The 56,701-nt window shown below is 38.8% G+C and carries 64 protein-coding genes (2 of these 64 only partly in view); 14 read left to right on the forward strand and 50 right to left on the reverse strand.

The window, feature by feature from the left end:
- Both SKC36_RS09025 and ribD read left to right on the forward strand, forming a co-directional pair.
- Nucleotides 1-2,261: the 3' portion of an efflux RND transporter permease subunit gene (locus SKC36_RS09025; protein WP_459465658.1), read on the forward strand. The gene continues 844 nt to the left of window position 1, outside the view; 2,261 of the gene's 3,105 nt are visible here — the last part of the coding sequence; its start codon lies beyond the left edge, outside the window; the stop codon is at nt 2,259-2,261.
- Nucleotides 2,254-3,282 (forward strand): bifunctional diaminohydroxyphosphoribosylaminopyrimidine deaminase/5-amino-6-(5-phosphoribosylamino)uracil reductase RibD, encoded by a 1,029-nt coding sequence (gene ribD, locus SKC36_RS09030; RefSeq protein WP_459465659.1) that lies wholly within the window; start codon nt 2,254-2,256, stop codon nt 3,280-3,282. The genes SKC36_RS09025 and ribD overlap by 8 nt, the downstream gene beginning before the upstream one ends.
- Here ribD and SKC36_RS09035 read toward each other — a convergent pair.
- On the reverse strand, nt 3,274-4,596 hold the full coding sequence (locus SKC36_RS09035; protein WP_459465660.1) for an Nramp family divalent metal transporter: 1,323 nt from the start codon (nt 4,594-4,596) through the stop codon (nt 3,274-3,276). The genes ribD and SKC36_RS09035 overlap by 9 nt on opposite strands.
- A 129-nt stretch (nt 4,597-4,725) precedes the next feature.
- On the opposite strand from SKC36_RS09035, the gene SKC36_RS09040 reads away from it, so the two are divergent.
- Nucleotides 4,726-5,388, forward strand: a complete 663-nt coding sequence (locus SKC36_RS09040) for a metal-dependent transcriptional regulator (protein WP_459453906.1) — start codon at nt 4,726-4,728, stop codon at nt 5,386-5,388.
- Nucleotides 5,389-5,408: 20 nt separating this feature from the next.
- On the opposite strand, the gene SKC36_RS09045 is transcribed toward SKC36_RS09040, so the two are convergent.
- From SKC36_RS09045 to SKC36_RS09060, 4 genes are all read right to left on the reverse strand, one after another.
- The gene (locus SKC36_RS09045; RefSeq protein ID WP_459453905.1) at nt 5,409-8,348 is read right to left on the reverse strand and encodes a DEAD/DEAH box helicase; all 2,940 of its coding nucleotides are present in this window, start codon (nt 8,346-8,348) and stop codon (nt 5,409-5,411) included.
- 109 nt (nt 8,349-8,457) lie between these two features.
- Nucleotides 8,458-9,285 carry a 50S ribosomal protein L11 methyltransferase gene (prmA, locus tag SKC36_RS09050; protein WP_459453904.1) on the reverse strand — a complete coding sequence of 276 codons (828 nt, stop codon included), beginning with the start codon at nt 9,283-9,285 and terminating at the stop codon, nt 8,458-8,460.
- Between the two features lie 4 nt (nt 9,286-9,289).
- Complete coding sequence (locus SKC36_RS09055; protein ID WP_459453903.1) at nt 9,290-10,237, reverse strand: MlaD family protein; 948 nt, start codon at nt 10,235-10,237, stop codon at nt 9,290-9,292.
- A gap of 8 nt (nt 10,238-10,245) precedes the next feature.
- Entirely contained in the window at nt 10,246-11,046 is an 801-nt protein-coding gene (locus SKC36_RS09060) for an N-acetylmuramoyl-L-alanine amidase family protein (RefSeq protein WP_459465661.1), read from the reverse strand.
- Between the two features lie 162 nt (nt 11,047-11,208).
- Here SKC36_RS09060 and SKC36_RS09065 point away from each other — a divergent pair, with 162 nt between their 5' ends.
- Entirely contained in the window at nt 11,209-13,926 is a 2,718-nt protein-coding gene (locus SKC36_RS09065; protein ID WP_459465662.1) for a putative LPS assembly protein LptD, read from the forward strand.
- Here SKC36_RS09065 and msrA read toward each other — a convergent pair.
- On the reverse strand, nt 13,923-14,480 hold the full coding sequence (gene msrA / locus SKC36_RS09070) for a peptide-methionine (S)-S-oxide reductase MsrA (RefSeq protein ID WP_459453900.1): 558 nt from the start codon (nt 14,478-14,480) through the stop codon (nt 13,923-13,925). The genes SKC36_RS09065 and msrA overlap by 4 nt on opposite strands.
- Nucleotides 14,481-14,641: 161 nt before the next feature.
- Here msrA and SKC36_RS09075 point away from each other — a divergent pair, with 161 nt between their 5' ends.
- Nucleotides 14,642-15,280 carry a phosphatase PAP2-related protein gene (locus SKC36_RS09075; protein WP_459465663.1) on the forward strand — a complete coding sequence of 213 codons (639 nt, stop codon included), beginning with the start codon at nt 14,642-14,644 and terminating at the stop codon, nt 15,278-15,280.
- On the opposite strand, the gene SKC36_RS09080 is transcribed toward SKC36_RS09075, so the two are convergent.
- The 4 genes from SKC36_RS09080 to SKC36_RS09095 form a co-directional block, all read right to left on the reverse strand.
- Entirely contained in the window at nt 15,277-17,205 is a 1,929-nt protein-coding gene (locus tag SKC36_RS09080) for a polysaccharide biosynthesis protein (protein WP_459453898.1), read from the reverse strand. The two genes, SKC36_RS09075 and SKC36_RS09080, sit on opposite strands and share 4 nt — an antisense overlap.
- A 103-nt stretch (nt 17,206-17,308) precedes the next feature.
- Complete coding sequence (locus SKC36_RS09085) at nt 17,309-18,010, reverse strand: WbqC family protein (protein ID WP_459453897.1); 702 nt, start codon at nt 18,008-18,010, stop codon at nt 17,309-17,311.
- A 1-nt stretch (nt 18,011) separates the two neighbouring features.
- Nucleotides 18,012-19,037: a thiamine-phosphate kinase gene (gene thiL, locus SKC36_RS09090; RefSeq protein ID WP_459453896.1), complete on the reverse strand. Its 1,026-nt coding sequence runs from the start codon at nt 19,035-19,037 to the stop codon at nt 18,012-18,014.
- A gap of 47 nt (nt 19,038-19,084) precedes the next feature.
- Nucleotides 19,085-19,573 (reverse strand): hypothetical protein, encoded by a 489-nt coding sequence (locus tag SKC36_RS09095; RefSeq protein WP_459453895.1) that lies wholly within the window; start codon nt 19,571-19,573, stop codon nt 19,085-19,087.
- A 98-nt stretch (nt 19,574-19,671) separates the two neighbouring features.
- On the opposite strand from SKC36_RS09095, the gene SKC36_RS09100 reads away from it, so the two are divergent.
- The 3 genes from SKC36_RS09100 to SKC36_RS09110 all read left to right on the forward strand — a co-directional run bounded on the left by SKC36_RS09100 (nt 19,672) and on the right by SKC36_RS09110 (nt 22,290).
- On the forward strand, nt 19,672-19,911 hold the full coding sequence (locus tag SKC36_RS09100) for a cytochrome b5 domain-containing protein (protein ID WP_459453894.1): 240 nt from the start codon (nt 19,672-19,674) through the stop codon (nt 19,909-19,911).
- Nucleotides 19,912-19,915: 4 nt separating this feature from the next.
- Nucleotides 19,916-20,776: an N-acetylglucosamine kinase gene (locus tag SKC36_RS09105; protein ID WP_459465664.1), complete on the forward strand. Its 861-nt coding sequence runs from the start codon at nt 19,916-19,918 to the stop codon at nt 20,774-20,776.
- Between the two features lie 92 nt (nt 20,777-20,868).
- A complete protein-coding gene (locus SKC36_RS09110) occupies nt 20,869-22,290 on the forward strand; it encodes a TonB-dependent receptor (protein ID WP_459465665.1) in 1,422 nt (473 codons plus the stop codon).
- A 56-nt stretch (nt 22,291-22,346) separates the two neighbouring features.
- Here SKC36_RS09110 and carA read toward each other — a convergent pair whose 3' ends face one another.
- The 30 genes from carA to rplC all read right to left on the reverse strand — a co-directional run bounded on the left by carA (nt 22,347) and on the right by rplC (nt 38,869).
- Complete coding sequence (gene carA / locus SKC36_RS09115; RefSeq protein WP_459453891.1) at nt 22,347-23,447, reverse strand: glutamine-hydrolyzing carbamoyl-phosphate synthase small subunit; 1,101 nt, start codon at nt 23,445-23,447, stop codon at nt 22,347-22,349.
- 89 nt (nt 23,448-23,536) lie between these two features.
- A complete protein-coding gene (gene rplQ / locus SKC36_RS09120; protein WP_459465666.1) occupies nt 23,537-24,154 on the reverse strand; it encodes a 50S ribosomal protein L17 in 618 nt (205 codons plus the stop codon).
- A gap of 90 nt (nt 24,155-24,244) precedes the next feature.
- Nucleotides 24,245-25,234 carry a DNA-directed RNA polymerase subunit alpha gene (locus tag SKC36_RS09125; protein WP_129027430.1) on the reverse strand — a complete coding sequence of 330 codons (990 nt, stop codon included), beginning with the start codon at nt 25,232-25,234 and terminating at the stop codon, nt 24,245-24,247.
- Between the two features lie 70 nt (nt 25,235-25,304).
- Nucleotides 25,305-25,910: a 30S ribosomal protein S4 gene (gene rpsD, locus SKC36_RS09130; RefSeq protein ID WP_109324396.1), complete on the reverse strand. Its 606-nt coding sequence runs from the start codon at nt 25,908-25,910 to the stop codon at nt 25,305-25,307.
- Between the two features lie 103 nt (nt 25,911-26,013).
- Nucleotides 26,014-26,409, reverse strand: coding sequence for a 30S ribosomal protein S11 (gene rpsK / locus SKC36_RS09135; protein WP_109324397.1), 396 nt, complete (start codon nt 26,407-26,409; stop codon nt 26,014-26,016).
- Between the two features lie 44 nt (nt 26,410-26,453).
- Nucleotides 26,454-26,831 carry a 30S ribosomal protein S13 gene (gene rpsM, locus SKC36_RS09140; protein ID WP_109324398.1) on the reverse strand — a complete coding sequence of 126 codons (378 nt, stop codon included), beginning with the start codon at nt 26,829-26,831 and terminating at the stop codon, nt 26,454-26,456.
- 43 nt (nt 26,832-26,874) lie between these two features.
- On the reverse strand, nt 26,875-26,991 hold the full coding sequence (gene rpmJ / locus SKC36_RS09145; RefSeq protein WP_109324399.1) for a 50S ribosomal protein L36: 117 nt from the start codon (nt 26,989-26,991) through the stop codon (nt 26,875-26,877).
- Between the two features lie 28 nt (nt 26,992-27,019).
- A complete protein-coding gene (gene infA / locus SKC36_RS09150) occupies nt 27,020-27,238 on the reverse strand; it encodes a translation initiation factor IF-1 (RefSeq protein WP_092013982.1) in 219 nt (72 codons plus the stop codon).
- Between the two features lie 9 nt (nt 27,239-27,247).
- Nucleotides 27,248-28,054 carry a type I methionyl aminopeptidase gene (gene map / locus SKC36_RS09155; RefSeq protein WP_459465667.1) on the reverse strand — a complete coding sequence of 269 codons (807 nt, stop codon included), beginning with the start codon at nt 28,052-28,054 and terminating at the stop codon, nt 27,248-27,250.
- Nucleotides 28,054-29,373 carry a preprotein translocase subunit SecY gene (gene secY / locus SKC36_RS09160; protein WP_459453888.1) on the reverse strand — a complete coding sequence of 440 codons (1,320 nt, stop codon included), beginning with the start codon at nt 29,371-29,373 and terminating at the stop codon, nt 28,054-28,056. The genes map and secY overlap by 1 nt, the downstream gene beginning before the upstream one ends.
- A 17-nt stretch (nt 29,374-29,390) precedes the next feature.
- A complete protein-coding gene (rplO, locus tag SKC36_RS09165) occupies nt 29,391-29,837 on the reverse strand; it encodes a 50S ribosomal protein L15 (protein ID WP_109324402.1) in 447 nt (148 codons plus the stop codon).
- Nucleotides 29,838-29,882: 45 nt separating this feature from the next.
- Nucleotides 29,883-30,062, reverse strand: a complete 180-nt coding sequence (rpmD, locus tag SKC36_RS09170; protein WP_205753085.1) for a 50S ribosomal protein L30 — start codon at nt 30,060-30,062, stop codon at nt 29,883-29,885.
- Between the two features lie 35 nt (nt 30,063-30,097).
- Nucleotides 30,098-30,616 (reverse strand): 30S ribosomal protein S5, encoded by a 519-nt coding sequence (gene rpsE, locus SKC36_RS09175; RefSeq protein WP_109324404.1) that lies wholly within the window; start codon nt 30,614-30,616, stop codon nt 30,098-30,100.
- An 8-nt stretch (nt 30,617-30,624) separates the two neighbouring features.
- Nucleotides 30,625-30,972: a 50S ribosomal protein L18 gene (gene rplR / locus SKC36_RS09180; RefSeq protein WP_109324405.1), complete on the reverse strand. Its 348-nt coding sequence runs from the start codon at nt 30,970-30,972 to the stop codon at nt 30,625-30,627.
- 45 nt (nt 30,973-31,017) lie between these two features.
- A complete protein-coding gene (rplF, locus tag SKC36_RS09185; protein ID WP_459453887.1) occupies nt 31,018-31,575 on the reverse strand; it encodes a 50S ribosomal protein L6 in 558 nt (185 codons plus the stop codon).
- Nucleotides 31,576-31,636: 61 nt separating this feature from the next.
- A complete protein-coding gene (rpsH, locus tag SKC36_RS09190) occupies nt 31,637-32,032 on the reverse strand; it encodes a 30S ribosomal protein S8 (RefSeq protein WP_109324407.1) in 396 nt (131 codons plus the stop codon).
- Nucleotides 32,033-32,108: 76 nt separating this feature from the next.
- Nucleotides 32,109-32,378 carry a 30S ribosomal protein S14 gene (rpsN, locus tag SKC36_RS09195; RefSeq protein WP_109324408.1) on the reverse strand — a complete coding sequence of 90 codons (270 nt, stop codon included), beginning with the start codon at nt 32,376-32,378 and terminating at the stop codon, nt 32,109-32,111.
- 39 nt (nt 32,379-32,417) lie between these two features.
- The gene (gene rplE, locus SKC36_RS09200; protein ID WP_166229555.1) at nt 32,418-32,972 is read right to left on the reverse strand and encodes a 50S ribosomal protein L5; all 555 of its coding nucleotides are present in this window, start codon (nt 32,970-32,972) and stop codon (nt 32,418-32,420) included.
- Nucleotides 32,973-33,016: 44 nt separating this feature from the next.
- A complete protein-coding gene (gene rplX, locus SKC36_RS09205) occupies nt 33,017-33,352 on the reverse strand; it encodes a 50S ribosomal protein L24 (protein WP_166229553.1) in 336 nt (111 codons plus the stop codon).
- Between the two features lie 41 nt (nt 33,353-33,393).
- Nucleotides 33,394-33,762, reverse strand: coding sequence for a 50S ribosomal protein L14 (gene rplN, locus SKC36_RS09210; protein ID WP_109324411.1), 369 nt, complete (start codon nt 33,760-33,762; stop codon nt 33,394-33,396).
- Between the two features lie 46 nt (nt 33,763-33,808).
- Complete coding sequence (gene rpsQ / locus SKC36_RS09215; protein ID WP_109325446.1) at nt 33,809-34,066, reverse strand: 30S ribosomal protein S17; 258 nt, start codon at nt 34,064-34,066, stop codon at nt 33,809-33,811.
- Nucleotides 34,067-34,135: 69 nt separating this feature from the next.
- Nucleotides 34,136-34,327, reverse strand: coding sequence for a 50S ribosomal protein L29 (gene rpmC / locus SKC36_RS09220; RefSeq protein ID WP_223143317.1), 192 nt, complete (start codon nt 34,325-34,327; stop codon nt 34,136-34,138).
- A gap of 39 nt (nt 34,328-34,366) precedes the next feature.
- Nucleotides 34,367-34,786 carry a 50S ribosomal protein L16 gene (gene rplP, locus SKC36_RS09225; protein WP_109324413.1) on the reverse strand — a complete coding sequence of 140 codons (420 nt, stop codon included), beginning with the start codon at nt 34,784-34,786 and terminating at the stop codon, nt 34,367-34,369.
- A gap of 43 nt (nt 34,787-34,829) precedes the next feature.
- On the reverse strand, nt 34,830-35,657 hold the full coding sequence (rpsC, locus tag SKC36_RS09230; protein WP_109324414.1) for a 30S ribosomal protein S3: 828 nt from the start codon (nt 35,655-35,657) through the stop codon (nt 34,830-34,832).
- A 23-nt stretch (nt 35,658-35,680) separates the two neighbouring features.
- The gene (gene rplV, locus SKC36_RS09235) at nt 35,681-36,058 is read right to left on the reverse strand and encodes a 50S ribosomal protein L22 (protein WP_109324427.1); all 378 of its coding nucleotides are present in this window, start codon (nt 36,056-36,058) and stop codon (nt 35,681-35,683) included.
- A gap of 39 nt (nt 36,059-36,097) precedes the next feature.
- Nucleotides 36,098-36,376, reverse strand: a complete 279-nt coding sequence (gene rpsS, locus SKC36_RS09240; RefSeq protein ID WP_109324428.1) for a 30S ribosomal protein S19 — start codon at nt 36,374-36,376, stop codon at nt 36,098-36,100.
- Nucleotides 36,377-36,379: 3 nt separating this feature from the next.
- A complete protein-coding gene (gene rplB, locus SKC36_RS09245) occupies nt 36,380-37,207 on the reverse strand; it encodes a 50S ribosomal protein L2 (protein ID WP_459453885.1) in 828 nt (275 codons plus the stop codon).
- A 47-nt stretch (nt 37,208-37,254) separates the two neighbouring features.
- Nucleotides 37,255-37,542, reverse strand: a complete 288-nt coding sequence (gene rplW, locus SKC36_RS09250) for a 50S ribosomal protein L23 (RefSeq protein ID WP_109324430.1) — start codon at nt 37,540-37,542, stop codon at nt 37,255-37,257.
- 37 nt (nt 37,543-37,579) lie between these two features.
- Complete coding sequence (gene rplD / locus SKC36_RS09255) at nt 37,580-38,209, reverse strand: 50S ribosomal protein L4 (protein WP_109324431.1); 630 nt, start codon at nt 38,207-38,209, stop codon at nt 37,580-37,582.
- 42 nt (nt 38,210-38,251) lie between these two features.
- A complete protein-coding gene (rplC, locus tag SKC36_RS09260; RefSeq protein WP_109324432.1) occupies nt 38,252-38,869 on the reverse strand; it encodes a 50S ribosomal protein L3 in 618 nt (205 codons plus the stop codon).
- Nucleotides 38,870-39,402: 533 nt separating this feature from the next.
- Between rplC and fbaA the strand changes: the two genes are divergently transcribed.
- A complete protein-coding gene (gene fbaA, locus SKC36_RS09265) occupies nt 39,403-40,485 on the forward strand; it encodes a class II fructose-bisphosphate aldolase (protein ID WP_459453884.1) in 1,083 nt (360 codons plus the stop codon).
- 364 nt (nt 40,486-40,849) lie between these two features.
- On the opposite strand, the gene SKC36_RS09270 is transcribed toward fbaA, so the two are convergent.
- The 7 genes from SKC36_RS09270 to SKC36_RS09300 all read right to left on the reverse strand — a co-directional run bounded on the left by SKC36_RS09270 (nt 40,850) and on the right by SKC36_RS09300 (nt 46,561).
- Nucleotides 40,850-41,452 carry a transposase gene (locus SKC36_RS09270; RefSeq protein WP_459453883.1) on the reverse strand — a complete coding sequence of 201 codons (603 nt, stop codon included), beginning with the start codon at nt 41,450-41,452 and terminating at the stop codon, nt 40,850-40,852.
- Nucleotides 41,453-41,677: 225 nt separating this feature from the next.
- Nucleotides 41,678-42,262, reverse strand: coding sequence for a precorrin-2 dehydrogenase/sirohydrochlorin ferrochelatase family protein (locus tag SKC36_RS09275; RefSeq protein WP_459465668.1), 585 nt, complete (start codon nt 42,260-42,262; stop codon nt 41,678-41,680).
- Nucleotides 42,263-42,271: 9 nt separating this feature from the next.
- Nucleotides 42,272-43,333, reverse strand: coding sequence for a dual-specificity RNA methyltransferase RlmN (gene rlmN / locus SKC36_RS09280; protein WP_459465669.1), 1,062 nt, complete (start codon nt 43,331-43,333; stop codon nt 42,272-42,274).
- A gap of 1 nt (nt 43,334) precedes the next feature.
- Nucleotides 43,335-43,787 carry a GatB/YqeY domain-containing protein gene (locus tag SKC36_RS09285; protein WP_459465670.1) on the reverse strand — a complete coding sequence of 151 codons (453 nt, stop codon included), beginning with the start codon at nt 43,785-43,787 and terminating at the stop codon, nt 43,335-43,337.
- A 4-nt stretch (nt 43,788-43,791) separates the two neighbouring features.
- The gene (locus tag SKC36_RS09290; RefSeq protein WP_459465770.1) at nt 43,792-45,312 is read right to left on the reverse strand and encodes a GH3 auxin-responsive promoter family protein; all 1,521 of its coding nucleotides are present in this window, start codon (nt 45,310-45,312) and stop codon (nt 43,792-43,794) included.
- Between the two features lie 11 nt (nt 45,313-45,323).
- A complete protein-coding gene (locus tag SKC36_RS09295) occupies nt 45,324-46,175 on the reverse strand; it encodes a glycerophosphodiester phosphodiesterase family protein (RefSeq protein WP_459465671.1) in 852 nt (283 codons plus the stop codon).
- Between the two features lie 44 nt (nt 46,176-46,219).
- On the reverse strand, nt 46,220-46,561 hold the full coding sequence (locus SKC36_RS09300) for a DUF4296 domain-containing protein (RefSeq protein WP_459453878.1): 342 nt from the start codon (nt 46,559-46,561) through the stop codon (nt 46,220-46,222).
- A gap of 100 nt (nt 46,562-46,661) precedes the next feature.
- On the opposite strand from SKC36_RS09300, the gene SKC36_RS09305 reads away from it, so the two are divergent.
- The 4 genes from SKC36_RS09305 to ispE are packed head-to-tail and all read left to right on the forward strand — an operon-like array spanning nt 46,662 to nt 50,191.
- Entirely contained in the window at nt 46,662-47,534 is an 873-nt protein-coding gene (locus tag SKC36_RS09305) for a DUF58 domain-containing protein (protein WP_459453877.1), read from the forward strand.
- Entirely contained in the window at nt 47,534-48,394 is an 861-nt protein-coding gene (locus tag SKC36_RS09310) for a hypothetical protein (RefSeq protein ID WP_459453876.1), read from the forward strand. Before SKC36_RS09305 ends, SKC36_RS09310 begins: the two co-directional genes overlap by 1 nt.
- On the forward strand, nt 48,391-49,383 hold the full coding sequence (locus tag SKC36_RS09315) for a VWA domain-containing protein (RefSeq protein ID WP_459465672.1): 993 nt from the start codon (nt 48,391-48,393) through the stop codon (nt 49,381-49,383). Before SKC36_RS09310 ends, SKC36_RS09315 begins: the two co-directional genes overlap by 4 nt.
- 1 nt (nt 49,384) lies before the next feature.
- Nucleotides 49,385-50,191 carry a 4-(cytidine 5'-diphospho)-2-C-methyl-D-erythritol kinase gene (ispE, locus tag SKC36_RS09320; protein ID WP_459465673.1) on the forward strand — a complete coding sequence of 269 codons (807 nt, stop codon included), beginning with the start codon at nt 49,385-49,387 and terminating at the stop codon, nt 50,189-50,191.
- Here the strand turns inward: ispE and SKC36_RS09325 are convergent.
- The 3 genes from SKC36_RS09325 to SKC36_RS09335 are packed head-to-tail and all read right to left on the reverse strand — an operon-like array spanning nt 50,188 to nt 56,067.
- On the reverse strand, nt 50,188-51,318 hold the full coding sequence (locus SKC36_RS09325; RefSeq protein ID WP_459465674.1) for an efflux RND transporter periplasmic adaptor subunit: 1,131 nt from the start codon (nt 51,316-51,318) through the stop codon (nt 50,188-50,190). The genes ispE and SKC36_RS09325 overlap by 4 nt on opposite strands.
- Entirely contained in the window at nt 51,311-55,639 is a 4,329-nt protein-coding gene (locus SKC36_RS09330; RefSeq protein ID WP_459465675.1) for a CusA/CzcA family heavy metal efflux RND transporter, read from the reverse strand. Before SKC36_RS09330 ends, SKC36_RS09325 begins: the two co-directional genes overlap by 8 nt.
- 44 nt (nt 55,640-55,683) lie before the next feature.
- On the reverse strand, nt 55,684-56,067 hold the full coding sequence (locus tag SKC36_RS09335) for a hypothetical protein (protein ID WP_459453871.1): 384 nt from the start codon (nt 56,065-56,067) through the stop codon (nt 55,684-55,686).
- A 114-nt stretch (nt 56,068-56,181) separates the two neighbouring features.
- Here SKC36_RS09335 and SKC36_RS09340 point away from each other — a divergent pair, with 114 nt between their 5' ends.
- Nucleotides 56,182-56,701 carry the 5' portion of a DedA family protein gene (locus SKC36_RS09340; RefSeq protein WP_459453870.1) on the forward strand. The gene runs 98 nt beyond the window's last position, so only the first 520 of its 618 coding nucleotides appear in the window; the start codon lies at nt 56,182-56,184; its stop codon lies beyond the right edge, outside the window.

Raw genomic sequence — 56,701 nt, forward strand, 5'->3', positions numbered from 1 at the left:
CAATTGCGGTAATTCCTCAACCTGGATCAAATCAAATTGAAATTGTGGATGCCATCAATAGAAAACTACCTCAAATTCGTCAAACATTACCACCAGACGTTGAATTAAAAGAAGGATTCGATAATACGAAATACGTACGTAAATCTTTGGTAGAGGTAGAGGAGACTATCTTAACAGCCATTTTATTGGTAACCATTATTATCTTCTTATTCCTACGCGATTGGCGATCAACCTTGATTCCACTTACGGCCATTCCCGTCAGCTTAATTGGTGTATTTTTCTTTATGTACCTGGTCGGTTTCTCGGTCAATGTATTAACCTTACTGGGAATTGTATTATCCATTGGACTAGTAGTAGATGATGCCATTGTTGTATTAGAAAATATTTATTCCAAGATAGAAGATGGCATGACGCCTTGGAAAGCAGCCCTAGAAGGCTCCAAAGAGATTTATTTCGCTGTTATTTCCACGACCATCACCTTAGCTGCTGTATTCCTACCCGTTATTTTCTTACAAGGTATTACTGGTCGTTTATTCCGTGAATTTGGTATTGTGGTAGCAGGATCTGTTATTATTTCAGCCTTTGTATCGCTGACACTAACCCCGATGTTAAGTTCCAAATTATTGAAAGGCGGACATCATAAACCTTGGTTTTACCGAGTTACAGAGCCATTTTTTGTTTGGTTAACAGCCGCTTACCAAGGATCCTTAGAATCATTCTTGAAAATCCGATGGATGGCATGGGTGATTATGTTCTCTTTGTTTGGTATCATTTATACCCTATTTAAATACGAAGCCATTCCTTCAGAATTAGCCCCATTGGAAGATCGCGGTGCTCTGAGAATTAGTTCTACCGCCCCAGAAGGAGCCACTTTTGACTATATGTTAAACTATACCGACAAAATGGCTAAGTTTTTAATGGAGACCATACCTGCTAAAGAACGCTATGCTATTTATGCCATTACCTCGCCACCTTTTGGAAATGGAGCAGCCAATACGGGTAGTTTCCGTATACTTTTAGGTGATCCAGAAAAGAGAAGAACGCAACAAGAAATTGCGGATGAATTATCACCTAAAATCAAGAAATTTACTGGTGCTAGGTCTAACCTGATTCAGGAGCCTACGCTTTCTACCGGACAGCGTGGTGGTGGAGGTTTACCCATTGCCTTCGTAGTTCAAGCACCAAATTTTGAGAGTTTGAAAAAAATCATGCCTCAATTCTTGGCGAAAGTACGTGATAATCCAAAATTCGAAACATCTGACGTCAATTTGAAATTCACGAAACCGGAGTTACGTATTGAAATAGATCGTGCTAAGGCTCAAAACCTAGGTATTGCCATTCAAGACATTGCTCAAACCTTACAGCTTGGACTTTCAGGTCGTAGATTTGGCTATTTCATCATGGATGGAAAGCAGTATCAGGTAATTGGTCAAATTGATAGACCTCAACGAAATGACGTAAGCGATCTAAAATCCCTGTATGTAAAAAATAACCGAGGAGATTTGATTCAATTAGATAACTTAGTCAAAATCACCGAACAAAGTACACCACCGCAGCTGTACCGTTACAACCGATATGTAGCAGCTACCGTACAGGCCCAAATGGCCAAAGGGGTAACTTTGGGAGAAGCCTTAAATGAAATGGATAAAATAGCAAAAGAGACCTTGGATGTATCTTTCTCAACAGCTTATGATGGACAAAGTAAAGAGTTTAAAGAGTCTAGTTCTTCTTTATTATTTGCTTTTGCCCTTGCGATTTTATTGATATATCTAATTCTTTCGGCGCAGTTTGAAAGCTTTGTAGATCCTCTTATTATCTTGTTTACCGTGCCATTGGCAGTAGCAGGAGCATTATTGACCTTATGGGATTTTAGCCAAACTCTGAATATTTTCTCTCAAATTGGTATCATTGTTCTCATCGGTTTAGTTACCAAAAATGGTATTTTGATTGTGGAGTTTGCCAACCAAAGAAAAGAAGCTGGCTCAAATAAAATGCTAGCCGTTCAAGAGGCTGCCATAGCACGTTTCAGACCTATTTTAATGACCTCACTTTGTACCATTTTAGGTATCTTACCTATTGCCCTTGCCCTAGGATCTGGTTCTCAAAGCCGTGTTTCTATGGGTATTGCCGTAGTAGGTGGTATGTTATTTTCTACTACCTTAACCTTGTACATTATCCCAGCTATTTATAGCTACATGTCTAGTAATCTAAAACACCAAGGAGAAAAAGAAGAAAGCCCTTCTTTGGTAGGCCATGAATAAACACGAGGTTTGGATGCAACGTGCCCTGGATTTATCCCTTTTGGGAGCAGGGCGTGTTGCTCCAAATCCTTTAGTGGGTTGTGTCATTATTAAAAATGACCAAATCATAGGAGAAGGGTGGCATCAGGCATACGGTCAAGCGCATGCAGAAGTTAATGCCATACAATCCTTGGCACATCAAGAAGATGCCCAAGGTGCTTCGGTGTACGTCAGCTTAGAGCCATGCTCTCATACAGGTAAAACTCCTCCTTGTGCCGATTTATTAATCAAGTCAAAAGTCAAGGAGGTTTTCATTTGTAATTTAGACCCCAACCCGCTAGTTGCAGGAAAAGGAATCGAAAAATTAAAAGCAGCCGGAATTCAAGTTGAACAAGGTATTTTAGAAGAAAAAGGTGGAATTATCAATCGTCACTTTTTTACTTTTCACCAAAAAAAACGGCCTTATATCACCTTAAAATGGGCGTCCTCTTTAGACGGGTTTATTGCCCAGGAAAATGGAAAACCTGTTACTTTTTCAAATAAGCCAAGCCAGACCTTAGTACATCAAATGCGTACTCAACACCAAGGTATATTGGTTGGAGTAAATACCATCATTCAAGATAATCCCCAATTAAATGTCCGCTTATGGACAGGCAATAATCCCATCCGTATCGTTTTAGATCCCCATAATCGTATTCCTAAAAATAGTCAAGTCTTACAAGATGGTCAGCCAACTTGGATTTTTACACAAGATGTTCAAGTAGATGATGGCCCTTATCAATGGTTTGCTCTAGGAGAAAACTATCAAATAAAGGATATATTAAACCTAGCTTATGCAAAAGGGTTAATTTCTATTTTAGTAGAAGGGGGCACAAAGACCTTAATGGCTTTTCTGCAAAGTGGCTTGGTAGATGAAGTTTGGAAGCAAGAGAAAAATATCTTACTTGGGAAAGGTATTCCAGCACCAAATTATAAGCTAACATGGGGGAATGGCAGAACAATAGGAGAAGATAATGTGTGGTATCAAGCTGATTTAAGCTAGACCAAATATTTGCAACAATAAATAGGCATTCAGGCCTAAAATCACTGCACTAATTAACCAAGAAAGTAACGTTAACCACTTAGGATTTACAAATTTCCCCATTTTTGCTTTATCACTGGTGAACCAAACCAGAGGTATTACCGCAAAACTTAGCTGCATCGAAAGGACTACTTGAGAAAAGACCAATAATTCACCAATCTTGCTATCTCCCCAAATCCACGTGATAAAAAAGGCAGGTAATATAGCCAACATGCGGGTGATTAATCGCCGCAGCCAAGGTGCTAACTTTAAATCAATAAAACCTTCCATGACAATTTGACCAGCTAATGTACCCGTCAAGGTTGCATTTTGACCTGATGCTAATAAAGCTATGGCAAATAAGGCAGATGCCCATTGACTTCCCAGTACCGGATCAAGTAATTGATAAGCATCCCGTATATCAGCGACATGCGGCATACCATTGATATGAAAAGCTGATGCCGCTAAAATTAAAATTCCTGCATTAATAAAAAAGGCCAAGCCCAATGAAAGGGTAGAATCAATCGTAGCGAATTTGATTGCCTTGGTCTTATCTGATACTGTATGTGCAAAGGCCCTTGTCTGTACAATACTGGAATGTAAATAAAGATTATGCGGCATTACGGTTGCCCCTAAAATACCAATGGCCACATATAGCTGACTAGAATCCTGAAATATAGAAGCTTGCGGAATAAGCCCTTTCATTACACTCGATATATCTGGTTGAGAAAGTAGCAATTCATATCCAAAACAAAGAGAAATCACGGCTAATAAAGACATGACAATAGATTCCAGCACCCTGAAGCCACGGTGCTGGAAGTATAGAATTAAGAACACATCTAATATGGTAATGAGTATACCATACAGAATTGGAATGTCAAAAAGCAAATTTAATGCAAGAGCTGACCCAATTACTTCAGCTAAATCGCAAGCTACAATTGCTAATTCGCAGAGTACCCATAGAAATATGGCTACTGGCTTTGAAAAAGCTTCTCCACAAGCCTGAGCTAAATCACGACCTGTAGACACTCCTAGTTTCAAAGCCAAATGCTGTAATACAATGGCGAATAGACTAGAAATAAAAATAACCGACAATAGTGTATAACCGAATTGAGAACCTCCCGCTAAATCAGTAGCCCAGTTCCCCGGATCCATATATCCTACTGCCACCATAAATCCAGGGCCAATAAATGCTCGCAAATTTTTCCAGAAGCCGGGGCCAGAGTGAATGGGAATACTTCCGTATACCTCACTTAATGACCGCGTCTTACCTTCTGACCGCCAAGCGTTTGACATAGATGAATAGTTTGATTACGAACAAATATAGATAAGAATTACGAGCAAACAAAAATATTTTTTAGTCAAGACTAAAAATTTATTTTATGTTTCATTTTGTGTACTTTTATATTGGCTTAAATCAAAAAAATGGCAACATCATTCGCGGAAGAAAATTACCTAAAGATTATTTATCGATTGTCAGAATCGACTTTAGAAGACATTTCGACCAATGCTGTGGCTGAATTAACCCAAACCAAGGCTGCCTCTGTGACCGATATGCTAAGAAAATTAGCTGAAAAAGGTTGGGTAAACTATCAAAAATACCAAGGTGTGAGACTCACGGAGGAAGGAGAAAAAATAGCCTTATCCATCGTTAGGAAACATCGTTTATGGGAGGTTTTTTTGGTAGAAAAAATGGGATTCAATTGGGATGAGGTACATGAAATCGCAGAGCAATTAGAGCATATTGAATCAGAGGCATTAATCAATAAATTAGACGAGTTTTTAGATTTTCCAAAGACTGACCCACATGGTGACCCGATACCTAATAAGGAAGGTATTCTTCCCGAATTAGGTTACATGCATCTTTCAGATTTAAAGGAAAACAAAGCTTGTGTTTTGATGGGTGTTGCCAAGGATTCCGCTGTTTTTCTTCAATTATTAACGCGCCTGCATTTAAGCCTGGGAGCCAAGCTCATCGTCAAAGAAATCAATCCATTTGATAGGTCAATATCCGTATCAATCAATGAATCGGGGCCCGTTTTCATTAGCCACGAAGTTGCCAAAAATATTTTGATTAAAATGGCTTAGCCAAAATTGAGCACGGATTTTTAACTCAATAAATCCAAAACCTCATCTTCGCTTAGATTGCGAAGTATACCTTCATCAGAAGTCACCAAATCATTGGCCAGGTCTAATTTTCGTTGTTGGAGCGCAAGAATCTTTTCCTCTACGGTTTGTTTTGAGATAAACTTATACGTAAATACCGTCTTAACCTGCCCAATTCGATGGGCACGGTCGATGGCTTGGGCCTCGGCTGCAGGATTCCACCAAGGATCAAGTAAGAAGACATAATCAGCTGCCGTTAAATTTAATCCTACTCCACCTGCTTTTAAAGAAATCAAGAATACGGATTGTCCGTCTACTTTTTGAAAGCTCTCTACTTGCCCCTTTCTATCCGAAGTACTTCCATCCAGGTAGGCATATTTAATATTTCTCTCATCCAAGGCTTTTTTGATCAATGCCAAATGCTGGACAAATTGACTGAAAATCAATACTTTATGATGCTGCTCTAATACAGTTTCCAATTTCTCCAAAACCGCTTCCATTTTTCCAGAATCACCTTGATAGCCTTCCTCGCATAGGGATGGGTGATTGGCCAATTGACGTAATTTTGTCAATCCTTGTAAAACAGAAAATCTTGATTTTTGTAAACCTTCATCTTTGATTTGTTTCAATAACACATCACGGTAAAAGGACTTAGTTTTATCATATAAGCGTTCCTGCTCTTCGGACATTACACAATAGGTAACCGATTCCATTTTAGCAGGTAAATCCGCCGCAACTTGTCGTTTTTCCCTTCGTAATAAATAAGGCTTAATTAAAAAATAAAGGCGTTTTTTCTTTTCAGCATCCGCTTTCTTTTCAATCGGCACTTGAAATAAGTCCTTAAAATATCGTTGCGTTCCCAAAAGACCAGGATTCACAAAATTCATTTGTGACCATAAGTCCATGGTTGAATTTTCCAAAGGAGTCCCCGTCATCACAAGACGGTATTTAGCTGAAAGTTTCTGAACCGCTTTGGTGATATTGGCTAATGGGTTTTTGATGGCCTGTGATTCATCCAAAATCACATAACTGAAGGATTGCTTCTCGAACCAATCAATATCAGAGCGAACCATACCAAAAGAACAAAGTATCAAATCCACCTTGCCTAATTGGGCTTGTAGCTTTTCTCTTTGAGGACCACTGTAAACCAACACCCTTAGTTGAGGCGTAAATTTCTTAGCCTCCATTTCCCAGTTGTATAGCAAGGAAGTAGGCATGACTAATAAACTAGGAAGCGTTTCTCCTTGCTCTTTTAAGCTCTGCAATAAACACAAGGTCTGCACGGTCTTACCTAGACCCATATCATCAGCTAGGCAGGCTCCAAGGCCCGCTGCTTGGCGGGTCCGCATCCAACGGTAACCGTCCATCTGGTAAGGCCGTAGGGTACCTTTAAATTGTTTGGGAACTGGAAATTCTTTGGTCTCTAATGCCAAATCCGTTATGGTCTTACTGCGCAAAGCCGTTTTGACCAAATCTTGATTTTCCCATTCTTGTACCAACTGAAAATGTTGCCTTTTCAAATAAACCCCATCTTCCCCAGGTCGAGTCTCCGAAAAGTAGAAAAGGTCTTGGTAGTCGTGGAACCAATTATCTGGTATAATGGCAATGGATCCATCCGGTAAATGAAATTCTTTCTTTTTCTGTAATATCAATTGACGAATCTTCAAAAAGGGTATTTGGAATTCCCCAAATGAAATTATCGCTTGAATATCAAACCAATCTAGTTTTTCTCCGATTCTAATCTTTATTTCTGGCTTGCCTAAGAAATAGCGAGGTGCTTGGCCATCGCCTTTAAACTGAACACTAAATCCTGCCTGATCCAGAGCGGCCTTATTTAAGGTCAACCATTGAACAGCCTCTCCCCTAGAAAGCATGGCTTTCCCATCTACTTCAATTTGCAAGCCCAAAGACTTCAATTGTTGATACGCTCTTTTTTCTTTCGTTAAAGAGCGCATGATTTTTTGAAATGCGTAACTATCTCCCTTTTTCTCAAACAGGACATTAGCTTCCGAACCTAATCCGTCCCATGGAAAACGATTATTTCCATATTGAAATGACAAAACAAAATTCCAGCGATCAGCAGCTTCCAAGGCAGCAGATTTTTTACTTGGGACCTTTTCCTCTTCTACTTTATTAACCACTGGCCCATAAGAGAGCAAATACTGACAATTTTTCTCGGTATTAAATATCTCAAACCCTTTAGCGTGTACGGGATACCTGGCTACCATCGCTTTTACAAACTTTCGGAAGTAATCTTCCTCCATGTTTTTAGGAATCACGACAAACTTCTTATTCAAGAATGGGCGTAGCTTTTTACCTTCTAATGCAGGTTTAAAATGGTATAACTTTTGATTCAATAGCATCCATGCTGGCTCATCACAAAGCACCATGGCGTCTTTATATTGAAATTCTAATTTATTGCCAGCATATTTTAAGGTTGGGAAATAGTGTGTGTTTTCCTCATTCCTCATAAAATGGAATAAAACTTCTACCGGCTCTGGCTGAATCTGAACATGCTGACGCATGGGATTACCATCATTGCCCATAATGAATAAGGTTTTATCTGGGCAAATCAGTTCGAAAACCTGACCTCGTTTTTTCTCAACCACACTCAATACCGCTTCCTGAATTTCCTTCTCCCCCTTTTCTGCATCAAACGTTTTTAAATAAAATTCTTCCATCGTTTTACGTTTGGAAGTATTAAATTTTTCAAAAATAGCAGCGGGCTTCATCCCCTCGATTAACTTCACAGCTTGCTCATCACGCTCATCTAAGCCATGAGCAAATTCATGAAAGTTACGGGTAGTTAAGGTTTGATATTCCCAGGTTAATTGAGATTTCTCATTTAACTGCACCACAAAGACCTCGAACAAATAGCCGAGGCATTCATGGGATAATAAGGAATACATTACCTGAAAAGGCTTACTGGGTGAAATCTTCATGTACTAGTAAAGCACTCGAATGCACGAGTTCTTAGAGTAAAACCTTCAAAAATAAGGTTTTTAAACGAAATACCGAAAAAATATAGGCTAATATTAGAAAACTACAAAATTAAAGCTTTCTCAAGTGCAAGCAGGTCCAGCGATTCTTCTCCCTTTCAGAGATAAAGGAAAGCCCTGCTTCAGAAGCCTCCTGTAATAATAAAAGAACATCCTCTTGGTAGAAACCGCTTAAAAGTAAATGACCTCCCGATTTAATTCTCAAGGCATATTCTGACATTTCATCCAGGAGAATATTACGATTAATATTTGCTAAAAGAACATCATAGGGCTCGGGAGATTGGTCACGAATTGTTCCCAAATCAAAGCGAATATCATTCAATCCGTTCAAGGAAGCATTTTCAATGGAATTTTCAACAGACCATTCATCCACATCAAATCCATTAACTGGCTCAGCTCCTAATTTCCTAGCCACAAAAGCCAATATCCCTGTTCCCGTTCCTGCATCTAAAACAGATTTACCCTCCAAATCCAGCGTAAATAAAGCCTCCACCATTAAACTCGTGGTTTCATGATGACCCGTTCCAAACGACATCTTGGGATTAATCACAAGTTCCATTTGATAGCCTGGCTCTGATTCATGGAAACTAGCCCGAATGAAAAGTAAATTAGAAATTCGAATGGGATCATAATTACTTTCCCATACATGATTCCAATTTTGCTTTTCAATGCGTCCCATTTCCACCTCTATGGGCCCGATGGCTTGATAGCGAGAAATTAATTCTTGAAATTCTTCTTCATGAAATAGTGCTTCAGGACAATAGGCAAAAAAACCTTCTTCTGTATCTTCAAATATATCAAATCCTATTTCACCTAATTCGGCCAATAAGATATCCCTCAATTCAGCAGATGCTGAAATTCGCGCTTGAATGGTTGCCATATTATTAATTACTTGGAGGGGTATCTTTCTTTCCAAAAACGGAAATATTGACATAACGCTTAGGTTTCAAGCGAAAGTCAATCAATAATTTATCTAAATCCAATAAAGTCTTGTTTAGACCTACATACAGACTATCATTCTTTAAAAACTTCCCAGCAGTACCTTGGCCCTTTTCCAAGCCAGAAACGATACGCTGTATAGATGCTACAGCCAAATTAGCCTCATGTAGTGTTCTTCCCACTTGTAAGGCTTGAAGTGAATCTGCCACGGTATTGAATTTGACTAAAATAGGTTTTAGTTGTTTTTCCGTTTCGATGAGACTTTGAGATAAAATCTTCATGTTCGCAGAAATCTGTGCAACATTATTCCGATTTTCCTCTACCATCCCATTGACAGAACCATTGATTCCCTTAACGGTGCTATTGGAGCTTTTAATTAATTCATTTAAATAAGAGCCCGTATGTTCAAATTTCTTACTGATTTGTCGGAAAGAAATCAACAAGGAGTCGGCATTTTCAATTACAGGAATAGCCCTTTCCTTCAAAAGTGAGGTAACTCCTTTCTCCAAAGATCCCGGAATGAATGATTCCTCGGCTAGGGCCCCTTTACCTGCAAATTCCAAACGAATGATTTTACCCCCCAAGAGGGCTCCATCCATTAAAATAGCTTCTGTTTTATCGGGAATGACTAAATCTTTGGCTAAACGAAGCGTTACTAAAATTTTATTCCCTTTTTCGGGCTGCAAAGTGACGGATTTGACCTTTCCAACTTCAATACCGTTCACCATTACTTGATTGGAAACCATTAATCCATCTACATTGTCATATTCTATATAATAGATCCTAGACGAAGAAAAAACATCATTTCCCTTCAGAAAATTAAAGCCAAAATACAGGATTAAAAAGGCTATTAAGGCCAAAAACCCAACTTTTAATTCATTACTTTGAAACATGTCAGAATCTATTTTTCGATTTCTTCCTTATACTTTTTAAATGCGCCTACTATGGCATCTGCTACTTCTGATTGTCCCTTTTCCGAATTCAAATAACCTTCTTCTTCCGGGTTAGTTAAAAATCCTGTTTCAATCAAAACACTGGGCATGGCTGTTCTCCAAATAACTAAAAAGCCAGCTTGCTTCACACCAAAGCTCTTTCTATTGTAAACTTTGGCAAATTGCTCTTCTACTTTGGAGGCAAATTTAACGGAAGATGCCATAAAGGCACTTTGGTAATTGGCCATCATAATATGAGCAAGTGGAGAATTAGGATCAAAGCCATTATAGGTTGTTTGATAATCTTTCTCTTGCAAAATAACGGAGTTTTCTCGCTTGGCTACGTTCAAGTTACCATCCGTTTTATGTAATCCCATGGTATAGGTTTCGGTTCCATAAGCAGCTTTATTGGGTGCCGCATTACAATGAACAGAAATAAATAAATCAGAGCGATTTCGATTGGCAATGTTTGCCCGTTCATTCAATTCAACAAAATCATCAGTGTCGCGGGTATAAACCACTTTCAGATCGGGAAATTCAGTCTTTAATTTTTTCCCCACTTCTAAAATAATTTTCAAGGTCACTTTACCCTCTTGTGCTCCTTTCGGGCCTAAACAACCTGGGTCTTTTCCCCCATGACCAGCATCAAGACAAATCGTTTTAACCAAGTTACGCTTAGCAGAACGAGTAGGCTCAGGTAATCTTGGTATGGCAGCAATTAACAAGCATGTTAAGGCAAAACCAACAAAAGCTCTAAGAACTGTAAACATTATTTTAATGAATTAGACGTAGGTAAGTCGCAAAGATGTAATTTTGTATGCTTATACAAAGACAAATATAATTTTTAAATTCCATCCTTCGTTCATTAACATGCGAATTTATCAGCAATCCCATGATGATAACCGTATTTTGAACGATGAACCAGCGCAGATTTGATAAAGAATTGCATCTATTTTCTTTTCGTTTTTTCGATTTTATCCGGCATAGGTCTTCCCAAGGTTTATGCACAACGAATCGTTCGCGCTGATACTATTCAAAAAAGTATCCCAAAAGATACCGCCAGCAAGAGTCAAGATTTACAAACAACGGTATTTTATTCTGCTGTGGATTCAACGGTATTAGATGCTGACCAACAAATTGTGAATTTGTATGGAGGTGCTAAAGTCAAATACGGCAATATCAGTTTAGAGGCCGAGTATATTCGATTGGATTGGGCTAAAAATGAGGTGTATGCCAAGGGTAGCTATGACTCCACAGCTAAAAAAATGATGGGCCTTCCTGTCTTTACTCAAGGCAGCGATAAATATGACTCCGATGAAATTCGCTATAATTTCAAATCCAAAAGAGCCGTTATCAAAGGAATCGTTACCCAACAAGGAGAAGGCTTTGTTCAAGGAAAAAATGTCAAAAAAGACGAGGAGGAAAATCTTTATATCCGAAATGCCATTTATACTACCTGCAACTTAAGTCATCCCCATTTCAACATTAGGGCGAGTAAAATTAAGGTTGTAGGCAAAAAAGAAATCATCTCAGGGCCCTTTCACTTCGAACTTAACGATATTCCTTTACCCATTGGTTTACCCTTTGGATTTTTTCCCTATTCTCAGCCAAAAGAAGCAGGTAAATCAGGCATTCTGATTCCGACTTATGGTGAAGAGCCTTCTGGAAGAGGTTTTTACCTGCGTGACGGGGGCTATTACTGGGCGGCAAGTGAGAATATTGGAGTCCGTTTCACAGGGCAAATTTATTCCAAAGGAGGATGGGGTTTAGGAGCAAACTCCCAATACAATAAACGCTATCGATATACTGGTTCATTTAATTTAGCCTTAAATCGAAATAATTCTGGCTCAGAGTTTAACCCTAGCACACGGACGGACTTTGCCTTACAGTGGTCTCATAGTCCAAGAAGTTTAGGTAATTCTAGCTTCTCTGCCTCTGTGAACATAGCATCCAATTCATACAATCAATTCAACACCTTTAATACCCAGCAATACCTTTCTAATACCATCGGCTCATCTGTGCAATACACCAAATCCATTGGTCAAAATTTTAGAAGTGGTATTAGTTTACGTATCAACCAAAACACGACTACCCGCGTATTTGATGCAGGGACAGATTTCAATTTAGGTCTTAACCAATTTCAACCTTTTAAGAAAAAGAATGCCATAGCCGATCGCTTCATCGATCAGTTTAGAATTGGTATGGACTTTTCTGGAACAGTAAGTTTAACGAACCAAGTTTCTGATTTATATACTCGATACGAATTTGATGTATATCCCCGTGAGTCCAATAGCCAACGTGGTATAATTCAAAAGCCATTTATACCCAAAAATGCAGACGACTTGCCTCCTGGGGTGATTCCTTTGAATGGAAGCACTTTACCATTGTTGTTGGAAAAAGCACAAACTAAATTCAATTATAGCATTCCTTTGTCTTTACCCAACATTAAAATCAATCCTTACATTAACCTAACACCAGGTATTTCTTGGTCTGGGAACATGTACACGCGTTCGTATAAATACACGTATATGCCAACAGATTCTACCGTAAGAATCGATACGGTGGGTGGTTTGCCGAAATTTAGCTCACAAATATCCTTTTCAGCTAGCATGAATACCCGTGTTTACGGAACCATGCGCTTTTCCAAAGGTCGACTGCAAGCTATTCGCCACACCATGGCACCTAGTGTAAGTTTGAGTTATACGCCAGATTATTCCGATCCTACCTATGGATATTTTCAAGATGTTCGAATCAACAATAGAAAGTTTATTAATACGAATGGTGAAGAACAGGTTGGAGATATTAGAAGAATTAGCACCTTTGACCCAAGGCAACTTAGTTATGGAGGAGCCTCAGGTAGTATCAGTTTTGGTATACAAAACACCTTGGAAGCTAAACTAAAAACGAAATCTGACACAGCTACAAAAGAGTCCGAGAAAATCAATATACTGGACAATTTTGGCATTAATGGAAGCTATAATCTACTAGCCAAAGAATTTAATTTATCTAATTTGACCTTTAATGCTAACTCGAGAATCAAGCAATTTGACATCAATATTGCTGGAAATTTAGACCCCTATTTATACGTTCCAGATCAGTCTTTTGCCGTGGTAGGTAGAAGAACTCCGGATTTAATGGTGGCCAAAGGAGAGGGCTTTGCCCGTTTACAATCCTTTAATCTTTCGATTGGAAAGAGGTTTGCACCTGCCAAAGGCCAAGGAGAAAAAGTAAGTAAAAATGCCACGGAGGCACAGCTAAAACAAATCAATCGAAACCGAGATGATTATGTGGATTGGAATATTCCTTGGTCCTTTTCATTTAGTTATCAGTTTAGCATGAACCGAGCAGGATTGGCACCATCACAAAATATCAGTGGTCTAACTTTCCAAGGAGATTTAAGCTTGAGTGAAAAATGGAAGTTCTCCTTTAGCTCTGGTTATGACTTTAAATACAATGGTCTAACTTATACCAACGTATCCGTACACCGTGATTTACACTGCTGGGAACTCAATTTCAACTGGACGCCCATTGCTAGCCCCTTCTACGGAAGAGCAAGTAACTATTCATTTGATTTGCGCGTAAAATCAAGTTTACTTCAAGAATTAAAAATCTCTAGAAGAAGAAGTTTTTACGATAAAGGAGGATTTTAATTTAATTTATCTTTAAAAGCCTTAAGGAATTTATCCATTTTAGGCTTTATGACAATTTTACAATAAGGCTCCTCGCCATTCTGATTAAAATAATCTTGGTGGTAATCCTCAGCAGGATAAAAAGTACTTTCTGCTACAATCTCTGTTACAATTGGATTGGGAAATACCTTTTTGGCATTCAAATTTTGCTTCCATTGTTCAGCTGCCGCTTTTTGTTCAGGAGTATGGTAAAAAATCGCAGAACGATACTGAGTCCCGACATCCGCTCCTTGTCTATTTAAGGTCGTAGGATCATGGGTTTGCCAAAATATTTCAAGTAAAGTTTCAAAAGAAACAATCTTTGGATCATAGCTTAGCTGGCAAACTTCAGCATGGCCAGTTAACCCTGTACAAACATCACGGTAGCTTGGGTTTTTCATTTTACCTCCCATGTATCCAGAAACAACCTTCTGTACACCTTTAACCCGTTGATACACCGCTTCTACACACCAAAAACAACCGGCCCCAAAGGTAATCGTTTCTAATTGCGCATTACTTGTTTCTACTTTTGTCATTTTTGTATTTAATTTATCTTTTGTAGCGTTTCCACATGAAAAATGAGAAAAGCTTATTACTATTCCGAGAATCACCCAGGCATTTTTCATCAATTTCTCCATTATTTTAATTTTTAACGTAGTTTTGCGGACTTAAATTATAGATAGAACCAAAGATAAGCATGAAAAGTTATATTCAATCTGTTCGAGTAAACTGGTCTAAGGCTTGGGAAGAAAGTGCTTTTCGTTGGAAATTCATTGGGGCACTGCTTGTTTTCCTAATTTTTCCTTGGAAGGCAGATGATTATTTTCAATGGATTCAGCTCCGAGAAGGCATGTTAATACAAGACGTTATCTTAGCTAATATTCCGCCTATTAATGTTTCCTACCCTATTTTTGGCATTATTTATTGCAGTGTCGTCTATCTTTTATTTCAGCTTTTCCCTAGTCCTAAAACCTTTTTATGGTTTGCTTGGGGCTTCAATCTTGAAACAGTAATACGGCTCACTTGCATCTACCTGATTCCACTTAATCCACCGATAAATTTAGTGGATTTACATGACCCCTTAGCTGAAATTTTTATCTATGGGGAGAATTTAGCCATTACCAAAGATTTATTCTTTTCTGGCCATACAGCTACCATGGTTTTCGTTTGTTTTTTTTTACCGAAAGAGCGAGATAAAAAGTGGGCCTATGGCTTAACCTTGGTATTAATGGGGCTTTTGCTAATACAGCATGTGCATTATACCATGGATGTAGTAGCGGCACCGATAGTGACGATTGGAGCAATATACCTGGTGAAAAGGTGGTTGAAGTATTAACCTTTAGAGCGAATCGAGACTTTGTCTAATTGCTCAAAAACAGAGTTATTTGATTTGTACTCTGGTATAATATCCTTGATTTTAGCTACCAATTGATTACTTGTGCCATGGTCCAATATATGTTCCAATTCATTGCATTGGATTTCCATGTAAGAGTAACTAGGTGTATTTACTTTGGCAATTAAAATCTTAGGGTGATGTGTGGGTAATGTATTTTCATTGTTATTCAACAATTCTTCGAAAAGCTTCTCTCCTGGACGCAAACCCGTATATTTTATCTCAATATCTCGGTCAATGCGTAATCCACTTAAAGTAATCATCTTTTTGGCTAGGTCGATGATTTTCACCGAATCTCCCATGTCAAAAACGAATACCTCCCCTCCATTTCCCATGGTAGCCGCCTCCAGTACCAATTCACAGGCCTCCGGGATGGTCATAAAATAGCGGGTAATATCGGGATGAGTGACGGTTACTGGACCTCCCCTTTCGATTTGCTTTTTGAATAAAGGAATCACAGATCCACTGGAACCTAAAACATTACCAAATCGAGTAGCAATGAACTTGGTAGATACGCCTTCCAAATGATTCATGGACTGGGTATACATTTCAGCTAAACGTTTTGTCGCTCCCATCACATTGGTAGGATTCACTGCTTTGTCGGTAGATACCATCACAAAGCGCTCCACATGATACTCCGCTGCTAGCTCTGATAAAATTTTTGTACCCAAAACATTTATTCTAACGGCCTCATAGGGATTACTTTCCATAAGCGGAACATGCTTGTAAGCAGCTGCATGGAAAATAAAATTTGGTTTATGGGCAGAAATAATGCGAGACATTCGTTTTTGATCCGTCACATCTGCTACATAAACAGACATTTTGGTATTGGTAGGAATACTCGTCGATAATTCAAATTCTAAATCAAACAAGCCAGATTCTGCTTGATCAACCAATACAATGGAAGCGGGTAAATAGGCTACTAATTGCCTTACGATTTCACTTCCAATAGATCCTGCGGCACCTGTAACCAGAATAGTTTTACTAAATAATTGTTCTCCGACCTGTTTGTTATTCATTTGGATAACATCTCGGCCCAATAAATCTTCAATTTTAACATTATGAATTTGATTTACGGCAAACTCTCCTCCTACCCACTTCTCCATTGGAGGAAGTATTTTAACCACCACCCCACGATCCAAAAATACATCCGTAATCCTCTTTTTAACCTTTAGCGATATTTTATTAATCGCCATAATAACTTCTAGCCCATCGGTTTTATCCACAAACTTGTCCATGGCCTCCGACAAACTATAGACACGAATACCCTCAATGGTCTTCCCTATTTTTGAATCATTATCATCAATAAAACCTAAAATAGAATAATTGATACTTCGGTCATTCTGAATGACATTTTTAGTCAGCATTCCTGTATATCCAGCTCCGTAAATCAAGATTCCAACAGATGGCCTAAATTCGCGAATAAACGATTCATAGAAGGATTTTACCCAAAATCTCAATGAAACCATTAAGAATAAACAGATAAAGAAATCGATCAATAATATCGACAATGGCACATAATACTGCGTGTCTAAATTGAAGTAATACCTCACCACCAAAGAAAGCATGGTAGCCAAGAAAGTACCCGTAAAGACCGCTTTCAAAATAATAACGGCATCCTCTATACTAGTATGCCGGATAATACCCGTGTAAGATTGGAAATACAAAAAGGACAGTGCTCTAAAGGCAAAAAGGAAAAGAAAATGGTATTTGAAAGCATTGAAATCGATATCCGTTAAACGGAAATTCATGCGAAGTAAGGTTGCTACTGAAAAGGAGAAAATGACAATCCCCAAATCAAAAGCAAATACTAACCATCTGGATAGAAAGGTGTTGGAATATTTACTAAGGAGTAAAGATTGTGTCATAGAACCCTGTTACTTTCACCTTGCACTTTTAAAGAGCTTGGTAACAAAGTTACAAATTCTTGAAACAAAATATAAGTAAATTTATCTAACGGAAATTCATTTTTTAAATCAATGAATAGGCAGAGAGCATCTCTTTAATCTCACTTGGTGTATTCCACATGAGAACATCTAGCATGGATAATCCGGGGATAAACTCACTTGAATTTCCTTGGGAATAAGACGGTAATGCTTGTTTTAGGAAATTTAATTGAAATCCTAATGCCGCAAAATGCTCTTTTTGATATAATTCCTGACCATTTTGAGCATTGATATATTGTTTACTTCCCAAACAATCTGTAATGGCCATAAGCCTTTCTGCTCGTTCTAAATCTTTAGAAACAGCCATTTGAGAACTAAAATGAAATCTTTTTTCTAAACCTAAATACTCCCAAGTTTTAATTACACTTGAAGCCGCTAAATCAGCAATACTTTGGGGCTTTTCGTGTAGTACGGATTCTACCAAATCCATTACAGGCACAAATTGAGGTGCTTTTTTATAGGCTGATTGCAACTGTTGAATCCATTTGTTGGGGAATTCGGCCCCCCAAGCAATACTAGATTCTCTTATACTCTTATTTTGACTTTGTTTTTCTAAAGGAATGGTAAATAAGAAAGCATGTTGCTGCATTAAAATTTGATTCCGATTTATCCAACCTTTTTTGATGAACATCACGTCATCATAAAAGACGAAGTCATCTACCGCTTGGACTAATTGGAAATAGCCCAAATACGGAAAAAAATATGGCTGCATGATGGCTACTGACATATTATTGAGGGCCAAATCCAGGAGCTGTCAGCGCTACTACTTGTTCCGATTTCATGACTAAAACTCGCTCACCAGGAATATCAGTCATATACCCTATGGCCGTTACGTCTGTAATTTTACTTACTTTATCAAAATCTGATTGGGAGATTGTAAACACTAATTCATAGTCTTCCCCACCATTTAATGCGGCGGTTAAAGGACTTAAACTAAATTCGGTTGCCACTAAATAAGTCTCATCATCAATTGGTATATTTTTCTCAAATATCCTTGCTCCAGTTCCTGAAGCATTACATAGGTGAATGATTTCTGAAGCCAAACCATCCGAACAATCAATCATGGAAGTGGGTACAACCCCCAATTCTTTCAAATCATGGATTATATCAAAACGTGCCATGGGCTTAAGTTGGCGCATAACCACATAATTCTTTTCATTCAGCTCAGGTTGCATATCAGGATTGGCCAAATATACTTGCTTCTCTCTCTCTAATGATTGTAAGCCCATCAAGGCTCCTCCTAAATCACCTGTCACACAAATAACATCGTTGGGTTTAGCCCCACTTCGCTTTACGATTTGATCTTCTGCTACTAAGCCTAAGGCACTTACTGAAATGATTAAGCCTTGTGGTGAGGATGTGGTATCACCTCCTACCAAATCAATTTTATATTCTTCGCATGCTAGCTTTAAGCCTTCGTACAGTTCTTCTACCGCCTCCACGGAAAAGCGATTGCTGAGACCAATTCCAACAGAAAGCTGGGCAGGAATCCCGTTCATAGCTGCTATATCAGAAAGGGCAATGCTGGCTACTTTAAAACCTAAATGTTTAAGTGGAGTGTAAGATAAATCAAAATGGACTCCTTCAATTAATAGTTCAGTCGTAGAAACGACCTTAAAGCCATTGGCATCTAAGCTCGCTGCATCATCCCCGATCCCTATGCTTGTCCATGGTTGAAGCGATTTAAACCCTGAGGCTAATCGTTGAATGAGACCAAATTCTCCTAAAGTTCCTATTTCTGTTCTTTTCTCCATAAACTAGAAAAGCCGCCCAATGAGGCGGCCTCATGATTAATTTGCGATTAGGGATTAACTAAACTTAACCTAATCTTTTTATTACTTGCTTTGACATAAGCCGTGGTAGACTCCATCACTAAGGTACTAGCTGTTGGCACGCCTGAAATAGTAAATGTCAAGGTTCCACCCGTGCCGGTAGGCTCTGTTCCATCACTCGTTTTAAGGCTTGATAAGGTCAGCGTCTTGTTATCAGATGACAAGCTGTAGGTACCTGAGAATTTATTTCCATCATATTCTGTAAGAGAAACAGCAGGTGCACTAGATAAGTCCAATTTAAATTGAGCATATCCTGCTACTAAATTGGATGTGGCGGTTTTATCGTATTGTACATTCCCATCCCATTGAATATTGGAAGCCGACCAAACTTTTTTGATTAGGTCAGAAACGGAAGGGGCGGGAGGGGTTGGTGTGGGTGCAGGATCACTACTTTTACTACAAGCTGCTAAAAATGCCAAGCATAAGACGGAAATGAATACCCGAAATGTATTTTTCATAAATCCTGTAACATTAAATATCAAGTAAAATTAAAAATCTTTGCTGATAAAACGGCTTTTCATGCTTTTTATTTAGTTTCGTGCTAATTATTAACACTTTGGACTCCATACTTCCACACTACACCAAGGCACAATTGGCTTTAAGGAACGGTCAAGATCGTCCTGAAGTCTGGGTGGCATATTTAGGTAAAATATACGACATGAGCCATTCCCGTCTTTGGAAAAATGGTAAACATTACGAACATTGGGCAGGACAAGACTTAAGTGATGAATTAAAAGATGCCCCTCATACCGCCCAAGTATTTGAAAAATATCAAGCGATTGGCCTATTAATCTAATACCATGATTCTACTTATTGAAAGCGGCTCAAGCAAAACAGAATGGAGGTATATTTCTTCCCCTAACGAGGCTTATCAACGTTTTTATTCCTTAGGAATTAATCCCTATTATCAATCCCCCGAGAATATTGAAGCATCTCAAAAAGACGTTCTAGCTCAAATCAGTCAACTTAGCATAGAGGAGGTTTATTATTATGGAACTGGAATAACAGATGAAACCAAAAAAGAAATCATTCGAAATTTGCTGAGCTCTTACCTTCCTAGTGCGAAAGTAATTCAAGTGGAAAACGATTTAATCGCTGCAGCTAGATCTCTATGTGGAGATGATTCGGGAATTGCTTGTATTTTAGGAACTGGTTCAAATTCTGGTTTTTTCAATGGTGAAATGATTACAGAGCAAGTCCCTCCATTAGGTTTTTGGTTGGGAGATGAAGGCAGTGGGGGTTATTTAGGCAAAACACTTCTTTTGGCCTATTTACACCATGAAATGCCCCTAGACCTTCGTGAACTTTTTATAAAGCGCTATGGTGAATTGAATCGTTTAGAAATATTATCCAAAGCTTATCAAGGGGAATATCCTAATAGATGGTTTGCAGGCTTTTCTAAATTCTTATTTGATCACAGAAAGCATCCTTTTTGTTATCAATTGATTGAACATGCCTTTCAAGAATTTATTCGCTTATATGTTAGCAAATATGCTGAAGTGGCCACACAAAAAATCCATTTCACGGGGTCTGTAGCCTTTTATTATTCCGACATTTTGAAACAAGTCATAAGAAAAAATCGTTATCACCTTGGAAACATCAGTGAGGCTCCTATGGCGGGTTTAACACTATATCATAAATCTAAAAGATGGCCAGCATAAGTTAGGATGTTTTCAAGAAAATCATGCAAATAGCCTGATAATTATATAACTTTGCTAAGTAGAAGCCTTTGTAATCAATAAACTATTCGTATATGACTGCCAAATTAAAATCCATAGGGACCAAACAAAAGGCCCTTCAGATCAACCTAGATCGCAGTATATATGGTTCATTTGCAGAAATTGGAGCAGGACAGGATGTTGCTGCCAACTTTTTCAAAGCAGGTGGAGCCTCAGGTACCATAGCCAAAACCATTTCAGCCTACGATATGGCTTTTTCGGATGCCATCTATGGGGAAGAAGAATCAGGCAAATATGTTTGTGAGCCGCGTTTAATGAAAATGCTGAATCGTGAGTTCAAGTTATTGAAAGTACGATTAACCGAATCCGCTGACGAGAAACGATTTTTCTCTTTTGCCGATACGGTTTCAGCTTTAAATTATCAAAAAGATAATGATGCTCACGGTTGGGTGGGATTACGTTTTCAATTAAGTCCAAACGGCCCAGTGAATGATGTGGTCATTCACATCAACATGTTAGATAATGACAATATCCTGCAGCAGCAAGCTTTGGGGATTATTGGAGTGAATTTAATTTATGGTTGTTATCACTATCATGCAGACCCAGAAAAAATACTTGTTTCCTTATTGGACGACTTGTCTCCTGACCGCATAGAAATTGATATGATTCGTTTTGAAGGCCCTGATTTTAAGGACGTAGATAACCGATTGATGTCTTTATACTTGGTTAAGCATGGTTTTACCCAAGCAGCTTTATTTGGTCCAGATGGAAAGGTAATGCAACCTTATGATGCTCTTTCCAAGAAGCATATTGTTGCCATCCGTGGACGTTTTAGACCCGTAACAAATATCTTTTCAGATATGGTCAAAAAGGGAATTAAACAGTTTGAGAATGAGGCTGACATCGATGATGATAAAATTTGTGTAGTATCTGAATTGACCCTTCGTAACCTAGAAAATGAAGGAAACCATATTAATGAAAAAGACTTTTTAGATCGTGTTGATATTTTATGTTCTTTGGGACAAACCGTATTGATCTCGAACTTCCATGAATACTTCAAGTTAGTGGCCTATCTAAGTAAATTTAGTCGACTAAAAATGGCCTTGATCATGGGTATGCCAAATTTGGAATACATCTTCGAAGAAAAGCATTATACGCAATATCCGGGTGGTATTTTAACTGCTTTCGCTAGTCTATTTGGTTTAAAAATAAAGCTTTATTTATACCCAACTTTGGATGAAAACGGGCAATTGATCAATTTGAAATCTTTTCAACCGGAAGCTCATTTGACAGGTTTATTCCAATATTTATTGGAAAATGAAAAATTAGCGGATATACATTCCTATGATGAAAACTTGATGAAAATCCGTACCGATCGCGTATTAGATTTAATTCAACAAGGTTCAGGAGAATGGGAGAATTTGGTACCTAGTTCCGTGGTTAAGCTGATTAAAGAAAAAGCATTGTTTGGCTTTCCTGAGAAGACCTTGGTATAAATGATGTTAAATAAGTTCAATAAAAAAGGCAACATCACTGTTGCCTTTTTTTATTATTATTTCATCAAACCAATAAACTGGTCAAACAAATAGCGAGAGTCGTGTGGGCCAGGACTAGCTTCTGGGTGATGTTGCACAGAGAAGGCTTTTTTACCATTTACACGTAAACCCTCAACGGTTTGATCATTTAGATTGATATGAGTTAAAGTTGCTTGAGAACTTGTACTCAATTCCTCCATACGAACGGCAAAACCATGGTTTTGCGAGGTGATTTCAGATAGACCCGTCTCCAAGTTTTTCACGGGATGGTTTAAACCACGATGACCATTATGCATTTTATAGGTCGACAAACCGCAAACTTGAGCTAAAATTTGATGGCCTAAACAAATTCCAAATACTGGCTTGTCACTAGCTAAAAATTGGCTTACGGTTTCTACGGCATAAGGCATTACCGCTGGATCACCTGGGCCATTAGATACAAAATAGCCATCAGGTTGCCAAGCTGCAATCTCCTCGAAGGATGTTTTGGCAGGAAATACTTTTAAATAACAGCCACGGTCGCTTAGGTTAGTAAGAATACTTTTCTTCACTCCTAAATCAAGTACTGCCACTTTAAATTCCGCATTTTCCTCCCCTAGAAAGTAGGTCTCTTGGGTACAAACTTGGGAGGATAGTTCAAGTCCTTCCATATCAGGAACTTTAGCTAATTCTTTTTGCAATGAATCGATATCAAAAATTTCAGAGGAAATTAAGCAATTCATTACGCCTTTAGTACGAATATGACGAACCAAAGCACGGGTATCTATTCCTGATATTCCTACGATACCTGCATTTTCTAAATAATCTTGAAGAGAACCTGTGGCCGTAAAACGAGAGTTGACACTTGAAAACTCATTGCATACCATTCCAGCAATTTGTACTCGATTGGATTCCGCCTCTTGAGCATCCATGACACCATAATTACCGATATGGGCAGTGGTATTAATAATTACTTGTCCAGCATAGGAAGGGTCAGTATAAATCTCCTGATAACCCGTCATTCCTGTATTAAAACAAATCTCCCCTCCATGCGTACCTATCTTGCCTAATGCCTTCCCATGAAAGAGTGTACCATCTTGCAACAATAAAACCGCCGGAGTCGATTCTGTAATTTTCATAATGTATCTATGTTTGAATAATATTTTATCTAAAAAAAGGGCTTCAACTAATTAAAGTTAAAGCCCTTCAAAATTAAAAGAGAAAAAAATTATGCATCTTCTCCTTTTTCTTCTTTAGGCTCATCTGTTGATTCTTCTGCAGCAGGCTCTTCAGCGGCAGCTCCTTCTTCAACAACCTCAGCTGCTGGAGCTTCTGCTACTTCTTCAGCGGCAGCTACTTCCTCAACAACTTCAGCCGATGGTGCTTCTGCTACAGGAGCAGCAGCCTCAACGCCTTCTTTCTTTGCACCAGAACGACGACTTCTACGAGTTTTACCAGCTTTTTCAGCAGAAGCAGCTAACATAGTTTCGTTGAAATCAACCAATTCGATGAAACAAACCTCAGCGTTGTCACCAAGACGATTTCCTAATTTGATAATACGTGTATAACCACCTGGACGGTTAGCTACTTTTTCAGAAACGATTCCAAATAATTCTTTAACAGAATCTTTATTTTGAAGGTAAGAGAAAACAACACGACGATTGTTCGTGCTATCTGTCTTAGACTTAGTAATTAAAGGCTCTACATATTTACGCAATTCTTTTGCTTTCGCAACTGTTGTTTCGATACGCTTGTGTAGAATTAAAGAGGATGCCATATTGGATAATAAGGCCGCTCTGTGGGAAGCTGTTCTTCCTAAGTGATTGAATTTTTTTCCGTGTCTCATTGTGTTAATTCGTAAGTTAAAAGCCCTTTCGGACTGCGGTTAGTGAGTTTTTCATTACCACCACCTATTACTTATTTAAAAATTGAATAATTAATCTTCGTCTAAACGATATTTCGCAACATCCATTCCGAAGGTTAAGCCTTTTTCTTCAACTAGTTGCTCTAGCTCAGTTAATGACTTCTTACCAAAGTTACGGAACTTCATCATATCAGAAATCTCTAATTTCACTAATTCACCTAAAGTACGAACGTCAGCTGATTTAAGGCAGTTGTAGGCACGTACCGATAAATCTAGATCGGCTAAGGAAGTCTTCAATAGTTTGCGCATGTGTAACATCTCCTCATCTACTACATTGTCTTCTTCAGCTTTTGGCGTTTCGAAGGTCATAGTTTGGTCAGAGAATAACATGAAGTGTTGAATCAAAATGTAAGCCGCACCTTTCAATGCATCTTCTGGGTGGATAGAACCATCCGTTTCGATATCTAACACTAATTTTTCGTAGTCAGTTTTTTGCTCTACACGGGTATTCTCAATGCTAAATTTAACATTTTTGATAGGTGTGTAGATGGCATCAATGGCAATGTGACCAAAAGCTAATTCATTAGCACGAGGCTCATCAGCTGGTACATAACCACGACCTTTTTCGATGATTAACTCAACTTCTAATTCTTTAGAAGAATCTAAGTTGCAAATCACTAAATCAGGATTTAAAACGGTAAAGTAAGGCGTGAATTTAGCAATATCACCAGCAGTAAAGGCTGTTTGGCCTTTAACTTTGATACTAACTTTATTCTCCAAAATCTCTTGCGCCTTTTTAAGACGGATCTTCTTCAAGTTAAGGATGATTTCAGAAACATCTTCATGAACTCCTTCAATTGCTGAAAACTCGTGTAAAACACCAGAAATCTTAACGCTTGTAATCGCATAACCTTCCAAAGAGGAAAGTAAAATTCTACGAAGTGCGTTACCAATGGTAACACCGTAGCCTTTTTCGAGTGGCTTGAACTCAAATGTCCCGTGGAAGTCATCGGCTTTCTCCATCACAACTTTCTCGGGCATTTGGAATGCTAATATTGACATATTTCGTAGCTTAAAATGATCTTGAAAAAACGTTATTGATACTCTATTAAATTGTATTATTAAGCAGCTATTACTTCGAATACAATTCGACGATAGCTTGCTCGTTAAAGTTTTCAGGGATCTGATCTCTTTCAGGATAAGCGGTAAATTTACCTACTAATTCCACTCCATCCCACTCTAACCAGTTGAAACGCTTTGGTGAACGGCTCGCAAGCGAATCAGAAACAACCTCAAGAGATTTAGATTTTTCACGTACACCTACCAATTGGCCTGGGCGTAATGAGTAAGAGGGCACATTTACTACATCACCATCCACAATGATATGTTTGTGGATAACCAATTGACGAGCAGCACGACGCGTAGGAGCAATTCCTAAACGATATACTGTGTTGTCCAATCTTGCTTCACACATCTTTAACAAGTTCTCACCTGTAATACCTTCTTTAACAGCGGCTTTGTGAAACAAATTCTCGAACTGACGTTCTAAAATACCATAGGTATATTTTACCTTTTGTTTTTCCTTTAATTGGATGGCATATTCAGAAACTTTTGAACGTTTCCCTTTACCATGCATACCAGGAGCATAATTTTTACGAGCTAATGCTTTACTCGGACCTAAGATTGCCTCGCCGAAACGACGTGCAATTTTGGATTTTGGACCAGTGTATCTTGCCATTTTTTTTAAAAGTCAATGCCCCTCTTATGGGCAATGAAGTAATTAATTAAGTGAATAAATGATGTTGGAGAAAATAATTACTAATTACCCAACACGAATAATATTAAACGCGACGACGTTTTGGAGGACGACATCCATTGTGAGGCATAGGAGTAATATCCTTAATTAAGGAAACTTCGATACCTGAGTTTTGGATAGTACGGATAGCTGACTCACGTCCTGCTCCCGGTCCTTTTACAAAAACCTCTGCTTTTTTCATTCCCGCCTCAACAGCTACTGCTGCACAGTTAGACGCTGCCATCTGCGCTGCATAAGGAGTGTTTTTCTTAGATCCACGGAAACCCATCTTTCCTGCAGATGCCCAAGAAATTACCTGTCCTGCTGAATTGGTAATTGAAATAATGATGTTGTTAAAGGAAGCTTTGATGTGTACCTGGCCTACCGACTCAACTACCACCACTCTTTTCTTCGCTTTATCTTTTCTTTTTGCTTGTGCCATTGGATAAAATCAATAAAAATTGTGTAGGGGATTAGCCCCTGTTATTATTTAGTTACTTTTTTCTTGTTAGCAACTGTCTTTCTACGACCTTTTCTCGTACGAGAATTGTTCTTAGTTCTTTGGCCACGTACAGGAAGTCCTTTACGGTGACGCAAACCACGGTAGCATCCAATGTCCATCAAACGCTTGATGTTCAATTGAACCTCAGACTTAAGCTGTCCCTCCGTTTTGAATTCGGCAGCAATAATAGCACGGATGGCGCTAGCCTCCGTATCATTCCACTCACCAGCTTTCTTATCAAACGAAATTTCTGCTTTCGTCAAAATCTTTTGAGCAGTGCTACGACCAATACCGAAGATATAAGTCAACGCAATTTCTCCTCTTTTTTTGTCGGGAATATCAACCCCTGCAATACGAGCCATATAGGTAATTAATTGTTGTTATTAATCATTTAATACTTTCGAATTATCCTTGACGTTGCTTGAACTTAGGATTCTTCTTGTTGATGACATAAAGCTTTCCGTGACGACGAATGACTTTGCATTCTGCACTACGCTTTTTGATCGATGCTTTAACTTTCATATTTGTTTAATTTATGGGTCAAACCTTATTATTTATAACGATAAACTATTCTTGCCTTACTCAAATCATAAGGAGACATTTCTAACTTCACTTTATCTCCAGGTAGAATCTTGATGTAATTCATTCGCATTTTACCTGAGATATGCGCAATCACTTGATGCGTATTCTCTAATTCCACCCGAAACATCGCGTTCGAAAGGGCTTCCAAAATGATGCCGTCTACTTCGATCGAGGATTGTTTGGCCATAATTTTATGTTAAATATTCAACAAAACTGTTGATGTTTTTAATACTTCTTCAATGTAGCTAAAGGTAGTCAAGGCTACAGCCTCGTTTTTCCCTACCGCTACGGTATGCTCAAAATGGGCAGATGCTTTACGATCAACCGTGCGAATGGTCCAACCATCTTTATCTACGGTAATCTGTCGCTTTCCTAAATTAACCATCGGCTCAATGGCTATCACCATTCCCTCTTTCAATTTAGGTCCATCACCACGACGGCCATAATTGGGAACTTCAGGACTTTCATGTAGGTTTTTTCCTACACCATGCCCTACAAGTTCTCTAACCACGCCATACCCAAAACCCTCCGAATAAGTCTGAACAGCGGAACCAATATCACCGATACGTTTTCCGGCTACTGCCTGATTCATTCCTTGGTACAAAGACGCTTTTGTCCTTGTTAATAAATTTGCCACGTCCTCCCCAACTTCACCTATCGCATAGGTATAAGCACTATCAGCGTGGAAACCATGCTTGTAAACTCCTGCATCAATGGAGATAATATCTCCCTCTTTCAGTGCTAAACTTCCGGGTAATCCATGAACTACCACGTCATTTACTGAGATACAAAGTGAATAAGCATACTTTTTATCTCCTACTTGATAATTTAAAAAGGAAGGATGAGCCTCATTATCCTTGATAAATTCATAGGCGATTTTATCTAAAGCTAAAGTTGTTACACCCGGTTTAATGGCTTTGGCAACTTCCGCATGACACTTTCCTAAAATTTCACCATTCGCTTGAATGATGGCTAACTCTTGGGGTGTCTTTAAATAAATCATTATCTGCTAATCATTTCGGAACGCCCTTTTACACGTCCTGATTGCATCAAACCTTCATATTTACGCATCAACAAATAACTTTCAATTTGTTGCAATGTATCTAAAACTACACCCACCAAAATCAATAAGGATGTTCCTCCAAAGAAAGAAGCAAAACCTCTAGTGACCCCAAATAAATTAGCAATGGCTGGCAAAATAGCAATGATAGACAACATCAATGCTCCTGGCAAAGTAATGCGATCTAAAATACTAGCAATAAAATTAGAAGTTTCCTCTCCTGGCTTAACACCTGGAACAAAACCTCCTCCACGTTTCATATCATCCGAGATTTGTGTCGGGTTGATGGAAATCGCGGTGTAGAAAAAAGTAAATATCACGATTAAAAAAGCAAACAAAGCATTGTACTGCCAAGTGGTGAAATCACCAAATGCTTGAGCAACCGACTGAGCAAATTCACTTTTCTCTGCAAAAGATTGAGCAACTAAGCCTGGAATAAACATCAAAGCCTGAGCAAAAATGATGGGCATAACTCCTGAAGCATTTAGCTTTAAAGGAATATATTGACGCTCACCTCCTACTGACATCTTGCTTCCAACCACTTGCTTAGCGTATTGAACAGGAATACGACGAACCGCTTGGGTTACCATCACAGCTCCCATCACAACAAAGAATAAAGCAATGACTTCCAATATAAACAATAAGGCACCCGCCATACCACGTGAACCAGCTTCTTGTAATAAAGAGGCAGGAAAACGGGAAACGATACCAATCATGATCAACATGGAAATTCCATTACCAATACCTTTATCCGTAATTTTCTCCCCTAACCACATACACAACATCGTTCCACCAATCAAGATAGCTACACCATAAAGACGGAAAAACCAAGGATCAACCAAGATGGCTTCCGCAGGAATAGTGACTTGTAAATAGGTGAAACCTTGCGCTGCTGTAACAAAAATGGTTAAGATACGCGTGATTTGATTTAGTTTTTTACGACCAGATTCTCCATCCTTTTGCATCTTTTGGAAGTAAGGAAGAGCAATGGTCAACAACTGAATGGCGATAGATGCTGAAATGTAAGGCATGATACCTAAAGCGAATACCGAGGCATTACTTAGGGCACCACCAGAAAACATATTCAACAAACCAAAGAGACCACCATCACCGGCTTGTGTTAATTTAGTCGCATCTACACCTGGTAGAACGATATAAGAACCCAGACGGAAAAAGGCGATAAAAAGTAACGTATTAAAAATACGACCTCTTAATTCCTCAATCGCGAAGATATGCTTAAACGTTGTTATTAGCTTGTTCATTCGTTTAGAATAGAGGATTAACCAACAATAGCTTGACCACCTGCTGCTTCGATAGCAGCTTTAGCAGCACCAGAGAAACCTTTAACTGTAACTTCTAAAGCAGAAGTAACACTTCCACGACTTAAGATTTTCACTAAGTCAGACTTAGATACTAATCCGTGGCTGTAAAGTGTCTCAAAATTGATTTGCTTCAAACCAGTCGCATCAGCTAAAGCTTGTAAGGTATCCAAATTGATTGCTTTGTATTCTACACGATTGATATTTTTGAAACCAAACTTAGGTACACGACGTTGGATAGGCATCTGACCTCCTTCAAATCCACGCTTACGTGAATAACCTGAACGAGACTGAGCTCCTTTGTGACCACGAGCGGAAGTTCCACCAAGACCTGAACCTTGACCACGACCTACTCTTTTTCTTGTTTTTACCGAGCCTTCTGCTGGCTTTAATGAAGATAATTTCATGTGTATTGGGCTTAACGCTACCCTTAAGGGCAACTCGCAATTAAATTATATATTCTCTACTACAATTAAGTGATTGACTGCACGAATCATTCCTGCGATAGCTGGATTTAATTCTACTTCAACACTTTTACGGATCTTACCTAATCCTAGCGCTTGAATCGTACGTTTCTGAACTTCAGGACGCTTGATAGCACTTTTTACTTGGGTAATTTTAACTTTAGACATCGTATGTTCTATTTTAGAGGCACTAAGGCACTCGATTATCCATTAAATACTTTAGCTACAGAAATTCCTCTTTGGAAAGCCACGGTATGCGGAGCTCTCATTTTCACTAAAGCATCAATAGTTGCTTTAACTACGTTGTGAGGATTTGAAGAACCTTTAGACTTCGCTAATACGTCGTGAACACCTGCTGATTCTAACACAGCACGCATCGCACCACCGGCGATCAATCCTGTACCTGGAGCAGCTGGCTTCACTAATACGAAACCACCAGAGAATTTACCTAATTGCTCATGAGGAACGGTGTTCTTCAATAAAGGAATTTGGAATAAATTTTTCTTAGCGTCTTCGATACCTTTTGTGATAGCATCTGTTACTTCATTAGCTTTTCCTAAACCGAATCCTACGATTCCGTGACCATCACCTACTACAACGATAGCAGAAAAACTGAAACGACGACCTCCTTTTACCACTTTGGCAACACGGTTGATGGCTACTACTTTCTCCTTCAACTCACCCTCATTAACCTTAATTGGTTTTGCTTGTAAATGCGACATATCTTTTATTAAAATTGTAAGCCACCCTCGCGAGCGCCTTCAGCTAATGATTTAATTCTTCCGTGATACAAATAACCGTTACGATCAAAAACCACTTTCGTGATTCCAGCAGCCTTAGCTTTATCGGCGATAGCTGTTCCAACTAATTTGGCAGCTTCTACATTGTTATTCACTTTTCCTTTTTTGTAAGAGGTAGCAGACATAATCGTCTTACCACTCAAATCATCCACCAACTGCGCGTACATCGCTGTGTTGGAACGGAAAACAGTTAAACGAGGACGTTCTGCTGTTCCCTTTATTTTCGCACGTATCGCACGTTTAATGCGAAGTCTACGTAAATCTTTTGTTGTTGCCATATTGCTTTAACTTGTTTGTGTGGATTTCCGGCCCACGCTTTCTATTTATTTCTTACCACCTGCTTTACCTGCCTTGCGACGAACCTGCTCACCCACAAAACGTACACCTTTACCTTTGTAAGGCTCCACTGGACGAAGTGATTTGATTTTAGCTGCCACTTGACCGATCAATTGCTTGTCGATACCTTCTAAATTAACCATTGGGTTCTTTCCTTTTTCCATCGCAGTCGTAACTTTGATTTCCGCTGGAATCGCCATGAAAATAGCGTGAGAGTAACCAAGGCTTAATTCCAAGATATTACCTTGGTTTGCTGCTTTGTAACCCACACCAATGATTTCTAAATTTTTAACGAAACCTTCACTTACACCAACAACCATATTGTTGATCAATGAACGGTATAAACCGTGCATAGCTTTGTGACGCTTCTGCTCTGTTGGACGCTTCACGGTCAACACGTTTCCTTCGATTTCAATAATGATATCTTGGTCTACTTGTTGAGATAAAGTTCCTTTAGGGCCTTTAACTGTTACCAAATTACCAGCGTTAACATCTACTGTTACACCTGCAGGTAGGTTGATAATTTTATTTCCTATTCTTGACATGAAAATGTAGTTTTTGCTTAGATTTCGAGCTTAGCTCCTTTCAGCGTTAAACAATTAATTATTAATATACGTAGCAAAGTACCTCACCACCTACGTGTAGCGTACGCGCTTCTTTATCTGTAATTACTCCTTTCGAAGTAGACAAGATAGCGATACCCAATCCGTTTAATACGCGTGGTAACTCTTCAGCTCCGTTGTACTTACGTAAACCTGGCTTAGAAATACGAGTCAAATTAATGATCGCAGGTTGCTTAGTAACTGCATTGTATTTCAAAGCAATCTTGATGGTTCCTTGAACTGTAGTATCATCAAATTTATAATTTGAAATATACCCCTTGTCAAAAAGCACCTTCGTGATTTCCTTTTTAATGTTGGAAGCAGGAATTTCAACTACCCTATGGCGTGCCTTCAAGGCATTTCTCAATCGGGTTAAATAGTCTGCTATAGGATCTGTCATTGTTTTTAAATTTGCCGCAAGCCATTAAAAAGGCCTGCAAAATTACAAAAATGAATTTAATTAATCAAATTTTATATTACCAGCTTGATTTGGTCACTCCTGGAATCAATCCATTGGATGCCATTTCACGGAAAGTAACACGGCTAATGCCGAATTTACGCATATAACCACGAGGACGACCAGTCAACTTACAACGGTTATGAAGACGTACTGGAGAAGCATTTTTAGGTAACTTATCCAATCCTAGGTAATCACCAGCTGCTTTCAATGCCGCTCTTTTCACTGCATATTTAGCAACTGCTGCTTCGCGTTTTCTTTCTCTAGCTTTTACTGACTCTTTAGCCATGATGTAAAAATTTTAAATGTGTTAGTAGCCGGTGGCTAATTATTTTTTAATATTGGAAAAAGGCATTCCTACCGCAGCCAATAAAGCGTATGCTTCTTCATCTGTATTAGCAGTAGTCACAAATGTGATGTCCATACCAGATATTTTAGCTACTTTATCTATGGAAATTTCAGGGAAAATGATTTGCTCTTTAACACCTAAAGTATAGTTTCCACGACCGTCAAATCCCTTTTCTGAGATTCCTTTAAAGTCACGCACACGAGCTAAAGAAACCGTAGTTAAACGATCTAAAAACTCATACATACGATCTCCACGCAACGTTACTTTCACACCGATAGGCATATTTTCACGTAATTTAAAGTTAGAGATCGCCTTTTTAGAAATCGTTGCTACTGCCTTTTGACCAGCAATTTGCGTAATTTCTTCTACAGCTACATCTACTAGCTTTTTGTCCGCTACAGCGGCTCCTACACCTTTGTTGATTACGATTTTAGTAATCTTAGGCACTTGCATCACAGACTTGTACTGAAACTTTTCTTTCAAGCTAGGTACAACCTCTTCTACAAAACGTTTTTTTAATCTAGGTACTGCCATTTTTGTATATGTTGTGGATTTCCGACCCACGCGTTAAATTCTATTTATGCAATAAATTTTCCTGTTACTTTAGAGTAGCGCTGTAACTTACCCTGCTCGTTAACTTTACGACCAGTACGTACAGGCTTTCCGTTTTCAACCACCATCAAATTTGAGATGTGGATTGAACCCTCACGCTTTTCAATACCTCCTTGAGGATTGCTTGCTGAAGGCTTAACGTGCTTCGTTTGCAAATTAGCTCCTTCTACAATTGCACGAGATTTCTCAACGATCACTTGCTTGATAACACCCGTTTTACCTTTGGCATTACCTGCAATCACCATCACAGTATCTCCTTTTTTTACGTGCAATTTTGTTTGCTTGCTTGTATTATTTTCCATGGTATGATTTTTTCTATTGGATACCCAATATATCTATCTATTTATAAAACTTCTGGGGCTAAAGAAACGATCTTCATAAAACCAGCCTCACGTAATTCACGTGCCACAGGTCCAAAAATACGTGTTCCTCTTGGCTCATCGTTCGCATTTAATAAAACGGCTGCATTATCTTCAAAACGAATATAAGTACCATCTTTACGACGAATTTCTTTTTTCGTACGAACAACTACTGCTCTTGAAACTGTTCCTTTCTTCATGCTTGAAGAGGAAAGAGCCGACTTAACTGAAACTACAATTTTATCGCCTACAGAAGCATATCTTTTTCCAGTACCTCCCAAAACGCGAATCACTAAAACTTCTTTCGCTCCAGAATTATCCGCTACACCCAATCTTGATTCTTGCTGTAACATTATCTTTGATCTTTAAATTTTAAATTTTGAATAACAAGAGTGTGAATTATTTCGCTTTTGCGATTACTTCTACTAATCTCCAACGCTTATTTTTAGAAAGAGGACGGGTTTCCATCACTTTCACTGTATCACCAATTCCGCACTCATTATTCTCATCATGAGCCATCAATTTAGTGGTCTTCTGTACGAATTTTCCGTACAAGGGGTGCTTAACCTTACGGTCTACTGTAATAGTGATTGATTTATCCATCTTATCACTAACCACTTTCCCAATCCTTACTTTTCTTAGGTTTCTTTCTTCCATGGTTGTTGGACTTGTTAAACAATTGACCATTAGCAATTCCGAAATGGTCTATTAAAAATTAATAATTAATTAAGCTTTTGCTTGCGCCGATAAAGCTGTCTCTAAGCGGGCAATCAATTTACGAGTTTCACGAATGCGCATTGGATTCTCAATCGGAGAAATGGCATGTGCCAATTTCAAACGAGATAAGTTCTCCTGCTCTACAGCGATTTGCTGTGTCAATTCCGCTACTCCTAATTTGTTTATTTCTGCGTTTTTCATAACGATGCTATTTAAATTTTAAACCTGGGGCTTAAAACTCTATTCTGAATAATCTCTACGTACTACGAATTTTGTACGCATCGGTAATTTCTGAGCTGCTAAACGCAAAGCTTCTTGCGCTAAAGCTAAAGGAACACCCGCTGATTCGAACAAAATAGTACCTGGACGAACGTTGGCTACCCAATACTCAGGAGCTCCCTTTCCCTTACCCATACGAACCTCTGCAGGTTTCTTAGTGATAGGTTTGTCAGGGAAAATACGAATCCAAACTTGACCTTCACGTTTCATGGCACGAGTAACCGAAATACGAGCTGCTTCAATTTGGCGAGCTGTAATACGACCTGGCTCCAAAGATTTAATAGCGAATGATCCAAAATCAATTTCGTGGCCACGGGTAGCAACCCCTCTTACGCGACCTTTTTGCTGCTTACGAAATTTCGTTCTTTTTGGTTGTAACATCTTCTTATAAGTCTAATATCTAATACAAAATAATTATGGATGCTTAGCGCTTTCCTCCACGGCCACGGTTTGCACCGCCAGCACCTGGTTTGTTGCGATCACCACCTTGATCTGCTCCTTCTGGACGACGAGAACGTCCTCCACCGCGACGGTCATCATCACGACCACGTGGGCCACGATCACCAGGACGAGAATCTGCCGAAGTAGATTGCAAGCCCATGTTCGCATTTGGAGATAAATCACGCTTTCCAAAAACCTCTCCACGGAATACCCATACTTTGATACCGATTTTACCGTAAACAGTTAATGCTTCAGAGATAGCATAGTCCACATCAGCACGCAATGTGTGCAATGGGATACGTCCCTCCTTATATCCTTCAGAACGTGCCATTTCAGCACCACCTAAACGACCTGATAATTTCAATTTAATACCCTGAGCACCTACACGCATCGCTGAAGCAATAGCTTGTTTCATCGCACGACGGAAAGAGATACGAGCTTGTAATTGTTGAGCAATCGCTTCTCCAATTAATTTAGCATCGATTTCAGGACGTTTAATTTCAAAAATATTGATTTGAACGTCTTTTCCAGTGATCTTTTTCAACTCCTCTTTTACCTTATCGACTTCGGCACCTTGCTTACCAATTACGACACCAGCACGCGCTGTGTTGATCGTTAATGTGATACGCTTTAAAGTACGTTCAATAATAACTTTAGAGATAGATCCCTTTGGAATACGAGCAGCTACATACTTTCTGATCTTCTCGTCCTCAACCAATTTATCCGCGAAAGTCTTACCACCGTACCAGTTAGAATCCCAACCTCTTACGATACCTAATCTTAATCCAACGGGGTTAATTTTTTGTCCCATTTCTTGTTATATCTAATAGTTAATTATTCAGCTGAATTTGTTTCCTCTAAAGCAGGTGCTGCCGAAGAAGCCACTACTAAAGTGATGTGATTGGATCTTTTCAAAATCCGGTGACCTCTTCCCTGAGGAGCAGGACGTAAACGCTTGATAGATGAACCTCCATCTACGAAGATAGTCTTGATGTATAAATCAGCTTCTTCGATTTTAGCGTCCTCATGTTTGTTCTGCCAGTTAGAGACTGCTGATAATAACAATTTTTCAATTGCTTTAGCACCCACTTTAGGCTCAAACTTTAAAATACCTAAAGCCTTAGATACTTTTTGTCCGCGTACCATATCCGCTACCAAACGCATCTTTTGAGGCGAAGTAGGAACATTTCTTAATTTAGCAATAGCTTCCATTTTTCAATTTCTGATTATAAGACCCGTAGGTCAATATCTTTACTTTTTACCCTTGTCTTTTTTCGCTATGTGACCACGGAAGTTACGGGTCGGCGAGAACTCACCTAATTTGTGACCTACCATGTTTTCAGTTACATAAACTGGAATAAATTTATTTCCGTTGTGAACCGCAAACGTGTGGCCTACGAAATCTGGAGAAATCATTGAACGTCTTGACCATGTTTTGATCACCGACTTTTTGCCGGATTCGTTCATCACCTGTACCTTGTTGTCAAGGCGGTAATCAATGTAAGGACCTTTTTTTAGTGAACGTGCCATCTACTATTTTTTTCTTCTACTGATGATAAGACGATTAGTGTGTTTCTTTGGATTACGAGTTTTCTTACCCTTAGCCAATAAACCGGTACGAGAACGTGGGTGACCTCCTGAAGCGCGGCCCTCACCACCACCCATCGGGTGATCTACTGGGTTCATCACCACACCACGAACACGTGGACGGCGACCTAACCAACGATGACGACCTGCTTTACCCAAGTTCACGTTCATGTGATCTGCATTGGATACAGTACCGACAGTTGCTAAACAACGAGCCAATACCATACGCATCTCACCTGAAGGCAACTTAAGCGTGGCGTATTTACCATCACGTGCTAATAATTGAGCATAAGTTCCTGCCGAACGAGCCATTTCAGCTCCACGACCTGGTTGCAACTCAATTGCGTGTACCAAAGTACCCAATGGGATGTTTGCCAAAGGCAATGTATTTCCAATCTCGGGAGCCACTGACTCACCAGAGATAACTGTTTGACCTACTTGAATTCCTTGTGGAGCCAAGATATAAGCCTTCTCTCCATCTGTATACTCAACAAGAGCAATACGTGAAGTACGGTTTGGATCGTATTCTACTGTTAACACAGTAGCCGAAACATCAAATTTAGAGCGAGTAAAATCAATTACACGGTAACGACGCTTGTGACCCCCTCCGATGTAACGCATCGAACGACGACCATCTGCATTTCTACCACCTGTGCGCTTGATAGGCTCCAAAAGGGGCTTATACGGCTTGTCCGTAGTAATCTCCTCAAACGTTGGCGCGATGCGCTGACGTTGGCCTGGAGTTGTTGGTTTTAATTTTTTAATAGCTGCCATTTATTTTAGTTCAAATTATCGGGATGAACCCCCTTAATACATTCTAATTAAATTCCTTGGTAGAAGTCAATAACTTCTCCAGTTCCTACTGTAACGATTGCCTTCTTAATCGTAGAAGTACGTCCAGAAGTAATCTTAGTACGAGTGCTCTTGGATTTTTTCTTTCCAATTTGACGCATGGTTTTTACATCCAATACCTCTACTCCGTACATTTTCTTAACCTCCTTGGCAATCTCAATCTTGTTTGCAGTTAATTCAACCACAAATACATACTTGCCTTTTTCTTGCATGGCTTGCGACTTTTCAGTCAAGGCCGGACGTTTAATAATGCCCATGGTATATTTCGTTTATAACAGAACTAGGTTCTGAAAATTATTTACTAAAAGATGATTCAATTTTTTGGATCGCTGCTTCTGTGATCAACAATTTAGTTGCGTTAACTAAATCATATGTATTCACATCTGATGCTGTCGAAACCTTAGCTTTTGGAACATTACGTCCAGACAATACAACATTCTTATCTACTTCTGGAGTGATTAATAATGTTTTGGTATTATCTAAAGAGAAAGCTTTCAACATAGTCAAATACGCTTTAGTTTTTGGAGTGTCAAATGCCACTGAATCCAAAATCGCGATATCTCCACTCTGTGCTTTAGCAGCTAGAGCTGACTGGCGCGCCAAAGACTTCACCTTTTTGTTCAATTTGAAATGGTAATCACGCGGACGTGGACCGAAGATACGACCACCACCTTTCATCAAAGGAGATTTCATCGAACCGGCACGTGCACCACCTGTACCTTTTTGTTTTTTAATCTTACGAGTAGAACGTGATACTTCTGCACGCTCTTTCGCCTTGTGTGTTCCTTGACGTTGATTCGCCAAATATTGCTTCACATCCAAGTAAACCACATGCTCGTTTGGAACAATGCCAAAGATCTCGTCAGAAAGGGTTACTTTCTTTCCGGTATCTTTACCTGCTATGTTATATACTGCTAATTCCATAATCAGAATGTCTATTGTTAAAGGCTTGCACCTTTATGGGTTTTAATTTTCAATAATTACGTATGAGTTCTTCGCTCCAGGAATTGATCCTGATACCACCAAAAGGTTTTTGTCTGGATAGATTCTCAAAACCTCTAAGTTTTGAACCTTAACACGATTTCCTCCTGTGCGTCCAGCCATACGTAAGCCTTTGAATACACGTGATGGGAATGAACAAGCTCCAATAGAACCTGGGTGACGACCACGATTGTGCTGACCGTGAGTTTGACCACCCACACCACCAAATCCGTGACGCTTTACAACACCTTGAAAACCTTTACCCTTAGAAGTTCCTACCGCATCAATGAAGGTTCCAACTTCTAACATTTCTACTGTTAATACATCTCCTAAGTTCAATGGTTGTTCGAACGTGCGAAACTCTACCAATTTTTTCTTTGGAGTTGTGTTAGCTTTCTTAAAGTGACCCAACAAAGATTTTGTTGTGTGCTTCTCTTTCTTTTCACCGAAACCGATCTGAACAGCGTTGTAGCCTTCGTTCTCAACAGTTTTCACTTGCGTTACTACACAAGGGCCGGCCTCAATCAGCGTACATGCAACGGATCTACCGTCTTCCATGTATAGGCTGGTCATTCCGATTTTTTTACCAATAATTCCAGACATATAATATTTTGTTTAAAAAAATTATGCTCACAAGGCTAACTATGGCTTGTTGTGAGACTTTTATTCATAAATCATTGTTACCAATGACGAAGAATCAATAAAAATTGCAGATTGGCGTAAAGCGACAAGATGGAGGCGCTGTGGATAACAGCGAGAAACACCTTGTGTAGCTTAATATTCAATCAATGGGTTGGGCATTCAACATTCATTAATCAATACCAGTTCTAACACAAAAATCGAGCTTACCTCAATTTAAAACCATTTCGACTCGCATTTTTGATGTTTTAAATAAATTCGAGAAGTTCTGCCAACCTCTTTCTGAATAAAAAACTGCGTTTGTCGAACGGGAGTGCAAAGGTAGGAAAAATATTAATACATCCAATAGCTCAAATAAAAATATTTTTTAGCTAATCCCCTGAGTCTGTGTATTAATCGGAATTTAGCCTTAGAATTTGTGCATTTTTACTAAATTTGTGGCCTACTCACCTGTTAATCAGGTAGTTTTTATTTATTTCCCAAGAAAAAAAATCATTATGTCAAGTTTAACCAACCAAAAAGGTGTTTTGCACGGAGATGCCGTACAGGAATTATTTGAAATTGCTAAAAAGCATCAATTTGCATTACCTGCGGTAAACGTTACAGGAACTGACACTGTTAACGGAGTATTAGAAGCTGCAAAGGCAGTTAATTCTCCTGTCATTATTCAATTCTCTAATGGCGGTGCTCAATTTTATGCTGGAAAATCTCTTCCTAATGGAAACCAAGAAGCATCCATCGCTGGAGCTATCTCAGGTGCTTACCACGTCCACCAATTAGCTAAAGTTTATGGTGTTCAAGTAATTCTTCATACTGATCACTGTGCTAAAAAATTACTTCCTTGGTTGGATGGACTTTTGGATGCAGGTGAAAAATTTTATGCTGAAACAGGACAACCTTTGTTCTCTTCTCATATGATCGACTTATCTGAAGAGCCTTTAGAAGAAAATTTAGAAATCTGTGCCAAGTACCTAACTCGCATGGCCAAGATTGGCATGACGCTTGAAATTGAATTAGGTGTAACGGGTGGTGAAGAAGATGGAGTTGATAATTCAGATGTTGATTCTTCCAAATTATATACGCAGCCAGAAGAGGTAGCTTATGCCTATGAAGTATTAAATGCCATCTCGCATCGCTTCACTATTGCTGCAGCTTTTGGAAACGTTCATGGAGTTTATAAGCCAGGAAATGTGAAGTTGCAACCTGTTATTTTGAAAAACTCTCAAGATTTCATTCGTAATAAATATGCTTTAGCAGCTGAAAAACCGATCAACTTCGTATTCCATGGTGGTTCTGGTTCTTCTCGTGAAGAAATTCGTGAGGCTATTTCTTATGGAGCTATCAAAATGAATATCGATACCGATTTGCAATGGGCATTCTGGGAAGGTATTTTAAATTTCTACAAGGAGAAAGAAGCCTATTTACAAGGTCAAATCGGCAATCCAACAGGCGACGATGCTCCAAACAAGAAATATTATGACCCTCGTGTTTGGTTACGCAAAGGAGAAGATACGTTTGTAGCCCGTTTAAAATCTGCCTTTGAAGATTTGAATGCCAACAACGCAAATCAATATTTATAATAAGTTAGGGCATATATTATGTTTAAAAAGGGAGCTCCAACGAGCTCCCTTTTTTATTTCTTAAAGTTTGTTGCCATTGTAGCACAGCACTGATTTTAAAGTAAAAGAGGTTAGAACTAAGGAATTGAGACTGAAGTATGATCGTGTAATGTTTGGTGCTTGGCTGCTAGATTTTAGCAGGTGGTTATTTGGTATTGGTTCAGAGATTTTAGTTTTTAGTTCGGAATTCATAGGTCACAATTTATTGTTCTCCGTTCTTCGTTCTCTGTTCCCTGTTAGATTTGACAACTTTTAAAAAGTTGTCAAATCTAACAGGGAATAAAATAATTAAATCTTGATTCAAAGATGATGGATTTTAAAGTCATTATTCGTCTGTCAACAAAAGAATATCAGTTTCCTTGAATTCTCTGAAATGAAAATCAATAAACTGTTTTCTTCCCCCAAACCACTCTAGGACAAAATCTCTTTTCACAAAACTTTTTTTGAATTGTAATATTCTGCCAAATGAGCTCCATTCCCATTGCCTAAAATTATCAATTAATCCATGTTTCTGAGGATTTACATGGATATAACTTATTAATGTAGATAAATCCTCTGGCTTAGCAATACAAACTCTTTTGAATGGAGTTTGGAATAAAGTGCCAACCCGACCATGTTGTTTATTAAATGCCATGGTGTAGGATTGAAAGAATTTTTTAAGCCGATTTGAGATTAATTGATGTACAGTTTTACCCTCCAATTCCTCTTCAGTAAAATGATTCACTTGGACTAAAAAATGAAAATGATTATCATTTAAACTGTAAGCAATTACATCTAAATATCCATCCAAATATTTATTCCATTGTCTTAAAAAATAGGCATAATTTGACCTGGACTTGAAAATTGATTTCTTATCAATCCCTCTATTATAAATATGAAAGAAATCTCCAGCAGTAAATTGAGTGTAATAATGTTCAACAAAGGCCATCTTGTAAAAGCTTAAAAACGAAGCTAACCATCACGACCTTCAAATAACTTCCGTGGCATCAAATTATCAATTACTTGATTATTTCCGACCGAAATGAAAATGGATTGAATTTGCGACTACATTTGACAAAGAAATTCCAAAATAGATTCGTCAAGAGAGTACTTAGATTTGACAACTTTTAAAAAGTTGTCAAATCTTAAAAAAATCACCCCCCCAAACCCCCAATCATTTCTTAAAAATCAACCCTTTCGTTAATTCATTTAGAGCTTTAATCTTGGATTCAAAATCTCCTTTTAGGTCTTTTCGCAAAGTTTCTAAACTATCCAGTGATGTCTGAATATCTTCTGGAATTACTTCTTCTAAAAAGGCCCTTATACGCTTAGCTAAGGTAGGGGATTTACCATTGGTCGATATCGCAATTTTAAGATCTCCCTTTTGAACGATGGAGCCTAAATAAAAATCACATAATAATGGCGTATCTGCCACATTACACAATAAATGTCTTTTCTGAGCTAAGGCTTTGATCTCTACATGCAATTCATATTGATCCGTGGTACAAATGACCAAATCCCTATTCTCCAAATCCTCTTCTTCAAATGCCCGATGGATTAATTTTACATGTGGATATGCCTTCAAATAAGCCAAAATCTCGTCACGAAAAAACGGCGCCACTATACTTATTCTAGCTTCAGGGGAATTTTTCAACATGGCTGAAACCTTTTCTAAAGCTACATTCCCTCCCCCAACCACCAATACGTCTAGTTGTTCCAATTTTAGAAAAACAGGGAATAACTTATTTTGCCCTTCCATCGATTAATTTTAAGCAGTTTTCTTACCCGCCAATTGTCCACAAGCCGCATCTATATCTTTCCCCCTAGAACGGCGAACATTAACAATCATCTTTTTACTTTCTAAAAAGGCGGTAAACTTGGCCAAAGCATCTGCTTCTGCATTCACAAATGTCGCCTGAGCAATCGGATTGTATTCGATTATATTGATCTTGCAAGGTAATTTTCTTGCAAACTCCCACAATTCCTTAGCATCTTCTACCGAATCATTAAACTTATTGAACATGATATACTCTAACGTAATTTCATTTTCAGTCTTATCATAAAAATACCGTAAGGCCTCCGCAAGAGCGACCAACGTGTTTGTCTCATTGATGGGCATTATTTGATTCCTTTTGGTATCGTTCGCCGCATGAAGAGATAATGCCAAATTAAATTTAACATGATCATCACCCAACTTCTTAATCATTTTTGCTATCCCCGCCGTAGAAACCGTGATGCGCTTAGGAGACATTCCCAATCCATCCGGAGAAGTGATTTCATCAATTGATTTCAACACATTGGCATAATTCAATAAAGGCTCCCCCATTCCCATATAGACAATGTTGGTCAAAGGAATACCATATTTTTCTTGTGCCTGATCTCGAATCAAAACAACTTGATCATAAATTTCAAATGATTCTAGGTTGCGCTTTCGATCCATATAACCCGTAGCACAAAAACTGCAAGTCAAAGAACAACCTACTTGAGATGAAACACAGGCTGTCATTCGCTCCCGGGTGGGAATTAATACTCCTTCTACTAAATGACCATCATGCAATTTAAAACTCGACTTAATGGTTCGATCAGAGCTAACCTGCATGTCTGCAACTTGCACACATTGTAAAGAAAAATGCTGATTTAACCACTCCCTGGTAGTTTTAGGAATATTTCCCATTGCTTCAAAACTGCGGGCAGATTTTTTCCATATCCACTCATGAACTTGCTTTGCTCGAAACGCAGGATCTCCATGCTGAATCATTAGCTGCTTCAACTCATCCAAACTGAGCTTTCTAATGGCCCCTAATTCATCTTTCTTGGTTAATTCCGACACATTATTTCTTTAAAAGTTCCCCTACCTTAGTTGAAATGGCTTTCCCATCAGCCAATCCGGCCAATTGCTTACTCGCCACTCCCATAACTTTTCCCATATCTGCTGGACTACTAGCTCCCACTTGACTGATAATGGCTTGTATCTTTTCTGTCAATTCTGAATCACTCAATTGTTTAGGCAAAAACTCCTCAATAATACTTAATTCAGCTTGCTCTTTCTCGGCTAAATCTGGTCTATTCTGAGTTACGTAAACTTCCAAAGAATCCTTACGCTGCTTAGCGGCCTTCATCAAAATCTTCATCTCCGTATCTGCAGATAACTCTCCAGCGTTTGAACCAGAAGTTTCCTCTAATAAAATAAGTGATTTGATAGCTCGCAATGCACGTAGTCTATCGGCATCTTTGGCACGCATCGCGTCTTTGATCCCGTTCTCAATAGTAACTTTTAATGACATGTTTTTATTCTTTAAAATGAGCTTTGACTCCCTCCAAAAATTCTCGATTATTACTCAATCGAGGGACTTTATGCTGACCTCCTAACTTTCCTCTTTCTCGCATCCATGCGTAAAAAGTTCCCTGAGGTGCCTGATGAATAATGGGTGGGCCTAATACCAAATCATACGACCGCTTCGCATCATAATCTGAATTAATCTCGCGGAGGGTTTGATCCAATATCTCCACAAAGGTATGCATTTCTTTTGGTGCTTTTGAAAATTCTATAATCCATTCATGACTTCCCCTTTGCCCTCCATTCATATAATTGGGTGCCGCCGTATATTCCTTGATCACCGAATTCGTCATTAAACAAGCCTTAGAGATAGCCTTTTCTGCATTTTCCATAATGACTTCCTCCCCAAAGGCATTGATAAAATGCTTGGTTCTACCTGATATTTTTATCCGATATGGATCTAATGAGGTAAAACGAACTGTATCTCCAATTTTATAACGCGATAAACCGGCATTAGTGCTTATTACCAAAGCGTAATTGACATCCAATTCCACTTGAGTTAAATCAACAATCGTGTCTTGCTCTTCTCCTTCGTCATTTATAGGAATGAATTCATAAAAAATTCCATAATCCAACATCAATAATAATTCATCGTTCAACGATAAATCATCTTGTATTCCAAAGAATCCTTCCGATGCATTATAAATTTCAAGAAAACCTACCCCCTGATCTCTAAATACTTGTTTTTGAAATAATTCCCGATACGGACCAAAGGCTACAGCTCCGTGAATCATAAATTCAAAATTCTCCCAAACCTCCAAAATAGACTTCTTCCCGGTAATTTCTAAGATTTTTTCAATCAAAACCAAGGTCCAAGTGGGAACCCCTAAAATACTCGTTACATTTTCTTTGGATGTCTCCAAGGCCATCCGCTCAATCTTTTGATCCCAATCGTCCATCAAAGCTACCTCCAAAGATGGCGTTCGAATCATTTGGGCCCAAACGGGTAAATTCTTCATAATAACCGCCGAAACATCTCCTACAAGTACATTAGGGTTAGTGGGGCAACTAGACAAACTTCCACCAATGGATAATCCTTTTCCTTCAAAAACCCTGGTTTCAGGCCTGTTATTAATCAATAAAGTAATCATATCCTTTCCTCCCATCATGTGGCAAGACTCCAAGGACTCCTTAGATACTGGAATGAATTTACTCCGGGCGTTGGTGGTCCCAGATGACTTAGAAAACCAGGTAATGGGGCTATTCCAAAGTATTTGTTGCTCTCCCTGCATCACCCGATCTATATATGGGAATAACTCCTCATAGGTAGAAATAGGTACTTGAGATTTAAATGTAGCGTAATCGTTAATCTGACCATATCCAAACTTTTTCCCCCATTCCGTTTGTCGACCTGCCTGAACCAATTCTTTCAAACAAATTTCTTGTAAATCCAAAGGACGCGTATAAATGGATTCAATTCTCGACATACGTCGTTTCATGAACCATAATAGTGTTTCATTGAATAGAGAAATACCGTTCGCCATTAATGCATGGGTTTTAAATAATGAGGAACACGGTTTGGATAATCCGTAATGACGGCATCTACCCCCAAATCGGATAATTTGGCAATGGAGTCCGGATCATTGGCTGTCCAAGGTACTACTTTCATGCCATTTTTATGACAAAAAACAACCCATTCAGCACTAAGTGATTGGTAATTAGGGCTATAAATTGCTGGGGTAAATCCCAAATCTTTCAGAGTATTCTCCGGATTTTTTCTGGATACCAATGCGGAAAGTAAAATCTGCTTGGGATACTTTCCCGCTTTCATCGATTTATCCCAAAATTTTAAGACCTGAAAATCAAAGCTTTGTAAGATGACATATTGGGGGTTTACATGCTGACTAATTACCGCCCAAACTTTATCTGAAAACTCCTCTACCGTCTTGGGTTGAGAAATCCCATATTCTACTTCTGCCGATTTGATTTCAATATTGTAATAAATATCCTGATGATGTTTTTTGCGGTAAGCCTCTCCCAATGCCAAGACTTCTGACAAAAGTGGTTTATGAGCCACCATAGGCTTTTGTTCGGGGAATTGACTATTTCCTCTTTTACCCGTATCAAATTTTTTTATCTCACTGTATGGCATCTGATAAAGATTGAACAACTTCTCTTCTTCCTTTAAAACCGCTTGTCCATCTGGCTTGGAACTATAAATGGAATTCATATAGGGTTCATGTGATACAACTACCTGTCCGTCTGCAGAGATGCATACATCCATCTCCAATACTTGAACTCCCGCCTGAAGCGCGCTTTCAAAAGCAGGTAAGGTATTTTCTGGATACAGGCCCCTAAAACCCCGATGGCCTTGGATAAAAGGCATTTGTGCCATAGCTAGGAAATTTAACAAGCATAAAAAACTAAATACTCCTTTGTTCATCGGTGGGAAGTTTCAGGCTTTTTAAATCTTTTTTCCATGATTTGGTTTACCTTATCATACAAGCGTAGAAAATCCTTCGGCTCCTGTACATAGCGATCAAAATTATTCGCAAACTGCAAGGAATCCACTCCGTATTTTTTAAAAATAAGCTTTTCTTGATAATTGTATGCCAAAATGGATGAATCAATACTCATAAAATGCATATTAGAAACCCTCGATTCCTCAATATGTATATCCACCAATATTTCCGCTAATTTATCCTCATCAATGGGTTGAGAAGTAGAGGACTCCTTACAAGCCAAGAATCCTAGACATAGTAGGAAATAAATTTTTCTCATGGTTCAAATTTCCCCTTAATTTAGAAAGCTTTTATGGCTTTTCATTCGACTTGCTTAAAAAATAGGTAATTTAGCACGATTCTAAGCCCTCTTTCATTCCATGGATTCGGACATTCATTCCTTTCTTTCCCATGTAGTTCAATTGGAAATTCGCATTAGAAAAGCGATTAATACCCAAATGCACGGGAATTTTTCATCCATTTTCAAAGGGTCAGGATTGGAATTTAGCGATCTGCGCCAATACCATTATGGAGATGATGTTCGGCATATAGACTGGAACACCACAGCAAAAGGTCACGGAACATTTGTTAAATTATTCAAGGAGGAAAAAGAACAAACCGTTTTTTTCTTATTGGATGTTAGTGCCTCTCAACAAGTCGGGCGAAATTCCCAATCTAAACTAAAGACCTTAAAAGAAGTCGCAGGAGTACTTTCTTTTTCGGCCATGCAAGAAGCTAGCCACTTGGGATTTTGTGGGTTTTCAGATAAAAATGAGAAATTCATGCCTCCCGCCATGGGTAAAAAGCATGCCTACCGGGTTATTTCCGAACTGTTTAAAATGGAAGCAGAAAGCACTGGAACCGACTTAAAAGCGGCTCTGGGTTTTACTTTACAAGTACTTAAAAGACGAAGTTTAATTTTTGTTATATCCGATTTCATTGACGAAAATTATCAGGATTTGTTAAGGGCCATGTCCCAAATGCATGACTTGGTCGTTATTCAAATAATCGATAAACAGGAAATAAAACTGCCCTCATTGGGCATTATTCCTATTTTTGACCCAGAAAGAAAAAGAACGACCTGGGTAAACACTAGTTCCAAATACTTTAAAAACTTACAAAAAGAGCAAGGAGCCCATCAGGCTGAAGAGCTCAAAAATTTGTGTAAACAATGGCAAGCGGATTACATCAGCATTCAAGCTGGAGAAGATTTCGTTCCCACCTTAGTAAAATTGTTTACCGTTAGAAAATAATGCAGCAAAAGCCCATTCAAATCAAAGGCCAATTTTTAGAAGACTCTGTGAAAATAGGACAGCAGATTCACTATAGCCTTTCCGTTCGACATGGCAAAAACCAAGAAATCTTTTTCCCTACGGTCAACCAACATTTTGGTGCTTTTCAAGCGGTAGAAAGAACCTATTTTCCTACGCGGACTGATGCCAGCGGAAGCATAGATTCCGCCGTATATACCTTCAAATTATTTCAAATTGAAAATGAACACAGCCTAGCTATACCTGTTTACCTCATGCAGGAGGCTGATTGTACTAAAATATACCCCTTAAAAGATCGAATTTTCCTGAAGAGACTAGTTCCCCATCCGGAAAAAATCAATTTGGACTCGCTCTACCAGCATGTCCCGATAAGTCCTCTACAACCAAAAACTGATTTAAAAAATGTAGTCATCTGGGGTTTGGGCCTACTAATTTTAAGCGGTTTAATTTATTGGTTCTTAGGTAATAGCCTTAAGAGATGGTTTAAACTATATGTCTTGTGGAGAAAAAATGCTGAATTCCGTCGCGTTTATCAACGACTAATCCGGAACATCGAAAACAACCAAGTTGGACTGCAAAATTTAGAACGTGCCTTTTCGCTTTGGAAAAAATATGTAGAAAACTTAACCTTAAAACCATTCACAACTTTTACTACCAAAGAAATGGTGGATACCTTAGAAAATAAAAAATTAGCCAAAGCGCTTCATGAATTGGATTCGGCGATTTACGGAGGAAATTTTTCTAGTAAAACCACGGATTCAGTCAATATGCTCTTAGAAATTGCTAATTCCATTTACCAAGGTGAGAGAAAAATCATTTCACAGGAAAATAAAAAGTCATGAAATTTCAGATATACTTTTCTTGGCAACAATTTCTCTCTTTGTTTTCATACCATTGGGAACATGAAGTATTTCTTTTTCTACTTCCTTTGCCTCTCCTGATTTTTTTAATCCGGTATTTATTAAATAAAAAAAATCAGGCACGAATTACCCTCTCCTTTACTAAACCATTAGTTCAAAACCGCCTAATAAGACTCATTAGCTTTATTCCTGATGTCATTCAAATCCTGCTATTAACCAGTATTATTTTGACATTGGCTGGACCTTATAAAATCAATCCAAAAAGAAAAATACAACCAGATGGCATTGATATGGCCTTAGCCATTGATATTTCATCTTCCATGCTGAACCGAGATGTTAGCCCATCCCGATTGGTCATTGCGAAGCAAGTGGCAACTAGTTTTGTCAAACAAAGAAAAAATGATTTTATCTCCATTGTAGCTTTTGCAGGAGCCCCGTATTTAGCCAGTCCCATCACCAACGATTCTATTTACCTGCAAAAGGCGCTACTGGGGCTAGATTCCAAACTAATTAAAGAGGAGGGCACAGCCTTAGGCGATGCCCTTGGAATGTGTATCAATCAGATTAGAGATTCCCCCAATCCTAAAAAAATCAGTATTTTAATTAGTGATGGGAACAATACAGCAGGAAACCTAGATCCATTAACATCAACAGAACTGGCCAAAACCTTTGGTATTAAAGTATATACCATCGCCGTGGGGAGCTTAAAACCTTCCATGGACCCGGTAGATGAAAGCACTTTGAGACTAATTGCTGAAAAAAGCAAAGGTAAGTTTTACCGTGCTACAGACCAGAAAAGCTTGAATGCTATCTTTGAAGAAATCAATCAAATGGAGGCCTCCAAAGTGAAAGAAATTTATTGGGAAGAACATCAGGATCAAAGTAAATTCTTCTTTGATTTTGCCTTTATCCTTTTCTTCCTAGGCCTGTTCATCAAATTAAGTCCCATCAGTAACATTTTAGAAGATTAATATGGTTCTTTTCCCAAATGCCAAAATCAATATCGGGCTATACATTACTTCCAAAAGACCCGATGGCTTTCATGAATTGGAAACCTGCTTCTTTCATGTGCCCTGGACAGACGTATTAGAAATTACTCCCAGTCAACAGTTTAAATTTTCATCCTCAGGATTAGCCATTTCAGGTGAAATGCAAAATAATTTGTGTTTTAGAGCCTATCAAGCATTATCAAAGGATTTCAGTTTAGCTCCTGTACATATTCACCTACATAAAATCATTCCCATGGGTGCCGGATTGGGTGGCGGTTCATCCGATGCCGCCTTCACCTTAATGGGCTTAAGAGATATATTTGAACTGCCTCTTAGCAATGATCAATTAGTTCCTTATGCTCAACAACTTGGAAGTGATTGTGCATTTTTTCTAAACCAGCAGGCTCAAATAGGCAAAGGAAAAGGGGATGATTTGAGTCCCTTAACTTGTTCTTTGAAGGGGCTACATGCTGTGCTTATCTATCCCAATTTTGGGATTTCAACTCAAGAAGCTTATTCACAAGTGAAGCCTAAAGCACCCACCTATGATTTGGCTGAATCTATCCTTCTGCCCCTTGAACAATGGAAAGATTATATTTCCAATGATTTTGAGCTAAGTTTATTTCCTAAATATCCTATCCTAGCAGAAATCAAACAAGAATTATACAATCACGGGGCTAAATATGCCGCCATGAGCGGTTCTGGATCAACCCTGTTTGGATTATTTAAAAAAGAAGTCGACCTAAATCAATGGGCCGACTTCACCTGTTTCCAAGGAATTATTTCTTAATCCTTGGCAAAAATAGCTTCCAAAGCCGAAGCCCCACTTATGACAACCTTACCTGCTGGTAAAGCTTTTATGGGTTGAACACCCACATATTCCTCATTGGAACTAATCACCTTCACGGGAACTTGTTCCATGGCCCCCTGTGGATTTTCCACATAGATAAATCCACCTTTTCCTACGCGTGCTAGACCCGCTTGAGGAATGGTTTTCATTTTTTGATTCCCTACCAATATCTTAGCATTGATAAATTGGCCAACTGTAAATCGTACTTCGTCTGCCTCATTGCTAAAATGACCATGTACCGAAGTAGTACGGTTGCTTAGATCCACTTGTTTGCCAATTAAAAATACCTTGCCTTTACCCTCTAAACCTTCGGCTTCAAATTGTATGGTTTGACCTAATTTCAAACTGCTCAAATCCCTCTCAAAGACCTTCAATTCCACATGTTTATGGGCGATGCCCACCAATTTTACTAATTCGTCGGTTGGTTGAACATACTTCCCAATAGACATAAACACATCGACCACATAGCCATCAATGGGGGCCTTGACTTGTAAGAAGGAAGAAATATTGCCTTTGGCCAAAGATTTCAAGTCACATCCCAAAATTTCTAATTTCAAAGCTAATGATTTAACCTGAGCTTGAATATTGGAAAAATCGGCCTCCGCCATTTGAAGCTTCTTTTTGGAACCTACCTCCTCGGTATTCAATACTTGTTGGCGTGATTTCTCCGAAGTCAAATAAGTCAATTGACTCAAGGCTTGAATGTATTCTTGCTGCATTTGAATATAATCCAAACTGGTAATTGTTGCCAAGACCTGGCCCTTGCGAACTTGTTTACCCGGCAATAATTCAAAAGTAGATTTTACATATCCAGCAATGGGTAAGGATATAGAAGCCGATGAAATAGGAGGCACGTCGACCAAGCCGGTACAAGATACTTCGGAAGCCATTTCCCTTTCTTCCAATTCCCCTAACACAATTCCTGCATTTTGCTTTTGCTCAGCAGTTAATTTAATGATTGAAACGGCACTTTCCGCTTCTGTTGTAGCTGCTTCTTTATTACCACAAGCAAACATGCCTAAAATAAAAAGAAGGGTTATACATGTATTTATGATGCGCTTATTCATTTCCTAAAATAGTTTCAATTTGAATGATGTTTTGATTATACGCCAAAACTTCTTGTAAATATTGTTCTCTAATTTGCCATGCTTGCTGGGTATTTTGAAGCATTTCAACATACTCAATTTCCCCTTGTTGGTAACTTTTCAAAGCCGTTTGAACTAACCATTCTGCCTGTGGAAGGGCAGTTTGTTGGTAGTATTTCAAGGAATTTCCAAACTTGCCTAAGGAGATTTGAGCATTTTGCAAATCCGTACTTATCTGACTCATTACCTGGTCCTTTTGACTCACAAAAACCTGTTCTTGTTTTTGGGAGGCTGAAATACGTGCTTTTTGACCTTTGGCAAATATGGGTAAGGCTAAACCAGCTTGAACAAAATTCTGCCCGCCATAATTTTCAATACTTTGAGACGTGGCTCCCACACGAATATCAGGTTTCAATTTATTACGCTCCACCTCTGTCTGAAGTTGGGCATGAACCACTTGTTCCTCCAGTAATTGTAGCGTCGGATTTTTTGATAAATCCACTGGAATAAGAGGCGCTTGCATGGTCAAAGCATTGGAACTTTGAATCTCAAATGGCTCTTTTCTGTTCATCCAATAGGCCAAATTTTGATAATTCGTCTGAATATCTGCCTGCAAAGAGAGTTGTTTCTGTTGGAATTCTCTTAAACGCGCCTCAGCAGCTACCATTTCTAAACGATTAGTTTCCCCTTGTTTAAAGCGTAAACTGGCTGCCTTCAGCATTTGTGTATAGATACTATCTTGTTGATGTAGATATTCCAAATGCTTTTGTTGAATCAATAATTGGTAGTAATACCATTTGACACTTGAAAGAACCAAAATTTGGGTAATCTTCTGCCTCTTTTCTGCCAACATTTTTTGAGATGTAAGCGCCTTTACTTGTGCTCTTAGCAAGGTAGGCCAAGGAATACTTTGAGAAGCAAGGATCGTATAATCCTGACTGAAATACGTTTGAGTTTTACCATATTGAAAATCTATAGTTCCCTTAGGTAACTCTCTCCCGGATTGAATTAAAGCCTCCGCACTTTGAATTTCCAAATTCCCCGTGTTTAACAAGGCATTATGTTGCATAGCCTCTTGCATGCAGCTCGACAAGTTTAAACTAGGTTTGGGTGCTTGTCCGAAACTTGAAAAACTCATCATAAGGCCCGCTAAAATCACCAAGACAATCATGGGTTGCGACTTCAACTTATTTTCTTTTCTGGTCATGACTAAGGAATAAACCACCGGAATTACTACCAAAGTAAGGAAAGTGGCTGTGATCAAACCTCCAATCACCACGGTTGCGAGTGGCCGCTGAACCTCAGCTCCAGGAGATTGACTCAAAGCCATCGGAAGAAAACCTAAAGATGCTACAGAAGCGGTCATAATCACCGGACGGAAACGTAATTCCAAGCCCTTTTTAAGCCGTTCAGCCACGGAATAACCCTCCGTTGCCAATTGTTTGAAAAAGGATAACAGCACTATACCATTTAAAACAGCTACCCCAAATAGGGCTATGAAACCAATCCCCGCAGAAACGGAAAAGGGCATTCCTCTTAAATACAAGGCCCAAATTCCACCTATGGCTGAAAGTGGAATAGCTAAATAGATAATGGCTGCCTCCAGCATGGAATTAAACGTGAAAAACAAAAGAGCAAAAATCAGAGCCAAAGCCAAAGGTACTACCAAGGAAAGCCGTGCTTTTGCTGCTTGTAAGTTTTCAAATGTCCCACCATACTTCACATAATAACCAGCAGGTAAAGAGATTTTATTCTTCATCACCTTTTCTATATCTGTTACCACACTTTGTACGTCTCTATTTCTAACATTAATACCAATGGTAATTCGGCGATTGGTATTGTCTCTTGATATTTCTACAGGAGCATTTTGATAATCCACGGTGGCTACTTCTTCCAAAGGAATTTGGGATCCATTTGGCAAATCTAAATACAGCTCTTTCAAATTTTGTATGTCGGCCCGATGGGCAGAATCCATACGAACTACAAGGTCGTATCGTTTTTCTCCCTCCATCACCAAACCTGCCGCTTCTCCAGCAAAAGTCATCTTGACCCGACGATTTACATCTTGTATGCGTAAACCATATTGAGCCATTTTTGCTCGGTTATAGTGAACCACTAATTGAGGGACACCATCTATTTGTTGAACCTTGATATCACCTACACCTTCAATTTTACGAATATATCGAGCTGCCTCCGTTGCTTTCTCGAATAGAATTTCCAAATCTTCTCCGAAAATTTTAATGGCCACGTCAGACTTTACTCCAGCAATTAACTCATTAAAACGCATTTGAATGGGTTGTGTGAATTCAAAGTTGACCTCAGGAAAAGCATCCAACTCACGATCCATTTTCTCTTCTAGCTCTTCCATGGTCTTAGCTTTTTTCCAAACGCTGGGTTCATTTAAAATGATGATTAAATCACAAGCGTTAATACCCATGGGATCTGTCGGAATTTCCGAGGCTCCAATCCTAGATACCACTTGTTTAATTTCATCTGGAAATTTTTTGAGCAATAATGCCTGCGCATTGTTATTTACTTCAATACTTTGGGACAATGAAGCGTTGGTAGGTAGAATGGTTTCTACAGCAAAATCGCCCTCATTCAGTTCTGGAATAAATTCGCCCCCTAAACTTGTAAATAGACCTATACTCGATAAAAAGAGCAGCAAGGAGGCAATAACTACTTTCTTTCGATTACTTAAGGCCCAATTGACCATAGGACTATACTTCCCATATAAAAAGTTCATGATTTTGTCGGCCCAAGTAACATGATGACTCACCTTTTTGCTCAAAAACAAAGAAGACATCATGGGCACGTAGGTTAAAGAAAGAATCAAAGCACCAAAAATGGCAAAGGAAACCGTTTGTGCCATTGGTCTAAACATCTTTCCTTCAATACCCCCCAAAGCCATGATGGGTAAATACACGATTAAAATGATGATGACTCCAAAAGCGGCTGATTTAAATATGGCCTGAGCAGAAATATTCACCTCTTCATCCATTTCATGTTGACTCAGAACTTCCCCTTTCCTTCTAGAATGAAGTCGATGGATAATGGATTCCACGATAATTACGGCCCCATCGACAATGAGACCAAAATCAATCGCTCCTAATGACATTAAATTGGCGGAAACACCAAAAATGTGCATCATAGCAAAAGCAAACAACAAGCAAAGAGGAATCATGGAGGCTACGATTAAACCGGCTCGCCAGTTTCCTAAAAGCAAGACAAGAATAAATACGACAATTAGCCCTCCTTCTATTAAGTTTTTCTCTACCGTATTGATAGCCTTTCCAATCAAGATACTTCGATCCAAATAGGCGTTAATATGGATTCCTTGAGGAAGTGTTTTTTGAATCAATTCCATGCGATCTTTCACATCCTTCACTACCGTATTGGCATTGGCACCTTTCAATAATAACATTACGGCACCAACGGCCTCTCCTCGTCCGTTTTTGGTCATGGCACCATAACGAACGGCCTTTCCAAATTGAACTTGAGCTACATCCTTGACAAAAACAGGTAAACCACCATCCCCGCGCTGTTTTACCACAGTATTTTCAATATCCGCTAAGGACTGAATCATCCCCTCAGAACGAATAAAATAAGCATCGGTTCCTTTTTCTAAATAACTTCCTCCTGAATTGGAATTGTTATTTTCTAAGGCTGCAAATAGCTCATCAATACTAATATTCATGGCTCGAATACGTTCTGGATTAACAGCAACTTCATACTGTTTGACATAACCTCCAAAAGAACTTACTTCTACCACACCCTTGATGCCCAGCAACTGACGCTTGACAATCCAATCTTGGTACGTCCGTAAATCTGCTAAAGAATATTGGTCTTTAAACTCAGGATCAACATCCAAAGTGTATTGATAAAACTCTCCAAGACCCGTAGTAATCGGAGCCATTTCGGGAATACCCGCTCCTCGCAGCAAATAGGGCTCTGCAGCTTTTAATTTTTCTGAAACTTGCTGCCTGGCTACTTCCATGGCCACTTCATCTTCAAAGACGACCGTGATGATGGATAAACCCATGCGGGAAATGGAGCGAATGTCCTTCACATTGGGGATTGTCCTTAATGATATCTCCAGCGGATATGTAACAAACTTTTCAACTTCTGATGCCGCTAAAGCTGGTGATTGCGTAATCACCTGTACCTGATTGGATGTGATGTCAGGTAATGCATCTATGGGTAAACGGGTAAGCGAATAGCCTCCCCAAGCCACAAGTCCTAAGACGAATAAACCTACGATGAGTTTATTTCGAATACTAAAATATATTATCGAATTAATCATTTTTCAATGGAAAAGGTGAATGTAAGGAAATGAATATCAAAACCTTAGCACCGAGGAGGAGCAATGAGTACTCTTGCTAATGAAAAACGATATAGATTTTGCCAATTGATTAACTGGCGACGTGCCGAAACAAAAAGTAAAGGCAATAGGAAAATCAAATAAATGGATGGGAGTACATAACCACTTACGCCACTAAAATCAAAACTAGGTAAGCTGGGGTGCTTGGTGGTTTTGGCATGTTTCGAATCAGCGGCATAATGCATCCATAAAAAGTCCATAAAACTAAAGCCTGCTGGAGCCTGTCGCTTATGATCTTGAAAGTGTTTTAGCAATTCGTTTGCCTTGAAACTTTGCTCCATTCCCACCTTGGGTATCCAGGATCCCGAAAAGATTATCACAAAAAGGAAAGAGGCTAACCAAGTTTTCATTGCTCAAATGTAGGAAAAAATGGAAATTTTAATGGATATTTATACTCTCAATGTACATTTTTTTGAGACAAAAGCCTAAAAACCAACGATTAATAAGCTAGTATAGCCCCTATTATGGATGAAATAAATATTTTATGGCATCAGTTAACTGATTCTGAAACCATCATTCGCTCTGGCTTACTAGTTATCACATTAATTGTTTTTGCAGAGAATGGACTGTTCTTCGCTTTTTTCTTGCCCGGAGATTATCTACTTTTTTTAACTGGAGTTTTTGGAGGAACTGGGGTCCTCAAGGAACCTCTTTCAGGCCTTTTAGCTAGTATTTTTTTAGCCGCGGTCATTGGGTCCCTCGTGGGTTATTTATCCGGTCGTTTCTTTGGCAAATCCCTAGAAAATAGGCCCGATAGTCTCTTTTTTAAGAAAAAACACCTGGATTCAACCCGAGATTTTTTTGATAAGTATGGCTTTATGGCCTTAGTGATTAGTCGCTTTTTGCCTGTTGTCAGAACCTTTACACCCATCTTGGCTGGTATCAGTCGGATGCCTTGGTATAGTTACTTATTACTCAATGTCATCGGTGGGGGATTATGGGTTGGGATTTTGGTTACATCAGGATACTACCTAGGGCAACATT

The sequence above is a fragment of the Aquirufa sp. OSTEICH-129A genome (genome assembly GCF_054558355.1).

Bases quoted from the DNA above. Each gene is read 5' to 3' on its own strand.
- rplW (WP_109324430.1), bottom strand. From the start codon at position 37,542: ATGGGCATTATTAAACGTCCGGCCTTGACTGAAAAGTCGCAAGCCATG.
- SKC36_RS09055 (WP_459453903.1), bottom strand. From the start codon at position 10,237: ATGTTTCAAAGTAATGAATTAAAAGTTGGGTTTTTGGCCTTAATAGCC.
- SKC36_RS09295 (WP_459465671.1), bottom strand. From the start codon at position 46,175: ATGGCACAAATGCCTTTTATCCAAGGCCATCGGGGTTTTAGGGGCCTG.
- rpsE (WP_109324404.1), bottom strand. From the start codon at position 30,616: ATGTCGCATTTACAAGCAAAACCAATTAAGGTTAATGAGGGTGAGTTG.
- rpsH (WP_109324407.1), bottom strand. From the start codon at position 32,032: ATGACAGATCCTATAGCAGACTATTTAACCCGATTGAGAAATGCCTTG.
- rplV (WP_109324427.1), bottom strand. From the start codon at position 36,058: ATGGAAGCTATTGCTAAATTAAGAAATGTTCCTACTTCGCCTCAAAAG.
- rpsD (WP_109324396.1), bottom strand. From the start codon at position 25,910: ATGGCAAGATACACTGGTCCAAAATCCAAAATTGCACGTCGTTTCGGC.
- rplF (WP_459453887.1), bottom strand. From the start codon at position 31,575: ATGTCAAGAATAGGAAATAAAATTATCAACCTACCTGCAGGTGTAACA.
- rpsK (WP_109324397.1), bottom strand. From the start codon at position 26,409: ATGGCACAAGCAAAAAGAAAAGATAAAGCGAAGAAAAGAGTGGTGGTA.
- SKC36_RS09060 (WP_459465661.1), bottom strand. From the start codon at position 11,046: ATGTTTACAGTTCTTAGAGCTTTTGTTGGTTTTGCCTTAACATGCTTG.
- rplX (WP_166229553.1), bottom strand. From the start codon at position 33,352: ATGGAAAATAATACAAGCAAGCAAACAAAATTGCACGTAAAAAAAGGA.
- SKC36_RS09275 (WP_459465668.1), bottom strand. From the start codon at position 42,262: ATGGAAGGGCAAAATAAGTTATTCCCTGTTTTTCTAAAATTGGAACAA.
- rplO (WP_109324402.1), bottom strand. From the start codon at position 29,837: ATGAAATTATCTTCATTAAAGCCAGCAGAAGGCTCGGTAAAAACAAGA.
- rplQ (WP_459465666.1), bottom strand. From the start codon at position 24,154: ATGAGACACGGAAAAAAATTCAATCACTTAGGAAGAACAGCTTCCCAC.
- thiL (WP_459453896.1), bottom strand. From the start codon at position 19,037: ATGGAGAAAAGAACAGAAATAGGAACTTTAGGAGAATTTGGTCTCATT.
- rpsN (WP_109324408.1), bottom strand. From the start codon at position 32,378: ATGGCTAAAGAGTCAGTAAAAGCTAGAGAAAGAAAACGCGAAGCAGCA.
- SKC36_RS09095 (WP_459453895.1), bottom strand. From the start codon at position 19,573: ATGAAAAATACATTTCGGGTATTCATTTCCGTCTTATGCTTGGCATTT.
- SKC36_RS09110 (WP_459465665.1), top strand. From the start codon at position 20,869: ATGACTGCCAAATTAAAATCCATAGGGACCAAACAAAAGGCCCTTCAG.
- infA (WP_092013982.1), bottom strand. From the start codon at position 27,238: ATGGCCAAACAATCCTCGATCGAAGTAGACGGCATCATTTTGGAAGCC.
- rpmC (WP_223143317.1), bottom strand. From the start codon at position 34,327: ATGAAAAACGCAGAAATAAACAAATTAGGAGTAGCGGAATTGACACAG.
- SKC36_RS09335 (WP_459453871.1), bottom strand. From the start codon at position 56,067: ATGAAAACTTGGTTAGCCTCTTTCCTTTTTGTGATAATCTTTTCGGGA.
- rpmJ (WP_109324399.1), bottom strand. From the start codon at position 26,991: ATGAAAGTTAAAGCATCGATCAAAAAGCGTAGTGCAGAATGCAAAGTC.
- rplD (WP_109324431.1), bottom strand. From the start codon at position 38,209: ATGGAATTAGCAGTATATAACATAGCAGGTAAAGATACCGGAAAGAAA.
- rpsM (WP_109324398.1), bottom strand. From the start codon at position 26,831: ATGGCTCGTATTGCAGGGGTTGATATTCCCGACAAAAAAAGAGGAGAA.
- rpsC (WP_109324414.1), bottom strand. From the start codon at position 35,657: ATGGGACAAAAAATTAACCCCGTTGGATTAAGATTAGGTATCGTAAGA.
- SKC36_RS09330 (WP_459465675.1), bottom strand. From the start codon at position 55,639: ATGATTAATTCGATAATATATTTTAGTATTCGAAATAAACTCATCGTA.
- rpsQ (WP_109325446.1), bottom strand. From the start codon at position 34,066: ATGGAAGAAAGAAACCTAAGAAAAGTAAGGATTGGGAAAGTGGTTAGT.
- SKC36_RS09315 (WP_459465672.1), top strand. From the start codon at position 48,391: ATGAAATTTCAGATATACTTTTCTTGGCAACAATTTCTCTCTTTGTTT.
- carA (WP_459453891.1), bottom strand. From the start codon at position 23,447: ATGAAAATTACAGAATCGACTCCGGCGGTTTTATTGTTGCAAGATGGT.
- rpsS (WP_109324428.1), bottom strand. From the start codon at position 36,376: ATGGCACGTTCACTAAAAAAAGGTCCTTACATTGATTACCGCCTTGAC.
- rplC (WP_109324432.1), bottom strand. From the start codon at position 38,869: ATGTCTGGAATTATTGGTAAAAAAATCGGAATGACCAGCCTATACATG.
- rplP (WP_109324413.1), bottom strand. From the start codon at position 34,786: ATGTTACAACCAAAAAGAACGAAATTTCGTAAGCAGCAAAAAGGTCGC.
- ribD (WP_459465659.1), top strand. From the start codon at position 2,254: ATGAATAAACACGAGGTTTGGATGCAACGTGCCCTGGATTTATCCCTT.
- rplE (WP_166229555.1), bottom strand. From the start codon at position 32,972: ATGGCAGTACCTAGATTAAAAAAACGTTTTGTAGAAGAGGTTGTACCT.
- rplB (WP_459453885.1), bottom strand. From the start codon at position 37,207: ATGGCAGCTATTAAAAAATTAAAACCAACAACTCCAGGCCAACGTCAG.
- SKC36_RS09285 (WP_459465670.1), bottom strand. From the start codon at position 43,787: ATGTCATTAAAAGTTACTATTGAGAACGGGATCAAAGACGCGATGCGT.
- SKC36_RS09085 (WP_459453897.1), bottom strand. From the start codon at position 18,010: ATGTCAGTAGCCATCATGCAGCCATATTTTTTTCCGTATTTGGGCTAT.
- fbaA (WP_459453884.1), top strand. From the start codon at position 39,403: ATGTCAAGTTTAACCAACCAAAAAGGTGTTTTGCACGGAGATGCCGTA.
- msrA (WP_459453900.1), bottom strand. From the start codon at position 14,480: ATGACAAAAGTAGAAACAAGTAATGCGCAATTAGAAACGATTACCTTT.
- SKC36_RS09125 (WP_129027430.1), bottom strand. From the start codon at position 25,234: ATGTCAATATTAGCATTCCAAATGCCCGAGAAAGTTGTGATGGAGAAA.
- prmA (WP_459453904.1), bottom strand. From the start codon at position 9,285: ATGGCAACCATTCAAGCGCGAATTTCAGCATCTGCTGAATTGAGGGAT.
- SKC36_RS09305 (WP_459453877.1), top strand. From the start codon at position 46,662: ATGGATTCGGACATTCATTCCTTTCTTTCCCATGTAGTTCAATTGGAA.
- ispE (WP_459465673.1), top strand. From the start codon at position 49,385: ATGGTTCTTTTCCCAAATGCCAAAATCAATATCGGGCTATACATTACT.
- SKC36_RS09300 (WP_459453878.1), bottom strand. From the start codon at position 46,561: ATGAGAAAAATTTATTTCCTACTATGTCTAGGATTCTTGGCTTGTAAG.
- SKC36_RS09080 (WP_459453898.1), bottom strand. From the start codon at position 17,205: ATGACACAATCTTTACTCCTTAGTAAATATTCCAACACCTTTCTATCC.
- SKC36_RS09040 (WP_459453906.1), top strand. From the start codon at position 4,726: ATGGCAACATCATTCGCGGAAGAAAATTACCTAAAGATTATTTATCGA.
- SKC36_RS09310 (WP_459453876.1), top strand. From the start codon at position 47,534: ATGCAGCAAAAGCCCATTCAAATCAAAGGCCAATTTTTAGAAGACTCT.
- SKC36_RS09075 (WP_459465663.1), top strand. From the start codon at position 14,642: ATGAAAAGTTATATTCAATCTGTTCGAGTAAACTGGTCTAAGGCTTGG.
- SKC36_RS09270 (WP_459453883.1), bottom strand. From the start codon at position 41,452: ATGGCCTTTGTTGAACATTATTACACTCAATTTACTGCTGGAGATTTC.
- SKC36_RS09045 (WP_459453905.1), bottom strand. From the start codon at position 8,348: ATGAAGATTTCACCCAGTAAGCCTTTTCAGGTAATGTATTCCTTATTA.
- secY (WP_459453888.1), bottom strand. From the start codon at position 29,373: ATGAACAAGCTAATAACAACGTTTAAGCATATCTTCGCGATTGAGGAA.
- SKC36_RS09325 (WP_459465674.1), bottom strand. From the start codon at position 51,318: ATGAATAAGCGCATCATAAATACATGTATAACCCTTCTTTTTATTTTA.
- map (WP_459465667.1), bottom strand. From the start codon at position 28,054: ATGATTTATTTAAAGACACCCCAAGAGTTAGCCATCATTCAAGCGAAT.
- SKC36_RS09105 (WP_459465664.1), top strand. From the start codon at position 19,916: ATGATTCTACTTATTGAAAGCGGCTCAAGCAAAACAGAATGGAGGTAT.
- rplR (WP_109324405.1), bottom strand. From the start codon at position 30,972: ATGGCAACAACAAAAGATTTACGTAGACTTCGCATTAAACGTGCGATA.
- rpmD (WP_205753085.1), bottom strand. From the start codon at position 30,062: ATGTCTAAAGTTAAAATTACCCAAGTAAAAAGTGCTATCAAGCGTCCT.
- rplN (WP_109324411.1), bottom strand. From the start codon at position 33,762: ATGTTACAGCAAGAATCAAGATTGGGTGTAGCGGATAATTCTGGAGCG.
- SKC36_RS09035 (WP_459465660.1), bottom strand. From the start codon at position 4,596: ATGTCAAACGCTTGGCGGTCAGAAGGTAAGACGCGGTCATTAAGTGAG.